This window comes from Mycolicibacterium komossense (assembly GCF_025822605.1).
GTDB lineage: Bacteria > Actinomycetota > Actinomycetes > Mycobacteriales > Mycobacteriaceae > Mycobacterium > Mycobacterium komossense.
Genome location: NZ_JACKTY010000014.1, coordinates 173,015 through 230,685, shown reverse-complemented (window position 1 = coordinate 230,685; position 57,671 = coordinate 173,015). Strand labels below are relative to the sequence as shown.

Sequence of the window (57,671 nt, the reverse complement as noted above, 5' to 3'; positions counted from 1 at the left end):
TTCTCGTAGATCATCGTCTGCCCGTCCCAGGCCAGATCGGTGCTCGATTCGCCCTCACCAGCGGCGGCGTACACATAGGCGGCCAGGCAGCGCGCGGACGCAGAACGGGCCAGCAGCTTGCGATCCTCGGCTCGCCCGACGGTGATCGGACTCCCGGACAGATTCGCCAGCACCGTCGCGCCAGCCAACGCCGCCTCGGCACTGGGGGGTACCGGGACCCACATGTCTTCGCATATTTCCACGTGCAGCACAAAACCGGGCAGGTCCGCCGCCGCGAACAGGAGGTCGGAGCCAAAGGGTGCGCGCGCGCCGCCGATGGTGATCTCGCCGTAGATGTCGTCGCCGGGTGCCACCTGGCGACGCTCGTAGAACTCGCGGTAGGTGGGCAGATAGGACTTGGGTGCGACGCCGAGCACCACGCCGCGGTGCACGATGACCGCACAGTTGTAGATCCGATGCCGATAGCGCAGAGGCGCCCCGACGACGAGCACCGGCAGCAGGTCGACCGATGCGGCGACGATGTCGCCCAGGGCTGTCTCGACGGCCTCGAGGAGGGTGTCCTGCAACAGGATGTCGTCGATCGAGTACCCCGACAGTGTCAGCTCGGGGAACACCGCCAGCGCGACGCCGTCGTCGTGGCATTCGCGGGCCGTCTGCAGCACCGCCTTCGCATTCGCCGCCGGATCCCCGATGGTGGTGTGCAGCGTGCAGGCGGCCACCCGAACGAACCCGTGGCGGTACGCGGAGTAGAAGCTCACCTCTGCAGTATCTCCTGAGCCCCCTGCTCACAGCCCCATTGGCCTGGTTTGGCCGGTGCGGCGCTACTCTCGATGGAGTGGAAGCACCCGAGCTCGTCGCCCTGTTGGACGGCCGTCGCATCGCCGTTCTCACCGGTGCCGGCATGTCCACCGACTCGGGGATTCCCGACTACCGAGGCCCGGACTCGCCTCCGAGCAACCCGATGACCATCCGCCAGTTCACGTCCGATCCGACCTTCCGGCAGCGGTACTGGGCGCGTAACCATGTCGGCTGGCGCCACATGGACGAGACGCTGCCCAATGCCGGGCATCGGGCGCTGGCCGCGCTCGAGCGCGTCGGGGTCGTCACCGGACTCATCACCCAGAATGTCGATCTGCTGCACACCAAGGCCGGAAGCGTCGCCGTGGTGAACCTGCATGGCACCTATGCGCAGGTGGTGTGCCTGTCGTGCGGGTACACCATGACGCGCGCCGAGCTGGCTGCGGAGCTGGAGTCGATGAACCCCGGTTTCATCGAGCGGGCCGAGCAGGTCGGCGGCATCGCCGTCGCACCGGATGCCGACGCGATGGTCGAGGAGACGTCGGAGTTCCGCTATCTGGACTGTCCACACTGCGGCGGGATGTTCAAGCCCGATATCGTCTACTTCGGCGAGAATGTTCCCAAAGATCGTGTCGAACAGGCTTATTCGATGGTCGACGGGGCCGATGCACTCCTGGTGGCCGGCTCGTCACTGACGGTGTTCTCCGGCTACCGGTTCGTCCGCCATGCCGCCGCGCGGGCCTTACCCGTCGCCATCATCAACCGCGGCCCCACCCGTGGCGACCACCTGGCCACCGTCAAGCTCGACAACGGCTGCTCGGAAATACTGGCCCTGCTCGCCGATGAGCTCTCCCCTGCGATTTCGGCGTGCTGATCGCCGCTCAGCGGTCGAGAGCACGCCCGGATCACCAGGTGCAGGGCATCGCCCGGATGCCGTGGACGAAGTTCCCCGCCAGATAGGTCGGCTCCCCGGCTGCGATGGCCGGTTCCTGGCGCAGCAGTTCCCCGAAGAGCGCCCGCAGCTGGGTCCTGGCCACGTGGGCGCCGAGGCAGAAATGCCGTCCGCCGCCGCCGAAGCCGAGGTGCGGGTTGGGTTTCCGGTTCAGGTCGAAACGCTCGGGATGCTCGAACACCTCGGCGTCCCAGTTGCCCGACGAGTAGAACATCACCACCTTCTCCCCGGCCGCCACCTGTTGCCCGCCGATCTCGACATCGGTCGCCGCGGTCCGGCGGAAGGTCATCACCGGAGTCGCCCAGCGGACGAACTCCTCGACGGCGCCGCCGATCCGGTTGTCGAAATCTGCACGCAGCCAGGCCCGTTGGTCAGGGAAATCGGTGAGCGCCTTCATCGCGTGGCTGGCGGTCTGACGAGTGGTGTCGTTACCCGCGACGGCCAGGAGGACGAAGAAGGCAGCCACCTCCGCGTCGGTCAACCGATCGCCGTCCACCTCGGCGTGCACCAGGGCGCTGATCAGATCGTCGCCGGGATTCGCGCGGCGTTCGGCCGCCAGGGCGAATGCCACCTGATGCAGGTACATCTGACTACCGAGGAGCACTTCCAACGGGTTACGACCGGCGAGGTAGACCGGATCGCCCCACGAGACCATCGCGTCGGCGGCGTGCGCCACCTGCTGACGCTCGGATTCGGGGATCCCGACCATGTCCGAGAGAGTGCGGATCGGCAGTTCTTTGGCGCAGTGCTCGACGAAATCGACTCCGCTGCCTAGTGATCGGAGTTCGGCGACAATCGCGGCGGCGTTGGCATAGATCGAATCCTCGATACGCCGGACCTGCCGTGGCGTGAAGGCGGAGTGGACGACCTTGCGGATCAACGTGTGCCGCGGCGCATCCATCGCCAGGAAGGACTGGGACGCCTCCAACAGCTCCTCCGGGATGTTCTCGAACAGCACACCTTTGCCGGACAGGAACACCTCGCTGTTGCGACTGATCGCGACGATGTCCGAGTGCCGGGTCACCGCCCAGTAGCCGCGATCTTCGGGATCGTGCATCAACGCGTCCTCGACGGGCGGATGCCAGCTCACCGGCCGCTCGGCGCGCAGCAGCGCGAAGGATCGCTCCCGTTCGGCCGCGCCGGTGGACCAGAACGCCCGGGACGACAGGTCGACGGGGTCGTACGGGCGGGGAGCCAGTGATGTGATGGACGGCACACTCATGCACTCGACACTAGGTCTAGACGGTGTGTCTAGTCAAGGCATGCGAAGGCCCGATACGCTGCGTGGCATGCCATCGGTCACCCGTAAACCGCAGGCCAACCGCCAGCAGCGGCGGGCCGAGATCGAGCGAAGCCTGCTGATCGCCACCGATCGGCTGATGGGCGAGGGCGCCAGCTTCACCGAGCTCAGCGTGGACCGGCTGGCCACCGAGGCCGGAATCTCCCGCGCGAGCTTTTACATCTACTTCGAAGACAAAGGCCACCTGCTGCGCAGGTTGGCAGTCGGTGTCTTCGACGATCTCGCGGACCCGGCTCAGCGCTGGTGGGACGTGGCAGCCCGTCGCGACGCCGCCGACGTCCTGGCAGCGATGACCGGCATCATCTCCGGCTACCGACAGCACCAGCCGCTACTGGTCGCGCTCAATGAGATGGCCGCTTACGACCCACAGGTGGCGACCGCCTACCGGGAGATCCTGACGGGTATCGCCGAACGGTTGACCCGCGTGATCGAAGACGGGCAGGCCGACGGTTCGATCCGCCAAGAACTGAGCGCAACCAGCACCGCCAGCGCGTTGACCTGGATGGTGGAGCGGACCTGCCACCAGACGCTGCCATTCAGCACTGCCGACGGCGGTGCCGCGCTGGCCGACACGCTCACCCGGATCGTCGTCGCCACCCTCTATCTCCAGGCGACGTCGGCGTGATTGCGACCCGTCAGCGGTCGGGAGCACGCCGAGATCCCTAGAGGGCGACCAGATCGTCGGCGTGTACCGCCGGCCGGCGCATCTCCGCGGGGAGGTCCGAAGTCGAGCGGCCCAACATCGTCGACAGCTCCGCGGTGTCATAAGCGACCACACCGCGCGCGACGACGGTCGCATCAGCCGACCGGAGCTCCACCACGTCGCCGCCGTAGAACCGACCGGAGACCCCGGTGATGCCGGCCGGCAACAGCGACCGGCGCTGCTTGACCACAGCGCGGACGGCGCCGTCATCCAGTGTCAGCGTGCCGGACGATTCCGCGGCATAGCGCACCCAGAAGCGTCGCGCCGACATCCGATCGGGCCGGGCCGCGAAAACCGTACCCACCGAAGCGTCCGACAGTGCAGCGGCCGCATCAGCTGCCGCGGCCAACAGCACCGGGACGCCGGCATCGGCGGCCAGCAACGCCGACGACAGTTTGGAGGCCATCCCGCCGGTGCCGAGACGACTTCCGCTTCCGGCCACGACGCCGTCCAGATCGGCGCTGTTGGCCACCTCGGAAATGAAGCGCGCGTTGCCTTTCCGTGGATCAGCGTCGTAGAGGCCGTCGATATCGGACAGCAGCACCAGCGCGTCGGCCCCAACCAGGTGGGCGACCAATGCCGAGAGCCGGTCGTTGTCGCCGAACCGGATCTCGTTGGTGGCGACGGTGTCGTTCTCGTTGACGATGGCAACCGCATGCAGCGAGCGCAGCCGGTCGAGAGTCCGCTGGGCGTTGGTGTGCTGAACGCGCATCGCGATGTCATGCGCGGTGAGCAGTACCTGTCCGACCGTGCGCTGGTAGCGGCTGAACGCAGCATTCCACGAATTCACCAGCGCCACCTGACCTACGCTGGCGGCAGCCTGTTTAGTGGCCAGATCTGTTGGGCGCCTGTTTAACCCGAGTGGCTCGATGCCTGCGGCAATCGCACCCGAGGACACGATCACGACATCGGAGCCGGCCCGCATCCTGGCCTCGATGGCATCGACGAGCTGTTCGAGCCGACTCGCATCGAACATCCCGGCCGGGGTGGTCAGCGCGGTGGTGCCAATCTTGACGACGATGCTTCGAGCGGTCCGAACGGCTTCCCGATGGACAGAGTTCACGATTGCTCGTCGTGCTCGCGCCGTCTCTTGCGCGCGATCTTGCGCTCGTCCGCACCGACCCGCTCACTGCGTTCGATGCGAATATCGGTGCCGCGTCCCGACATGGTGACATCTACGCCGGCGGGTGTTTGCGGCTCCCAGTCGAAGGTCATATCGCCGATGGTCACTGCGCAACCGGGCTTGGCGCCCAGCTTCAGCAGTTCGTCCTCGACACCGAGCCGGGCCAGGCGGTCGCCGAGATAGCCGACGGCTTCGTCGTTTTCGAAGTTGGTCTGGGCGATCCACCGTTCTGGCCTGGCACCGCGGACGACGAAGCCGCCATCACCGTCGGAGGCGACCGTGAACGACTTCTGGTCGATGGCGACCGGGCGGATCACCGCGCGCCGCTGCGGCAGCACCGGCTGGGATTCCCGATACGCGGCAACCATGTCCCATAGAGCAAACGTCAACGGCCGCAAGCCTTCCCGGCTCACCGTCGACACTTCGAAAACCGGCCAGCCGCGCTCGGCAATCTCGTCACGGACGAAATCCGCCAGCTCTCTCGCCTCGGGTACGTCGATCTTGTTGAGCACCACCGCCCGGGGACGGTCGGCCAGATCGACGAGTGCCGAATCACCTTGCAGCGTCGGTTGATAGGCAGCCAGTTCGGCTTCGAGAGCATCGATGTCGGAGATCGGGTCGCGACCGGGCTCCAGGGTGGCGCAGTCGACCACGTGCACCAACACCGCGCATCGCTCGATATGGCGCAAAAAGTCCAGGCCGAGGCCACGTCCCTGTGACGCCCCGGGAATCAGGCCGGGCACGTCGGCGACGGTGAAGGTGTGCTCCCCCGCCGACACCACGCCCAGATTCGGCGCCAGCGTGGTGAACGGGTAGTCGGCGATCTTCGGTTTGGCCGCGGAAATGGTGGAGACCAACGACGACTTCCCTGCCGAGGGGAACCCGACGAGGCCCACATCGGCGACTGTCTTGAGTTCGAGCGTCAGGTCGCGCTCATCGCCCTTTTCACCGAGAAGGGCGAAACCAGGGGCCTTGCGTGCCCGGGACGCCAGCGCGGCGTTGCCCAGTCCGCCACGGCCGCCCGCAGCCGCCTCGAACCGGGTGCCTGCGCCGACCATATCGGCCAGCAGTCGGCCGTTCTCGTCAAGTACTACGGTGCCGTCGGGGACCCGGACTTCGAGATCGGCGCCGGCTGCTCCGTCGCGGTCACCGCCCATGCCCTGCTTACCCGAGGGCGCATCGACGTGGGGGTGGAAGTGAAAATCGAGCAGGGTGTGCACCTGCGGGTCGACGACCAGCACGATGCTGCCGCCTCGACCGCCGTTACCGCCGTCGGGCCCGCCGAGTGGTTTGAACTTCTCGCGGTGCACCGAGGCGCATCCATGCCCGCCGGAACCCGCGCGGGCATGGATAACGACGCGATCGACAAACCGAGACATCGGACGTCCTTTCGTCGAAAGCGAAGCTATTGCGAGATGAAGACGAGAACTCGCAGCCGCTTCACGTTCGTGTGCGGAGGCCCAGCAGTCCTCGAGTTGTTAGACCTCGACCGGAACGATGTTGACGGTCTTGCGGCCACGTTTGACGCCGAACTCGACGGCACCGAATGCCGTCGCGAACAGGGTGTCGTCATCGCCACGGCCGACATTGACGCCGGGATGGAAGTGGGTGCCGCGCTGGCGAACGATGATCTCGCCCGCCTTGACGACCTGGCCGCCGAAGCGCTTCACGCCGAGGCGCTGCGCATTCGAGTCACGACCGTTGCGAGAGCTGGAAGCGCCCTTCTTGTGTGCCATGTGTTCGCTCCCTTGCTACTTGATGCCGGTGACCTTGAGCACCGTCAGCTGCTGACGGTGGCCCTGGCGCTTGTGATAGCCGGTCTTGTTCTTGAACTTGTGGATGCGGATCTTCGGGCCCTTGGTGTGCTCGAGGATCTCGCCGGTCACTGCAACCTTCGCCAAGTCCTTGGCGTCGGTGGTGACGGTCGCGCCGTCGACGACGAGCGCCACGGGCAGCGACACGGAAGCGCCCGGGTCCGACTCGAGCTTCTCGACCTTGACGATGTCACCGACAGCAACCTTGTACTGCTTGCCACCGGTCTTGACGATTGCGTACGTCGCCATCGTTGCCTGTCCTCTGTTCTGTCCATCTGCGGGCGCGCGCCACCCGGAGGCTGCGAACGCGGGGTCTTCTTACGGAAACACGGTGCGGGACGCTAGTTGTCCCGCTGTCGCCGACTCGGTTCTTCAGGAGAGCCTGGCGACAACTGCTCAAGGTTACGTGACCAGCAGCTAGAGGGTCAAACCGCCTGACTGGAGCCGTTAGACGGGCGGTCCGGCAGGACGCGCCGCTGCCCGACGCCTGCGGGGTCGGCCGGCCGGTACTGCCACCGGCTCCCGCACCTGCGGCTGGTAGTCGTCGTCATCGTCGGACTCGTCATCGTCATCATCCGGTTCGTCGTCATCATCGATGACCTCGATGTCTTCGTCGTCGTCTGACTCGTCCTCGTCGTCATCATCGTCGTCATCCGACTCGTCCTCGTCGTCATCATCGACCAGGTCGACATCGACCTCATCCTCATCGTCATCCGAATCGTCGTCATCGTCGTCGACGTCGTCGAGATCTTCCTCGGCGACCTCCTCCGCCACCTGCTCGGCGGTCGAGACGGCTGCATCCGCCTCATCGCCGGCGAAGTCCTCGGACGAGGTGTCGACAGTCTCGTCCTCGACGTGTTCCTCGTCGTAGTCCGGGTCGTGCTCGTCGTCGCCGGGCTTTCCGTTGGCTGCGGCCATTGCCTTGAACATCGGGTGCTCGCCGGCAGTATGCGAAGGCAGCCGCACCACTGGTGCCTCGTCCTCGGTCTTGGTGACCTTCTTCGAGCGCTTGCTACGGCGACTGTTGCCACCTGCCTCGGTTTTCCGGGCGGGCGCCGACTCGGAGTCGACAGGATCGGAGTGCAGCATGATGCCCCGGCCCGCACAGTGCGGGCAGGTCGTCGAGAACGCCTCGACCAGACCGGTCCCGAGTTTCTTGCGTGTGAGCTGAACCAGGCCCAGCGACGTCACCTCGGAAACCTGATGGCGAGTGCGGTCACGCCCCAGCGCCTCGGTGAGCCGGCGCAAGACCAGGTCACGGTTGGACTCCAACACCATGTCGATGAAGTCGATGACGATGATGCCGCCGATATCGCGCAACCGCAGCTGCCGGACGGTCTCCTCGGCGGCCTCGAGGTTGTTCTTGGTGACGGTCTGCTCGAGGTTTCCGCCGGCACCGGTGAACTTGCCGGTGTTGACGTCGACGACGGTCATCGCCTCGGTGCGGTCGATCACCAGGGTGCCGCCCGAAGGCAACCACACCTTGCGGTCCATCGCCTTGGTGAGCTGTTCGTCGATCCGGTGCACGGCGAAGACGTCGGGAGCACCGCTGGAGGCTGGCTCGTACTTCGTCAGCTTCGGAAGTAGTTCCGGGGCAACGGAATTCACGTATTCGTTGATGGTCGACCAGGCCGCGTCCCCGGACACGATCAGGCCGGAGAAATCCTCGTTGAACAGATCACGGACGACCTTGACCAACACGTCGGGTTCTTCGTACAGCGTCTGGGCGACACCGGAGGCGTTGCTCTTGGTCTGGACGGCCTTCGCCTCGATCTCGGTCCAGCGCTCCTGCAACCGTGTCACATCAGAGCGGATGTCGTCTTCCTTGACGCCCTCTGAGGCAGTGCGGATGATCACCCCGGCGTCCGACGGCACGACCTCGCGCAGGATCTCCTTGAGTCGCTGCCGCTCGGTGTCGGGCAGCTTGCGACTGATCCCGGTCGACGAGGCGCCGGGAACGTAGACGAGATACCGCCCGGCCAGCGAGATCTGAGTGGTCAGTCGAGCGCCCTTGTGCCCGACGGGGTCCTTGCTGACCTGGACGACGATGTAGTCGCCGGGCTTGAGAGCCTGCTCGATCTTGCGCTGGGCGCCACCGAGACCGGCTGCCTCCCAGTTCACCTCGCCCGCGTACAGGACACCATTGCGGCCGCGCCCGATATCGACGAACGCCGCCTCCATCGAGGGCAGCACGTTCTGCACGATGCCGAGATAGATGTTGCCGACCAGCGATGCCGACGCCGCCGAGGTCACGAAATGCTCGACCAGGACACCGTCTTCGAGCACGGCGATCTGCGTGTAGCGCGCACCTTCGTGCGGCGGTTCGCTGCGAATCTTGTCGCGCACCACCATGACGCGTTCGACTGCCTCGCGGCGGGCGAGGAACTCGGCCTCGCTCAGGATCGGCGGCCGACGCCGTCCGGCGTCACGCCCGTCGCGACGACGCTGCCGCTTGGCCTCCAGCCGAGTCGACCCACTGATGCCCTGGATCTCATCGGGATCACGGCCCTTGGCCGACTTCTCCCGGGGGGCCCGCTCGTGCACCACGGTGTTCGGCGGGTCGTCGGGCGAGACCGCTTCGCCGTCATCCCCACCGCCGGACTTGCGGCGGCGACGACGCCGACGGCGCCTGGTGGCACCGTCACCCGAGGCCGACTCGTCATCACCGTCACCGTCACCGTTGTCATCATCGGAAGCGGCGGCATCGGTGTCGTCGTCCGATTCGGATGACTCCGCCGATTCTGACTCGTCATCGCCGGTGTCGGCGTCACCCTCGCCACCACGACCCCGGCCGCGACCACGACGACCACGGCGTCGCCGCCGGTTCGCGGGCCGGCCCGGCTGATCGTCATCAGTGTCACCGTCGATGTCGCCGTCGTCGGCATCGCTGTCGTCTTCGTCGTCGTCGATGTCTGCCGGCTGAACGCGCTTCGGCGCCGCCGGGCGTTCCTGCACCGGCTGCGGAGCGACGAACAAGGGCAGGTAGTCCGCCTGGACCACCGGTTCGCGTTCGGGTTCCGGCGTCGGGTCCGCGAATACCTCGGGGAGGTCGTCGGCAGGGTCGTAAGTCGTCTCCAGGAGCAGTCGCGACTCCGGTTCGGCAGCCACGCCATCCTCGACCGGTTCGGCCGGGGCCTCGTCGAATCCGACGATCACTTCGGCGGCGGCCGGCTCAGCGGGGGCGGTTTCAGCCGCGACGATTTCAGCCACGGGAGTCGCCTCAGGAGCCTCGGCGGCAGCCAATACGTCGCGGACGCGGACGGCGTCCGTGCGGTCGACGCTGGAGTGAGCGCTGCGAGAGCGGCCGTCGAGCTCGGCCAATGCATCCAGGACCCGCCTGCTGGTGGTGCCGAGCACCCGCGCCAGCGAGTGCACCCTCAAGCGCTCGGGCAGATCGGGATCTGGGCCTGCACCTTGGGCTGCGGTGTCGTTCTGGTTTTGGATTCGGGCATCGTCGTCCACAAAGTCTCCTTCAAGCCCCCGGGCGCGTCGTGCATAGACGCGGCCGCGCGAGGACTTCCGCTATGTGCCCGGGCCGACTACTCCCGGACTTGTCATGGTCTCGCCCCGTGCGGCTCGTGTGGAACGCACCCGGTGCCTGGGTTGAATGACGACTAGGACGGCCGGCGCCGCATCGCGATCGCGGTGGTCGCCCTCGTCCAAGTCTTCATCCGGGCTTTTTTCGTCTGTGTGACGACGTACGCCCGTTGTCAGTATCCCATACCGACGCCAGTGAACGGACCAAGTGGCGGTTTAACCGGGTTGGGCCCGAATCAGAGTCCGGGGAACCAGAGCCCGATCTCGCGCTCGGCGGAGTCCTGGGAGTCCGAACCATGCACCAGGTTGAACTGGGTTTCCAGCCCGAGATCGCCACGGATCGTGCCGGGAGCAGCCTTCTCGACCGGGTCGGTTCCACCGGCCAGCTGACGGAACGCGGCGACGGCCCGCGGGCCTTCGAGCACGGCGGCCAGCACGGGTCCGGAGGTGATGAACTCCAGCAACGACGGGAAGAACGGCTTGCCCTCGTGTTCGGCGTAGTGAGCGCGGGCCAGCTCATCGCTGACGTTCTTCAGCTCCAGCGCAGCGAGGCTCAGGCCTTTGCGCTCGATGCGGGCGATGATTTCACCCACCAGCTGTCGTTCGACACCGTCAGGCTTGATCAACGCAAGAGTCCGCTCAGTCACGGCGCACAGCGTACCGAAGGGTGATCACAGGCCGCCCGCCGACCGGTTGCCAGTCGATCATCCCTCCAACGCGCGCACCCGCGGAGCGGCGGCCAGCGGCGTGACCGCATGGGCATGGGCACCCGAGGCGCGCCCGAGCGCAACGGTCGCGACCAGCATCGCCACGACGGCCAGGGGCAGAACCAGAACTCCGGTCCGGTCGACCGTGAGTTGTTCACCGAGCACCACGGCGCCGAGAGCCACCGCCACGACCGGCTCACCGACCAGCATGATCGGTACCGAAGCCTGCAGCGCGCCGGCCCGGAAGGCCCATTGCTGGGCGATTGTCACCCCTACAGCCAGCGCCACCAGCACGTATGGCGCGGGGATGGCGGCCAGACCATGCCACCCGGTGACGGCGAACCGGTGGGTGCAGATCTTGGTCAGGACGGCGATCATGCCCAACCCCACTGCGACGGCCACGGCCAGCGACATCGCCCGGACCCGACCGGTGCTGCGACGGGCGACCACCAGGCAGACCAGCACGGTGGGGACGGCACCGGCCAGCGCGATCGCCCATGCCGGCACCGGGGACTGGTAATGCCCTTCGTCGGGCCTGCCCACGAGCACGAACACCGTGAGCGCGGCAGTCAGCACGAAAGCCCACCCCCACTCAGCGGGGGTGACGCGGCCTCGGGCCCGGAACGCGTTCAACGGCAGGACGAAGAGCAGCGACGAGACGATGAGCGGCTGGACCAAGAGAATGGACCCGTGCGCCAAGGCGAGCGCCTGAAACGCGTAACCGGCCACGGCCGCCGCGGTTCCCGCCCACCACAACCGATTGCGGAATACGCCCGTGATCGCCGTCACCGACAACTCGTCGTCGACATCGGGGTGACTCAGCGCCGCCTGCCGCGCAACGATGCCGACGGCGGCGGCCACGGCCGCCAGTAACGCCGAGACGATTGCCAGTGCATTCGAGGCCACCCATTGCATGCTCGCCGTTGTACCCGCTTGGGCCGGGGACGACTCGTGGCGGCTACTGCGGCGGGCGCTGCTGACCCGGGAGGAGCCCCTTGCGCTGCCTGCGTAGCACCTCGCCGCGCAGGTAGACGATCAGCAGCCACACGATGGCGAACACCAGCCCGATCACGCCCACACCGGGGTAGACCACCCAGCCCGCGATCAGCACGAGTTGCACTCCCAGATTCGCCCAGATCGCCCACGGCCGGCCCTGAATTCCGGCCATCAGCAGCAGCACCACGGCGAAACCGATCAGATAACCCATCGAGAAGGCGTTGAGACCGCCGCCGACCGCACCGACCACCGGCAAAGCCAGCAGCACCACGATCGACTCGAGGATCAGGGTGCCCGCCATGACACCGCGGAAGCTCTTCCACGGATCCGGTGGGGCCGGTTCGGTTTCCGGCGACGTCTCGGGGCTGCCGGGATCCTGGGTCACGACGGGTCCTTACCGAACAGCGTGCGGGCCGCCCCCGCGGTGACCACGGACCCGGTGATGACGATGCCCGTGCCGGACAATCCGTCGTCTTCCCCGGCCTGCTCGACCAGAGCGGTTGCGGTTTCGATGGCGTCGGCGAGGGTGTCGGCGGCGATGACGCGCTCGGGGCCGAACCGCTCCTCGGCCATCATGGCCAGTTCCTGGACCTCCATGGCGCGCGGAGAGCCGTTGTGGGTGACGATCAGCTGGTCGAACGCCGGCTCGAGAGCAGTCAGGATGGCGCCGACGTCTTTATCGGCCATCACGCTGACCACCCCGATCAGGAACCGGAAGTCGAACTCCTCGGCCAGCGCCTCCGCCAACGCGGCCGCACCCGCGGGATTGTGCGCGGCGTCGATGAATACTGTTGGGGCGCTGCGCATTCGCTCCAAGCGCCCCGGGCTGGTGACCGCGGCGAAGCCGGCGCGGACCGCGTCGATGTCGAGTTGCCGGTCGGCGCCCGCCCCGAAGAACGCTTCCACTGCTGCCAGCGCCACCACCGCGTTGTGGGCCTGGTGCTCACCGTGCAAGGGCAAGAAGATGTCGGAGTAGACCCCGCTGAGTCCTTGCAACTCCAGCAGCTGGCCGCCGATCGCGATCTGCCGGCTCAACACGGCGAACTCAGAGCCTTCGCGCGCGACGGCCGCGTCAGCGGTAACTGCCTGGGCCAGAATGACTTCCATCGCTTCGGGCAGCTGCTGACCGATGATCGCAACGGTGTCAACCGGCACCAGGTCGTCTGCGGCCTTCGTGATGATGCCCGCCTTCTCGGCGGCGATATCGGGAATCTCGGTGCCGAGATACTCGGTGTGGTCGACGCTGATCGGTGTGATGACCGCGACCGGTGCGTCGACGACGTTGGTGGCATCCCACCGCCCGCCGAGGCCGACCTCGATCACTCCGATATCGATCGGCGCGTCGGCGAAAGCCGCGAAGGCCATGGCGGTCAGCACCTCGAACTTGCTCATCCGCGGCCCCGGCTCCCCGAGCGCTCCCGCCTCGGATTGCTGGTCGACCAGCTCGATGAACGGCTCGATCTCCCGGTAGGTCTCCACATATCTCGCCGGGCTGATCGGCTTGCCGTCGATGGAGATTCGCTCCACCGCCGATTGCAGATGTGGGCTGGTGGTCCGGCCGGTGCGCCGATGCAACGCCGTCAGCAGCGCATCGATGATCCGCGCCACCGAGGTCTTGCCGTTGGTGCCGGCGATATGAATGCACGGGTAGGCGCGCTGCGGGTAGCCGAGCAGCTCCATCAGAGCGCTGATGCGCGCCGTGCTCGGCTCGATCTTCGTCTCCGGCCACCGCTGGTCGAGCAGATGCTCGACCTGCAGCAGCGCCGCGATCTCGTCGGGCGTCGGTTCAGGATCGGGCAGACTCTCGTCGACGGTCATGCCAATCCGGCCAGGCGCGCCGTGATCCGCTCGACCTCTTCGCCGGCCAGGCGCTGGCGGTCACGGATCTTCTCGACGACCGCGTCGGGCGCTTTGGCGAGGAAGGCGTCATTGCCGAGCTTTCCTGTGGTGCCTGCCAATTCCTTCTGCGCGGCGGCCAGGTCCTTCTCCAGGCGGCGCCGCTCGGCGGCGATGTCCACCGTCCCGGAGGTGTCCAGTTCGACGGTCACTATGCCGCGGGTCAGCGACACTTCGATCGATGCCGACGGCGTGAAATCCGCGGCCGGCTCGGTGAGCCACGCCAGTGACGTCACCGACGCCACCTGGGTGCTCAGATCCGCTTCGGCGATACCCGAGAGCCGGGCCGGGACCTTCTGGCGATCGTTGAGTCCCTGGTCGCTGCGAAACCGGCGCACCTCGGTGACCAGCTTCTGCATATCCGTAATGCGCTGCACCGCAACCCGATCGGTGTCCCGGCCGGACGGCTGCGGCCAGTCGGCGATGACAATCGACTCGCGGTCGGTGAGCGTCTTCCACAGCACCTCGGTGACGAACGGCATCACCGGGTGCAACATCCGCAGCAAGGTGTCCAGCACCGCAGCGAGCACCGTGTTCGTCCGGTTGGCCCTGGCTCCGCCGTCGGCCAGTTGCGCCTTGGCCAGCTCGACGTACCAGTCACAGAACTCGTCCCAGGCAAAGTGGTAGAGCGACTCACATGCGCGGTTGAACTCGTAGTTGTCGAAGGCCGAATCCACCTCCGCCCGAACCTCTTCCGCGCGACCGAGGATCCACCGGTCGGCATCGGTGAGCTCATCGGGGGCCGGCAGTTCGGCGGGCGCCGCACCGTTCATCAGCGCGAAGCGCGTCGCGTTGAAGAGTTTGGTGGCGAAGTTGCGCGAGGCGCGGGCGTGATCCTCGCCGATGGACAGGTCACCGCCGGGACTGGCGCCGCGGGCCAGGGTGAACCGCAGCGCATCGGCACCGAAGGTCTCCACCCAGTCCAGCGGGTCGATACCGTTGCCCTTGGATTTGCTCATCTTGCGGCCGAACTCGTCGCGGATCAGCCCGTGCAGGAAGATGTCCGTGAACGGCACCTGCGGGTGGCCGTTGGGCTTCGCCGCGATCACCTCGTCGCCCGAGACGAACGTGCCGAACATCATCATCCGGGCGACCCAGAAGAACAGGATGTCGTAGCCGGTCACCAACACGCTAGTGGGATAGAACTTCTCGAGCTCGGGTGTGCGATCAGGCCAGCCCATCGTGGAGAACGGCCACAGCGCCGACGAGAACCAGGTGTCCAGTACGTCGGGATCCTGCTCCCACCCTTCGGGCGGTGTCTCGTCGGGCCCGACACAGATTTTTTGACCGTCGGGACCGTGCCAGATCGGGATCCGGTGTCCCCACCACAGCTGCCGGGAAATGCACCAGTCGTGCATGTTGTCGACCCAGCCGAACCAGCGCGGCTCCAGGCTGGCCGGGTGAATGACGGTGTCGCCGTTGCGAACCGCATCACCGGCAGCGTGCGCGAGCGATTCGACTTTCACCCACCACTGCAATGAGAGCCGGGGCTCGATGGGTTCACCACTGCGCTCGGAATGCCCGACGCTGTGCAGGTACGGTCGCTTCTCGGCGACGATGCGGCCCTGCGCGGCCAGCGCCTCTCGGACCGCAACACGTGCTTCGAAGCGGTCCATCCCGTCGAATTGTGTTCCGGTGTCGGCGATCCGGCCCTTGGTGTCCAGGATCGTCGGCATCGCCAGGTTGTGCCGCAACCCGATCTCGAAGTCGTTGGGATCGTGAGCGGGCGTGACTTTGACTGCACCGGTACCGAATTCAGGGTCCACGTGCGCATCGGCGACGACGATGATCTGCCGGTCGAGGAACGGATGCGGAAGCGACGTGCCGACAAGAGCGCGGTAACGGTCGTCGTCAGGGTGCACCGCGATCGCGGTATCGCCGAGCATCGTCTCGAGTCGGGTGGTGGCGACCACGATGTGGGGATCCCCGTCGTCCATCGAGCCGTACCGGAACGACACCAGTTCGCCCTCGACGTCGTCGTACTTGACCTCAAGATCGGAGATCGCGGTCTCCAGCACCGGTGACCAGTTCACCAGTCGCTCGGCCTGGTAGATCAGGCCGGCGTCGTAAAGCCGTTTGAAGATGGTGCGGACCGCGCGAGACAGACCGTCGTCCATGGTGAACCGGTCGCGGCTCCAATCCACACCGTCGCCGAGACGGCGCATCTGGCCGCCGATGGTGCCGCCGGATTCACGTTTCCAGTCCCACACCTTGTCGATGAACAGCTCGCGCCCGAAGTCCTCTTTGGTCTTGCCGTCGGCAGCCAGCTGCTTCTCGACCACCGACTGGGTGGCGATACCGGCGTGGTCCATCCCGGGAAGCCAGAGCACCTCGAAGCCCTGCATGCGCTTACGTCTGGTCAGCACATCCATCAGGGTGTGGTCCAGGGCGTGGCCCATGTGCAGGCTGCCGGTCACGTTCGGCGGCGGCAGCACGATCGAATACGGCGGTTTCGCGCTGGAAGGGTCGGCCGTGAAGTAACCCGCGTCAACCCAGCCCTGGTACAGCTCGCTTTCTACCGCGCCGGGATCCCAGGACTTGGGCAGAGGGGGCGGAACATCGCCTGTGTGGGATCTAACGCTGGCAGTCACCGGTCAATTCTAGGGGGCTACTTCTTGCCGCCCAGCAGACCACCCAATATGTCGCCGATGGCGCCGCCCTTTCCACCGCCGCCGAGCACGCTGCCCAGGATGCTGCCGAGCGGGTTGTTGTTCCCGCCACCGGCGCCGCCGGCGCTGCCGAGGATGCTGCCGAGGACATCGCCCAGCCCGCCGCCACCTGCTGACGCCGTTGGGGCCTGCCCGGCCGGCGCCCCGGTGGTCTGCGCGAGTTGCTTGCCGATATAGGCCAGCACGATCGGCGCCAGGATCGGCAGCAGCTTCTTGACCAGGTCCCCGCCGGCGGAGCCGCCGGCCCCGGTGCCCGCGAGCGCCGAGGCGACGGCGGAGCTGTTGTTGCCGCCGAAGATGTTGGCCACAATGTTGTCGCCCTCGTGTTCGTCGACCTGATCGACGCTCACACCGCCGTCGAGCAGGCCACTGGCGGCCTGGGTGTTGACGGCCTCCTCGAGCTTGCTCGAGTCGATGTCATCGGCCTGACAGTTGTGCTGCACTCCACCGACGAGCGCGGGGACCAAGGTGTGGATCGCGTTGTTCACTTCGTCCTCTGGGGCACCGAGCCTCCTGGCGATGTCCTGAACGGGAATCTGTGCGAAAAGATCGTCGAGTCCGGCCACTTTCTCCACCTTCGTTGCTGGGTTTGGGGCACCTCTGGCTCGACAGTAGACCGATTCACTCGAGCGAAACAGTCTCCAGCGTGACGCCCGCGGCGGGCAGCCGCTCGAGCAGTACATCGCCCATCGCCGACGCCGGCGTCAGCACACCCCGCAGATCCGAGAGCCCGTCGCGATCCAGCGCCAATGCGAGACCACTCTCGCCGAGCAGGACGGCGGTGGCCTTGTAGCCGGGGTCACCGCGCTGGGCCATCGTGGCGCGGTAGCGCGCACCGGTGTCGGTGGTCGTGTAGGTCTCGACGGTGTAGTGGCCGTTCTCGCGGGCGCGTTCGCTCGGGCCGGTGCCCGGCTTCGGGGTAATCCGGTCGACCAGGGCCGTCGGCAGTCGCCGCAGGTAGCGCGAACCCAGTCCCATCACCGCGGCGTTGACGCCGGTGGTGACCGCCGCCGCCACCGGTGCGAGCGCCGAGCGCCCCACACTCATCTGCTCGGCGTAGGCGAATCGACGTCCGTAGGGATAATCCAGTAATGCGTTGCTGCGACGGACAATTCGAGTGTTGACCACCGCCATGGCGAAGGCAGCGGTCCAGTAGCCGTCGAGTTCGGGCGCGATAGCTCCGCCGCGGCGCCACCGCAGGTCCGGTTGTGGCCCGAACTCGGGTTCGGCCCCGCGGTCCGGCGTCAACGTGTAGGGGTCTTCGATCTGGGCGCGCAGGTCTGGATCGTTGGACGCGGCCCGGAACAGTTCCACCATCGAGGCGGCGGTGCCGCCGGAGACGCCACCGGCGAATGACCGCACCACCATATTGGTGTCACCGAGCTCTCCGGCGCCGTCGGCAAGGATCCGCCGATACAACGCGTACACGGTGAGATCCGAAGGGATGGAATCGAATCCGCAGGAATGAACGATGCGGGCTCCGGTGTCGATGGCCTGCTTGTGATAGTGGTCGATGCTGTCGCGGATGAAGTTGGGCTCACCGGTGAGGTCGGCGTAATCGGTGCCCGCCGCCGCGCAGGCGGCGACCAGCGGCAGACCGTATTTTGCGTACGGCCCCACCGTGGTGACCACCACCTGCGTGCGTGCTGCCAGTGCGTTCAGCGTCGACGGTGACTCGGCATCGGCGGCGATGATCGGCCAGTCCTTCGCGGACTCCCCCAGCGTTTCCCGCACGGCCAGAATCCGGTCGGTGGACCGGCCGGCCAGCGCGATCCGCGCTCCCCCACCCGCCTTGCTCAGGTAGTCGGCGGTCAGCTTGCCGACGAAACCGGTGGCGCCATAGAGGACCAGGTCGAATTCGCGCTGCGATGCAGTCATGCCGCCAACCTACCGACCGGTCAGCCGAGCGTCTCCGGCAGTTCCGTCGGGACCCCGAGCACGTGCTGCGCCAGGAACGCCGTCACCACCTGATACCAGATCTTCGCGTGCTGCGGGCTCAGCACCCAGTGGTTCTCGGACGGGAAGTATAGGAAGCGGTGAGCGGAGCTGCCGTCCTCGGCGGCGGGCAGGCCTGACTCCGTGAGGAGCTCGAACCACAGCCGCAGCGCCTCGCCGATGGGTACGCGGTAGTCCTTGTCGCCGTGGATGACCAGCATCGGGGTGGTGATCTGCCCGACGAACCGGTGCGGTGAGTTCGCCTCGGCCATCTCCCTGGTCATCTCGCGCATCCAGTAGTAGGACGCATCGGTGGTGGCGCCGAACTGGTCCAGCGCCCACAGGCTGGCGTGGGTGACGATCGCGGCGAAGCGGTCGGTGTGCCCGGCGACCCAGTTGGCCATGTACCCGCCGAAGGAACCGCCCATCGCCGCTGTCCTGGTGGCGTCGATCCGCGGATCCGCACACGCGGCGTCGGTGGCGGCCATCAGGTCGTCGAACGGTGGACCGCCCCAGGCACCCCACCCGCGCTGGATGAAGTCCTGGCCGTATCCGGTGGACAGCGCCGGGTCCGGCAGCAGCACCGCATAGCCGTGGGCCGCCAGAAGCCACGGGTTCCACCGCCACGACCACGCGTTCCAGCTGCCCAGTGGACCGCCGTGGATCCACAGCAAAAGCGGGGCGGGCTGGTCGTCGGCCGGTAACACCAACCAGGACCGGACGGTCCGTCCGTCGGCGGTGACCGCGGACAGTTCGGCCAGCGAGCCGGGCAGCTCCGGCAGGTCGACGCACGGCAGGACGGTGACGGCGCCGTCACCGCCGATACGCACCGGGTGCGGCGGCGCCGCGTAGGAGCTGCGCAGCGCGTACACGGTTCCATCGGGTGCGGCGCTGACGTCGGTGTAGGCGAAGTCGTCGGCGGTCAGCGCGGTGACCGATCCGGCCAGCTCGACCCGGAACACCGGGCAGCGACCGCCGTCGTCGGCGGTGACCAGCAGCGCCGACCCGTCACGGAACCAGTCGACCGACGAGGGCCAGCGGTCCCAGCCAGCCGCCACCACCTTCGGTGCTGACCCGAACTTCAGGCAGCACAGCGTGATTCGAGGCGCCTGATGCGGTGTTGAGACCGACTCGCGGGTGTAGGCCACCGCCGATCCGTCCGGGGAGATGGCGGGGTTCTCCAGGTCCGCGTCAGGATCGTCGGCGATGATCTCGCGCGCTCCGGTCGCGAGATCGATGCGGATCAGCACCGAGCGCCGCGACGCGCCTGCGCCGCGAATTCGCCATGCGGCGACGACGAAGCTGCCGTCCGCGCTGACGTCGTATTCCGCTTCCCTCAGGGCGCCTCCGGGCGCAGGGGTGAGGTCTCGGGGACCACCGTCGGGGCCGGCTTCAGTTCCCGCGACGTCCAACAGGTGGGGTTCGTCTGGACCGAGGTCGTGGTCCCAGTAGCGCACCGGATACCCGGTGTGCAGGATTGCACTCACCGAGTTGTCCTTGCGCAGCTTCCGCAGCCGGCGATCGTCTTCGACATCGGTGGCCGACGGCAACATCGCGCCTGCGACGACCGTCCGATCGGCCACCAGGGCGGCGCGCACCGCGTCCACGCCGCCGGGCAGCGCCAGCAGTTCCTCGGCCTCGCCACCGGCGACGGGTAGGCGCCACAACGCCGGCGGGGGTTTGTCGTCGTCCTCGCCCGGCCTGGCGGCGATGAACAACAGGTCGCCGTCTGCGGTGAACACCGGCGACGATTCACCCTTGGCTCCCCTGGTCAGGCGCCGCGCTGGTCGCCGCCCGCTGGGGTCCAGCTCCCATAGCGCGCGGATGTACTCGGTGCGCTTGCTGTTGAGTTCGGCAATGGTCGTCACGACCCGCGTGCCGTCAGCACTGACCGCAAGGCCTGCCACGCGCGGCAACGCGATATAGGCATCGAGATCATGAAAAGGAGTTGGGTTGGACACGTCAGCCATGGCTACCTATTTGACCACGACGTGGTTACACCATCGCTGACCTGAGGTCGCTATAGGCGTCCACCAGGGCAGTCAGGGAGAAGCGTCGATTCAGCCCGCTCGGGTTGGGCAGGACCCAGGCTGTCGCCGCGGCGAACGGCTCCGGGTACCTACCCCAGCCGATATCGGGGCTGCCGATCATGGTCGCGAAGGCTCGTTTTCCGAGGAACGCGATCACATTGGGCGCGTAGCGGCGCATCTTGACCTCGAATTCGGGGCGGGCCTGCCGGAATTCTTCAGGCCGAACCTCATCGGCGCGGGTCGTCGGCCGGGAGACGACAGCCGATATGCCGCAGCCATATTCGAGCAACCGCCGCTCGTCTTGGGGTGCCAGACGGACATCGGTGAAGCCCGCAAGATGCAGTACCGGCCAGAACCGGTTGCTGCGATGGGAGAAGTTATGGCCTTGAAGATCGGGGCCCGCAGCGCTCAATGCCGGGTTGAGCCCACAGAAGACGATATCGAGGCCGGGAGCGAGGATATCGGCCGAGTAGCTGCTCACCGCGTCGACGAGTACGCGTTCAGCCACGACACGGCGCGATCGCGGTAGGGCAGAAAACCCTTGTAGTCAGCCAGATCGTCCGGCAGTTCGGCCAAGACCGACGCCATCCTCGCGCGCCACGGTTCAACAGCGGCGACGTCGACCAGCGCCAGCATGTAGGTCCGGATCAGGAAGCAGATGGCCCCTGACTCCGGCAACCGGATCAGGTGTTGTACTTCCACCCGCAGTTGGATCAGCTGACCGAAGGCCTCGTCGTCGACGGTTGGTGCCCGCGCGACGTCGGGCCCCCATTCCGGGTAGGACTCCGTGGAGGCGTCCAGTCGCCGACCCGCACCCAGGGTCCAGTTCGTCCGGCGATACACCCCGCCCGCCTGCAATCGCATCAGGAATTCCCTGGCCCGGGTGATGACGCCGGACTCCCGCAGCCCGGGCACCGGGCCGTGAATGTCCAGGAAGGTCATGCCGACATCGAACCCGAACGACCAGCCCGAGGCGAAGGTCACCACCCCCGCGTCCGCGAATAGGTCGCCGTCGCGCTGATCGAGCAGCACGATGTCTTCCTGCACCTGGCTGCCGATATAGGCCAACGGCTCCGCGGGCAGTGTCGACTCGTCACCGAAGATGAAATCCTGTGCAATTCCCAGCTTTTGGTTACACCACTGCCAGATGTCGCCGGTTCCGGTCAGGGACATGGTATCCGGGTAGCCGGCGGCCAGCTCCGTCATCAGGGCCAGCATCGCGTCCCAGCACGCGGGTCGCATATGCGGCAACACTGCGTGCCGGGAGGGGTCGGCAGCCAGGATCCGGGCACGCTCGGCAAGCTCGTGTTCGTACTCCCCGTCGATATCGATGACCCGCTGCCCCCAGCTCCCGGTGGCAGTGGGCACAGGATTGGCTGCCGACTCGATATTGGTGCTGTAACGATAGGTGTCACCGGCGAACGGAAATGGGAACGCGGCCAACAGCTCTGGTGTGGACACCGGCTCGGATGAAAGCGTCACAGCCTCAACTCCAATCGCTCACCCTCAGCACGTGAGACACAGCTCATCATGGCGTCGCCGGCCGCTTTCTCGTCATCGCTGAGATAGAGGTCGTGGTGCACGACGTTGCCCTGCACCACGGGGATTCGGCATTCGCCGCACACCCCTTGTCGACAGAGATTGGGAATCTCGTAGCCACGCGCCTGCAACGCCTCAAGCAACGACACACTGGATTCGACGACGAAGGACTCACCGCTGTCGGCGAGCGTCACCTCGAAGGGCTCGCCGGGGGCGACGGTGTCGATTCCGAACCGTTCCACATGGATTCGGCTTGGCGGCCAGCCCAACTCGGTGGCCATGGCCGTCACGTCGGTCATGAACGTCGACGGTCCGCAGACGTACAGGTGGGTGCCGAGGGGTTGGTCACCGAGTTCGGGACCCACTGCGGCAGTGAATGCGCTGCGGTCGGTGAAGATCTGCGCGTCGTCGGTGAGCGCCTTGATCTGGTCAAGGTAGGCGCCACGACCGTCGCGGTGCAGATACAGCAGTCGCACGTCACGTCTCCAGCGCCGCGCGCTGCGCAGGTGGGAGATCATCGGCGTGACGCCGATCCCCGCCGCGACCAGCAGATGCCTTCTGGCGGACAGCACCGGCGCGAAGGCGCTGCGTGGTCGCCGGATCACCACGCTGTCGCCGACCGCCAATTCCCGGTGGATCCAGCTCGATCCGCCCGATCCCGAAGGGCAGTGCAACACCGAGAAGACATATTCGGTCGGAGCCACGCTCTCACCGGTGAGGGAATAGGCGTTCACCGGGGACGGGGCGGGGCCGCACTCGACGACGATGTGACTGCCCGGAGTGAACGACGGCAGCGGCGTACCGTCTGCCCGCGCCAGCGTCACGGTGCGAATGCCCGGCACCGCGTCGTCGATATCGCGGACCAGCAGCGACAGGGCGGTCACCTCACATCCGGTGGCGGCGGATGAGCGAGATCGGCCAGATATCCCAGATGCGCTCCCAGATAGCGCGAAACATGATGGTGCACAATGATATTGCAGCCGCATCCCGCGCAGGGCAGCGCGTCTCCCAGCTCGACCTCGGCACGAGTCACCGTCGAACAGCGGGCGCAGCGAACATCGCGGGTGGCCACCGCGGTGCTGGCGATGATGATCTCGTCATCGTCAACACCGTGTCGCAGCGCCCGGGCCAGCAGGTGTAGACAGGCGTGCGCCGGGCCGGCGATCATCAACCGCCAGCCGACCACCGCGTCAGCCAGGTCGGCCGCCAGTGCGGCCAGCGCGGCATCGTCATCGGTGACCCGGTGGACCCGAACGTCAGCACCGGGAGCATGGGCGGCAATCTGCGCGGTCCAGACGACAGCGATGTCCTCGGCCTCGGCACCGACTGCGACCACACTCCAGTACCGCCCGGACAGATCGGCATCCGGGCGCACGGCGCCGGTGGCCCACGTGGGCACGCTCGTCAGCTCCAGAGCGGGTCTCATACTGCGGCCAGTCTCCCAGTTTCGCGCAGCCGTGTCTCGACTAGTCAGTTTGAAATTCAAACCATAGCCTGACAGGCTATTGCCATGACCATCGCAGCGCTCGCCGAGCTGCCCGGGCGGCCATGCCCCATCGCGGCCGCCCTCGAGGTCGTCGGCGACCGGTGGGCATTGTTGGTGATCCGCGAACTCGCACTGGGCAACACCAGGTTCGGCGGGATCGTCACGGGTACCGGCGCGCCTCGCGACCGCGTCGCCGCCCGGCTGAAATCTCTGGGGGACGCAGACGTCATCACCCGCGTCGCCTACCAGTCCACCCCACCGCGGTTCGACTACCAGCTGACGGAATCGGGCCGCGCATTGCTGCCGGTGCTGGCGGCTCTGCTGGTGTGGGGCAAGGACCATGTGGTGGCCGCCGACGATCCGGACCGCGACCGCCACCTCACTCGAAGCCGACCGCAACTATCCGACACCAGCAGGGAGACCCAAGCGCGATGACCGCAGAGCTCACCGAAACCACCCGCGACGGCTGGGGCCCGAAGCGCTCGAAAACCATCAGTTGGTACGAGCCGGGACCCTCGACCGCCAAGGGCCTCGCCATGCCAGGTGTGGACTACCTACGGGCGATGGTCGCGGGCGAACTCCCTCCCCCACCGATCGCCGGCCTGATGGAATTCGACCTGGTCGAGGCCGAAGTGGGTCGCGTGGTGTTCACGTGCCGGCCAGACGAATCGGCCTACAACCCGATCGGTGCCATCCACGGCGGCCTAGTGTGCACCCTGCTGGATTCGGTGGCCGGCTGCGCCCTCCACAGCGCGCTGCCTCAGGGCAAGGGCTACACGTCGGTCGAGATCAAGGTGAACTACCTCAAAGCGGTGCGGCTCACCAGCGGACTGCTGACCGCCACCGGCACGGTCGTGAAATCCGGTGCGCGCGTTGGCTTCACCGAAGGTACCGTCACCGACGAGTCGGGCACGTTGGTGGCCACCGCATCGAGCACCCTGCTCATCTTCGACCTGTAGTCCGCGCCGGCGCCCGTCGGCTACGGTCGGTGAATGAGCGACGACGCCACGAGTGGGATCGTCATCGTGGGGGCAGGTATTGCCGGCCTGGCTACAGCCGTCGCGCTGCGCAGGCGCGGGCGCACCCCCACCGTGATCGAGGCGCGGGACAACACAGCCGACAGCGCCCAAGGTGCCGGAATCAGCATCTGGCCCAATGCGCTTGCCGCACTGGACGAATTGGGCCTGGGCGATGCGGTCCGCACAGCGGGCGGCCGGGTGACCGCCGGGGCGGTGCGGTGGTATGACGGCACCTGGCTGCGGCACCCGTCAGCCGAGCGTCTGGTCACCGCACTGGGCGAGCCGTTGGTGGTGATCGACCGCGCCCGGCTCCGGGACATCCTCGCCGAAGCGGTGGCGCCGGGAACCATCCGTTACGGCACAGCGGTGCGCGGCCTGGTCGCCACCGCCGACGGCGTGCGACTCCTGCTCACGGATTCCACCCGGCTCGACGCGGCGGCAGTGATCGGCGCCGACGGCACGCACTCGGTGGTGGCCCGCCACCTCAACGGACACCTCGCGGACCGCTATGCCGGCTACACCGCCTGGCGCGGTATTGCGCAGTACGCACTGGACCCGGCACTGTCGGGCGAGACCATGGCGCCCGGCGTCGAGGTCGGCCACGTGCCACTCGGGTCCGACCTGACCTACTGGTTCGCGACCCAACGGGCTCCCGAAGGCCAGCAGATGCCCGACGGCGAGCTCGCCTATCTGCGTCGCACCCTGGCGCACTGGGCTGACCCGGTCCCCGCGATCCTCGCCGCGACCCAACCGGCGAACATTCTGCGCAATGACCTCTACGACCGGGCGCCGGCGCGCCAATGGTCCCGCGGGCCGATCGTGGTGGTCGGCGATGCCGCCCATCCGATGCGTCCTCACCTCGGCCAAGGTGGCTGCCAGGCGCTGGAGGATGCGGCGATCCTGGCCGAGTACGTCACGCAGGGCGAAGACCTGTCCGGTGCCTTCACCGCCTTCGCACAGTTCCGGCGGGGGCGGACCACTTCCCTGGTCCGCGAATCACGGCTGATCGGGCGGATCGTCAATCTGCGGCCGTCATTGCTCAGTGCTGCGGCAACCCGGGCGACCACGGTGGTTCCCGAAGCACTGCTGACACGGCATCTGGCCGGCATCGCGGCGCGGACAGCATTCGTGATGCCGACCGCGCCGGAGTGATGAGCGGGTCACACCGAACCATTCGGTCCGCAGGGAGTCGAATACGAGCCCTGCTGAGACACAAAAACTGCGTTGCGCCGCGCATCCACACTGTGGATGCGCGGCGCAACGCAGTCACGTGGGTGATTAACCGCGCCGGCCGCAGACGGGCCACGCACCGATGCCCTGGGAGGCCTTGACGTTCTCGGCAACCCTGATCTGCTCTTCTCGGCTCGCATGCTCCGGCATGCCCGAGCCACCGTTGGCACGCCAAGTGCCGAGCGTGAACTGGAGGCCGCCGTGGTAGCCGTTCCCGGTGTTGATCGACCAGTTTCCGCCGGACTCACATGACGCGACCGCATCCCAGTTCACCGAATCCGCGTTTGCGGTAGCAGTGGACAGGGCCATCGGCGTCGCGACGAGCGCTCCACCGATCGCCGCCATCGTGAGCTTTGTGCGGAGGTTCTTCAACATCGTTCCTTTCGCCACGCGCGCGCCGAAGCAACTCCCACCGGGGTGGGCGCTCATGACTCTCAGATGCCGCTGAGAGACGGAGTGATTTGTCGGGGCGTGCCATCTCGGTCAGGCACGACAGGGCAGGCAGCGAAGCCTCGCCGGAAGATCGATCCGCAAGATCGATCCGGCGGCTGACGAGCCCGCTCGGGCCTTCGTCAGCCCCACTCACACGCAGGGTTTGTTTCTTGAGTTATTTGCTCCCGCTGGGAACAGATTGGACCGTACGGACCAGATTCGGTTTAGTCACATCGGTCGAGCGGGTATCTCGTTTCGATAACAGACAGATCACGGTTGAATCCGACAGTCGTCTGCGCAGGTCAACGTTCCCTTTCCCGCTGCACCCAAACGCCATGTCAATGACGGTGCCCGTGATCCAAATCACCATCATTTTGTGAGCTGCGACACGAAAAGCGGCGCACACATGGACTGCGGGACAGAGAAATACGCGGCCAAGTGGCAGATGTTGCTGATGTGGCCCACGGGGTACAAGCCGAGAACCCGTGTCCACCATAGGTATTAGCTGCAAACTACATCGATTCACATATCGGCAATCTATCGAACTCTGTTGCCTTAGAACATAATTAGTGATGCCCGAGACAACGTAGTAGAGAAGGCCGAAACACGCTGCGCACCGTCGACTATCGGTTCGCCCAGCGTCGCCACCGGCTGAATATGTTGTACAGCAACTGATTTCACATGTGCGTCCGGGACCTCTCGGCACAATCCTCAACCTCGACCGTCGGCCGCCGAACGAGGTCAAGAACCCGCCGCGGACTAATCGCGCCTTCGAGGCGTAGGTGGCTAATCGGTTGCGCCCGTTAGTGAGACAGCCTACTCTTTTTCAAAGATGTTGAACTGGAACAGAATTAGTGCAGCGAACAGACGGTGGTCAGTCGATGCCGGGCCGGCGTACGACCGGGACCGGCAGCATCAATCCGGACTGACGAGCCCAGAAAACATCAGGCCGGGTATTTGCTGAGTTTCAGCCGATATCCGCGGCCACGTTGACGTTTGTCAACGCTTCGGACTCCGGCATCACGATCCGCTGGGTGTTCACCGAATCCACCAGGGCGCGCATGCTGCGCTCGCCGGCAGCTACCAGTTCGTCGATCCGGCCCGCCAACGACGTGCGGTACACCCCGGCGAGGTAATGGTCGCGACCATCCCACGGCAGGACCACGTCGACACCGTGATGCGCGGCGAGCCCGTCGATCAGCGCAGCTGTCATCAACGGCATATCGACCGCGCAGACGAAGGCGCGCTCCGCTCCCACCTCCGCAGCGGCCCGCAAACCACGCCCCGTGGCCAACAACGGCCCGACGCCACGCACTTCATCACGTAGCACGGTGGCGGACAGCGGTGGCAGCGGTTGACCTGGCGCGGCGATGACGAATACCGGCTCGCATACTGCGGCGACGGCCGAAACCACCAGTTCCACCATGGTTTTCGCTTCCCCTGAGCCGGACGCCGGATGGCCCGTCGCACGAAATATCACAGTCGCCTTATCGCGACCCATCCGCCTCGATGCCCCACCTGCCAGCACGACACCGGCCAGCGAGGAGGACATGGCGGTCAGATTACGCCACGCGTCAGTCGACGGTCCAGGTATCGCGACCACGAAGCAGCGATTGCAGTGCAGCGCGGTCGCTCGGGATGGTTTCGATCGCGGAACTGACCTGACCACGCGCCGATTCGTCGTAAGTCGGTCGGCTGACCTGCCGGAAGATCCCCATGACAGTGTGCTCGAGGTTCTGGTCCGACAACCGCGACAACGCAAACGCGTAGGCCGGGTCGTCGACGTTGGCGTCGTGCACCACGATCTCGTCCACGGAGACGTCGGCGGTCTTGGCCACGTCGAGGCTGAAGCCGGAGCGCACCACGCAATACTCACCGTTGGCGCCGAAGGTGATCGGCTCGCCGTGGTGGACGTTGATGACCCGCTCTTCGGCACCCTCTTTGCGCAGCGCGTCGAAAGAGCCGTCGTTGAAGATCGGGCAGTCCTGCATGATCTCGACCAGAGCTGAACCGCGATGGGCGGCCGCGGCGCGCAGCACCTCGGTCAGCCCCTTCTTGTCCGAGTCCAGTGCACGGCCGACGAACGACGCCTCAGCCCCCAGCGCGAGCGAGACCGGGTTGAACGGATGGTCCAGCGACCCCATCGGTGTCGACTTGGTGACCTTGCCGACTTCAGATGTCGGCGAGTACTGGCCCTTGGTCAACCCGTAGATCCGGTTGTTGAACAGCAGGATCGTCACGTTCACATTGCGCCGCAGCGCGTGGATCAGATGGTTGCCACCGATCGACAGGGCGTCCCCATCACCGGTGACCACCCAGACCGACAGATCGTCGCGGGCCAGCGCCAGGCCGGTCGCGAACGTCGGAGCCCGGCCGTGGATCGAGTGCAGGCCGTAGGTCTCCAGGTAATAGGGGAAACGACTCGAGCAGCCGATACCACTGACGAAGACCATGTTCTCGCGCTTGAGGCCGAGCTCAGGCAGGAACTGCTTGATGGTGTTGAGGATGACGTAGTCGCCACAACCGGGGCACCAGCGGACCTCTTGGTCGCTGGCGAAGTCTTTCGCCTTCAGTTGCTCGTCAGTGGTGGGCACACCGCTGATCTTCGTCAGCGGCGTCAGGCCCAGATCCCGGTGCTCGACACCCGACAGGCTTCCCATCACGTCAGTCATGCATCCGCTCCTACGGCTGTGTCGACGGTGGCCGCTGCCAACCGCGCGAACTTGGCCTTGTCGCTTTCCTTTTCGCTCAACGTTCCGTCGAGGGCGGCGGCGATGATGCCTTCGACCTCTTCAGCCAGGAACGCCATGCCTTCCACCTTCGTCACCGACTGGATGTCCACGAGGAACTTGCCGCGCAACAGCAGCGCGAGCTGTCCGAGGTTCATTTCCGGAAGAACGACCTTCGGGTACTTCCGCAGGACCTCGCCCATATTGGCCGGCAACGGGTTGAGATTGCGCAGCTGCGCGTGCGCCACCTTGATGCCCTTGCGGCGGGCCCGCCTGCACGCCTCACCGATCGGACCGTACGAACTACCCCAACCGAGCAACAGCAGCTCCGCGTCGCCGGTCGGGTCGTCGACCTCCAGGTCAGGAACGGTGATGCCGTCGATCTTGGCCTGCCGCAGACGCACCATCAGATCGTGGTTGGCCGGCTCATAGGAGATGTTGCCCGAACCGTTGGCCGACTCTAGGCCGCCGATGCGGTGCTCGAGCCCAGGGGTTCCCGGAATGGCGAACTGCCGTGCCAGGGTCTCGGGGTCGCGGGCGTACGGCTGGAACGGCTCGCCTGCCTTGGCATAAATATGCGGAATCGACTCGAAGCTTTCGACATCCGGGATGCGCCACGGTTCGGAGCCGTTGGCGATGGCACCGTCCGACAGGATGATCACCGGGGTGCGGTACTTCAGCGCGATCCGGACGGCGTCGACGGCAACCTCGAAGCAGTCCGACGGTGAGCGCGGCGCCAAAACGGCAACCGGGGACTCGCCGTTGCGGCCGTACAGCGCTTGCAGCAGGTCGGCCTGCTCGGTCTTGGTCGGCAGACCGGTGGACGGGCCACCACGCTGCACGTCGACGACCAACAGCGGAAGCTCAGCCATCACAGCGAGTCCGATCGCCTCGGACTTCAGCGAGATGCCCGGGCCGGAGGTGGTGGTCACGCCGAGCGAACCGCCATAGGACGCTCCGATGGCGGCACCGATGCCCGCGATCTCGTCCTCGGCCTGGAACGTCAGCACGTTGAAGTTCTTGTGCTTGGACAGCTCGTGCAGGATGTCCGACGCCGGGGTGATCGGGTAGCTGCCCAGCATCACCTGGACATCGGCCAGCTGGCCGGCCACGACGATGCCGTAGGCGAGTGCGGTGTTTCCGGAGATCTGCCGGTACTCGCCGGAGGCCAGCTTGGCCGGGGAGATCAGGTAGGTGGTGCCGAACGCCTCGGTGGTCTCGCCGTAGTAGTAGCCGGCCTTGAGGGCGAGGACGTTGGCCTCCGCGATATCGGGCTTGCGGCCGAACTTCTCGCGGATGAAGGTCTCGCTGGTCTCGATCGGGCGGCCGTACATCCATGAGAGCAGGCCGAGCGCGAACATGTTCTTGGCGCGGGACCCGTCCTTCTTGGACGCGCCGATCTGCTCGACAGCGCCAAGAGTCAGCGTGGTCATCGCGACGGCCTGCACGACGAAGTCGGACAAGCTGTCGTCTTCGAGCGGGTTGGAGTCGTAGCCGACCTTGGCCAGGTTGCGCTTGGTGAACTCGTCAGAGTTGGCGATGACGAGACCGCCGCGCGGCAGGTCGGCGATGTTGGCCTTGAGTGCTGCGGGATTCATCGCCACCAGCACGTCGGGACGGTCACCCGCGGTCAGGATGTCGTAGTCGGCGATCTGGATCTGGAACGATGAGACGCCGGGGAGGGTGCCCTGAGGCGCCCGGATCTCCGCGGGGTAGTTGGGCTGCGTGGCCAAGTCGTTGCCGAAAAGTGCTGCCTCAGAAGTGAATCGATCCCCCGTGAGCTGCATACCGTCGCCGGAGTCACCAGCGAACCGGATGACGACCTTTTCGAGTTTTTCCCGAGGGTGCGAACTGGTTCCGTTGTCCGTCGGACCCACGACTCCGCCTTTCTCACTGTCTTGTCAGCCGACTGCATCGTCTGATCTGCCACAGCATTTCCGTCGCAGTCTGCTTGGACGCGCCGTCAAGTGAATGCCTGCAGAAGTTGGTGTCACTCGCAGTACCGATTATTGCACTTTCCTTAGGCATGACTTCACGCTGGACTGCGAAGACACGCCGGTAACGCCCAGATTAACTCGCAGCTCAGGGAGGTGAACGAGCAGTGATTGAGACAATATTGTGGTTTTCGTCACTTTTGCTGGCCGAAAAAGTCTAAGAACAGGTACGTACGCGCGAGTAACTTACGAATTTGAGTCCCTGAACTCATCCTGGGCAACCGCTCAGCGCACAAAGTCAGCCGGGAATGTTGTATGGGGTGACGATCTGCACGGGCACCGGCCGCACCGGTTCAGCAGGAAGCGCACCGCGGGCTTGCAAAATCATCCGCAGCGCCAGCCGCGCGTCGGCGCGCAGGTCGTTGTGCAGTACCGCGGAGATCCGGCCGTCGCGCAAAAGCCGACGATTGTCGGCATCGAGGTCATGGGCGATAAAGACTCTGCACGCCCGCCCCAACTTCTCGAATGCAGCCACCGTGGCCGCGTTGCCGCCACCGACCGAATACACCGCCTCGATCTCCGGGTGGCGGCGCAGCGCGTCGAGCACCAACCGTTCATTGGTGGCGTCGATACCGTCGCTGTCGGTGACATCGATGACGTCGAGACCCGCGCCGCGCAGCGCCGACCGGAAGCCGACCTCGCGTTCGCCCTCGCCGCGGAAGACATTCCTCGACAGGGTGATCAACACGGCGATGTTCGCTGAGGCGGCACCCGCCGAAAGCCACTGGTGCATCAGATACGCCGCAGTCACGCCTGCGCCGTGGTTGTCGATACCGACATAGCCGTACCGCAAGCTGTTCGGCACGTCAGTTGTGTAGGTCACGACGGGAGTGCCGGCCTCGACCAGACCGTCGATCGCCTCGGCCACCGCGAGATCGTCGGCCGCCTTGAGGATGACACCGTGACTGCCCCGCAGCCGGGCCAGCTGCTCGACCGTCGCCGCCGTCGCGCCCGACTCCCACAGATGGAAACGGGCCCGCAGCATCGCCGGAGCAAAAGTGGGCAGCTCGGCCTCCACGGCGCCACGGAACGCATCGGAGAACCGCTGAGGCGTCTGCATGACGACGTCGATGAGATAGCGCCTGCCGTTGAGGCGGAGCTGAGCGCGCTGTTTGTCTAGATCGGCGATGGCCTGCTGCACTTCGGCGCGTGTGTTCTCCCGGACGCCGGGCCGGTTGTTGAGGACACGATCGACCGTGGCCTCGCTCAGGCCGGACTGCTGAGCGATTTCTCGGACTTTGTACCGGTGCCCCACGGTGACGGCTCCTTACTGGTGCGACCGCTGACCTGATGGTTTTTTGATGGGTTTGTGGTGTTGATTGTGGCTCATTCCACAGCAAGACTTGGCGCCATGTCCACCCCATTCGTCACCTCCTCGACTGCGGCCGGGCACGCCTGGATCGAGGAGGCCGACTGCAGCCTCGACGATTTCCGCGGCCAGGTACTCCGACCTACGGCCCTGGCCGACTACCCCCACGCCAACGATGTCCGGTCCGGCGTGCTGGTGTACACCGCGGCGGGCATCGCCAACGCTGAGCGCCGAGCCGTGCAGGCCGAGCTGATCCACGCCTTCGCGGACGGTCCTGGCGTCATCGTCATCGAGGGAGCTTTCGAAGACGACGTCGTGGACGCGGCCAGTGAGGCGTTTCGCGATCTGATCCGCGCGCAGCGCGCGGCCGGCGGGGCCGCCGGTGACCACTTCGGCAAGCCGGGCGCCAACGACCGTCTCTGGAACGCCGCCCAGAAACTCGCCCTGCACTCCCCGGCGGTATTCGCCCACTACTACGCCAACGACGCGCTGGCGATGGTGTCGCAGGCTTGGCTGGGACCGGTCTACCAGGTCACCTCGCAGGTCAACGTCGTCAATCCTGGTGGTGCAGCGCAGGTTCCCCACCGCGACTACCACCTGGGCTTCGTCAACGAGGACCAGCTTGGGGCATATCCGACACACATGCACCGCATGTCGGCGGTCCTGACACTGCAGGGTGCTGTCGCGCACTGCGACATGCCCATCGAGAGCGGCCCGACCATGCTGGTGCCGCACTCCCAGAAGTTCGCCGCGGGCTATATCGCGTTCTACCGGCCCGAGTTCATCGAGTTCTTCGCCGAGCATCAGGTGCAGATTCCACTGCGAAAGGGCGACGCGGTCTTCTTCAACCCGGCGCTCTATCACGCTGCAGGCACCAACAAGTCGACCGATATCAAGCGGATGGCCAACCTGCTGCAGGTGTCGTCGCCGTTCGGCCGTGCAATGGAGTCGCTGGACCGCGGCGCGATGATCCGGGCGGTGTATCCATCGCTGCAGGCCATGCAGGCCGCCGGCCGTCCCACGCAGGACATCCGTAACGCCGTCGTCGCCACCGCCGAGGGCTACCCGTTCCCCACCAACCTCGACCGGGACCAGCCCATCGGCAGCCTGGCACCCGCCAGCCAGGTCGACACCGTCCTGGCCGCGCTGGCCGCCAAGCAGACCGCAGAACAACTCGACGCCGCCCTTCGCGGCCAGGATGAACGGAGAATTCCATGACCACGTTAGGACTGATCGGGCTCGGCCGCATCGGCGCTTTCCACACCGATACGCTGATGAACCTCCCCGGTCTCGACGGCCTGCTGATCACCGACGAGCGGCCCGATATCGTCAAGCAGATTGCGACGAAATACGGTGCCACACCAGTTGATTCGGTCGATGCACTGTTCGCTTCCGGCGTCGACGGCATCGTCGTCGCCGCGGCCACCCCGGCCCACGCCTCGCTGACGCTGGCCGCGGTCGAACGCGGTCTACCCACCTTCTGCGAGAAGCCCGTCGCCTCGACGGCGACCGAGAGCGCCAAGGTCGCCGAGGCGATCGCCCGCAACGGTGTGCCGGTCCAGATCGGTTACCAGCGCCGGTTCGACGCGGCCTTCGCGGCCGCCAAGGTGGCGGTGGACAGCGGCGCCCTAGGCCACCTGACCACCGTGCGCAGCACCACGATGGATCCCGCTCCCCCGCCGTTGGACTACATCAAAGGTTCCGGCGGCATCTTCCGGGACTGCGCCGTCCACGATTTCGACACCGTCCGCTGGATCACCGGACAGGAAGCCGTCGAGGTATACGCCACCGGCACAGTGCAGGGCGACCCACTGTTCACCGAATACGGTGATGTCGACACCGCGGCCGTCGTAGTGCGGTTCGACGGCGGCGCCCTTGGCGTGATCTCGAACGCCCGATACAACGGCCGCGGCTATGACTGCCGGCTCGAGGTGCACGGCTTCGACGACACCGTCGTCGCCGGCTGGGACCAGGGTGTCCCGGTGCGAAACATGGACCCGGAGAACTCCGGCCCATCCGGGTTCCCCGTGGGGCAGCCCCACAATTTCTTCATGGACCGCTTCACCGAGGCGTTCCGCACCGAGTTGGCCGGTTTCGTCGAAGTCGTCAAGGGTGGCCCCGTCCTGGGTGCCACCGTGGCCGATGCCGTTGAGGTGGCGTGGATCGCCGAAGCAGCCGCCGAGTCGTTGCGCCGTGGCGCACCGGTCACCATCAAGGAGGTTCGTGAGTCATGAGTGCCCTTCGTATTGCCGGAGCCCCGATCTCGTGGGGGGTCTGCGAGGTTCCGGGTTGGGGTTACCAGCTCTCTCCCGAGCGGGTGCTGACCGAGATGCGCGAAGCAGGTCTGACCGCAACCGAACTCGGCCCGGACGGGTTCTTGCCTGCAGACCCCGCGGAGTTGACGGCGACGCTGGCACGCTTCGGGCTGACCTGCGTCGGGGGGTTCGTGCCGGTGCTGCTGCATGACACCGGCCACGATCCGTTGGATGAGCTGGCCGGTCCGCTGGAATCCCTGGTCGCTGCCGGCGCCGATGTGGTGGTACTCGCCGCGTCGACGGGCGCCGAAGGTTACGACTCCCGACCAGAACTCGACGATGCCCAGTGGACAACGCTTTTCGCCAACTTGGACCGGATCTCTGAGGTGGTGACCGCGCAGGGCCTGGTCGCGACGCTGCACCCGCACGTCGGCACCATGGTCGAGACCCGCGACGACGTCGACCGAGTGCTGGCAGGTTCGGCGATCCCCCTGTGTCTGGACACCGGGCACCTGCTGATCGGCGGAACCGATCCACTGGCCCTGACACTGCAGGTGCCCGGGCGCATCAAGCACACCCACCTCAAGGACGTCGATCTCGAACTCGCCGCAAAGGTGCAGTCGGGTGAGATGACCTACACCGAGGCAGTGGCCGCGGGGATGTATGTGCCGCTCGGTGCCGGTGACGTCGACATCGCGGGCATCGTGAAGACGTTGCAAGACAACGGCTATGACGGCTGGTACGTCATGGAGCAGGACAATATTCTGGACGCCGAGCCGACCGATGCGGGCCCGTTGGGTGACGTGCTGGCCAGTGTCGAGTTCCTGCGAGGGGTCAAGAGCCCGGCATGACAGGTATGCGGATCGGCGTGCTCGGGGCATCCCGGATCGCGGAGTCAGCCATCGTCGGGCCGGCCAACGAGCTGGGCCACCGACTGGTCGCTGTCGCCGCCCGGGATCGCGGGCGGGCTCAGGGATTTGCCGAAAAATATGGCGTGGAAAAGGTTTTGAGATCGTACGACGAGGTGATCAATGATCCTGAGGTCGACGTTATCTACAATCCGTTGGCAAACTCACTGCACGCGCCGTGGAACCTCGCCGCTATCGCCGCCGGTAAGCCCGTGCTCTCGGAGAAGCCATTCGCCCGCAATCGCGTTGAGGCTGCGGAGGTCGCCGCGGCTGCGGAGGTCGCGGGTGTCACGGTGCTGGAAGGGTTCCACTACCTGTTCCATCCGGTGATGCGACGACTACTGGCGCTGGCCGCCGGCGGCACACTCGGCGAGCTCCGACGGGTCGAAGTGTTGATGACGATGCCCGAACCGGGGCCTGACGACCCTCGCTGGTCGCTTGAGATGGCCGGTGGTGCCCTCATGGACCTCGGCTGCTACGGCCTGCATGTGATGCGGATGTTCGGTGGGCTGACCGGCGGTGCACCCGAGATCACGGGCGCCACTGCGGTACAGCGCGGCACCGGTGTCGACGAGAGTTGCGATGTCGAGCTGGTCTTCCCCAGCGGCGCAACAGGTCACACCAGCCACACCATGGTCGCCGACGAGTACCGGTTCACCGTCCGGGCTTTCGGCAGCGCCGGGGATGCGATGGTGCACGACTTCATCAAACCCAATGACGACGACCGGCTCACGATTCGGACCTCCGAGGGCACCCGCGTCGAAAAACTCGGCACCCGTGCGTCATACACCTATCAGTTGGAGGCGTTCGCCGCGCACGTGCTCGATGGAGCTGCTCTGCCGATCGGTACGGCCGATGCCGTCGACAACATGGCGTTCGTGGATGCGGCCTACCGCGCAGCGGGCATGGAACCTCGCTAGCCGGCCTACCTCTTTCACCGAAGGCGAGTTCGGGTGGATCCGACGGATGCGAAGTCGCCTGTGTCACTGCGGTTTCTGTTGCGACAGAGTCGACGTTGTTGAGTTCCTATGATCGGAACCTGAGCTTGGTGATTTCGCCGGTAGGGGAAAACCTGGGCTTCGGTGGCCTTTGATGATCGGGCACGGATAGCGTCAGCGCATGTCGTCTCCTGACCTGCTGCAGTTGGCCCCGTCGCTGTACCGACTCCGGATAGCCGGGGGTGCGGCTCATCTGCTCAACTGCTACCTGTGGGTAGATGACCATGGCGTGACACTGATCGATACGGGCTGGCCGGACAGCGCTGGGTTGATCCTGGAGGCACTATCCGCACTTGGAAAGAGTCAGCAAGACGTTACGAGGATTGTGCTCACCCATTTCCACGAGGATCACGCCGGTTCGGCAGCGGAGATCGCCGGGTGGTCGCGGGCAGAGGTGATCGCCGGGGATGCGGACGCTGCCTATGTGCGGGGCATTGAGCGTGGTCCGCTGCCGATCCTGACACCTCGGGAGCAGTCGATTCATCCCGCTACCAGCGAGCCGCCTCATAGCCCGCCGTGTCGGGTGGACCGGGTTGTGAGCGACGGTGACAGTCTCGATTTCGCCGGGGGCGCAATTGTGTTGGGCGTCCCTGGACACACACCCGGCAGCATTGCGCTCTATTTGCCCGATGCCGACACTATCCTGACGGGCGATGCGGTCGCCGAATTCCATGGCGAGGTGATCCTCGGTGTCTTCAACGTCGATCGACAAGCCGCAACCCGTTCGCTGAACAAACTCGCGGCGACAGGAGCGCAGATCGCCGGGTTCGGACATGGCGAAGCCGTGCTTCACAATGCCAGTGCGCGCATTGCGTCGGCAATCGATGCCTTCGCTGATGACGCCGACGGAACACCGCAGTGAGGCCAAGTGGCCCGTGCGGGTGGACAGGGCGGGCAAAGGCAAGTTGACTCACGTAAACGTGCGCGCTGTTGGTGTTCATGGATGAATTCCGATCCGTTGTCGGAGTCCACGCCCAGCGTCGGGAACGGCATCTTGCGGCCGATGTCGTTGAGTGCCGCCAACACGCATTTGGCGGTCTTGCCCGGCCGGCGACCGCGGGCGGTGACGATCGTGGGCTGTAGCGCCGCTGCGAGCGACTTGCCTTTGTCGCGTTTACTCTCCTGCTGATAGCAGGTGGGCGCCGCCTCGGTGATTGCTCTGCGTTGTGTCAACGTCAACCCCATCCACTGGGCGGACGCGCGCATTTTCAGTGAGGCACACGGCACGTTCCTGTCGGTGGTTCGAACTAATGTTCGATGCATGAGTTCGGCCCTGGCCTTCGATCGCGACGCGGCGTTTACCGCGGTGTCGCGGCTGGAGGGTGCACGTTCCTGTCGGTGGTTCGAACTAATGTTCGATGCATGAGTTCGGCCCTGGCCTTCGATCGCGACGCGGCGTTTACCGCGGTGTCGCGGCTGGAGGGTGCGGTCGAGGCGCTGGCCGGGGTGTCGTGGGACGAGTTGACCGGTCCTGACGTGGTGCAGGTGTTGGTGCGGTTGGACACGCTGACGCGGTGTCAGCCGGTGATCGAACACCGCTTGAGACGGGTCGGCGAAAGAGTTGGGCGCGAAGAATTTCAGCGATGTGTTGACCACCGCACTACGCATCAGCCCCAAAGACGCCAAGCGGCGGCTCAGGGACGCCGAGGAGTTGGGTGAGCGTAGGGCGTTGACTGGACAGCCGTTGGCGCCGCGGATGCCGCACGTCGCGGCCGGCCAAGCTGCCGGGGTCATCGGTGGCGAGCATAGTGCGATCATTCGGGGATTCTTCACGGATCTGCCGGTGTGGGTGGATACGCCGACCCGGGAGAAAGCCGACGCCGAGTTGGCTGGGGTGGATCTGCCGGTGTGGGTGGATACGCCGACCCGGGAGAAAGCCGACGCCGAGTTGGCTGGGGTGGCCGCCGAGTTCGGGCCCGAAGAGTTGCGTAAAGCAGCAGCCCTGATTGCTGCGCTGGTCAATCCCGATGGGGAGTTCTCCGATGCCGACCGGGCCCGTAAACGCGGGGTCACCATCGGCCGGCAGGGCCCGGATGCGATGTCCACCATCTCCGGGCAGATCACCCCGGGAGTTGCGGGCCACGGCCCGTAAACGCGGGGTCACCATCGGCCGGCAGGGCCCGGATGCGATGTCCACCATCTCCGGGCAGATCACCCCGGGAGTTGCGGGCCACGGTGGAGGCGGTGTTCTCGAAATGGGCCGCACCGGGCATGTGCAACCCCGACGACGAGACCCCCTGTGTCAAAGGCCGACCCAGCCAGGAACAGGTTCAGACTGATCGCCGCACCCCCGCCCAGCGCCAGCATGACGCACTGACGGCGATGGGCCGCAACACCCTGTCCAAAGGCCGACCCAGCCAGGAACAGGTTCAGACTGATCGCCGCACCCCCGCCCAGCGCCAGCATGACGCACTGACGGCGATGGGCCGCAACACCCTGTCCTCNGGAGAACTGGGTAGCCACCACGGGCTGCCCGTCACCGTCGTGGTGTCCACCACCCTCACAGAACTCGAATCCGGGGCTGGGCTGGCAGTCACCTCGAGTGGCACCCGCATGCCGATGACCGACGTCGTCCGNCTGGCCTCCCACGCGTTTCATTACCTGGTGATCTTCGACCACATGGGGCGGGTACTGGACTTGGGTCGCAGCAAGCGGATCGCCTCGGCCGATCAGCGGATCGTCCTGCACGCCAAAGACCGCGGCTGCACATTCCCCGGCTGCACCGTCCCCGGATTCCTCACCGAAGTCCACCACGCCGAATGCGACTGGGCCGATGACGGCCACACCAACATCAACGACCTCACCCTGGCCTGCGGCCCCCACAACCGGCTCGTCACACCCGGCGGGTGGCGCACCCGGAAACGCAAAGACGGCCGCACCGAATGGATCCCACCACCACAGCTGGACACCGGCCACGGCCGCATCAACAAACACCACCACCCCGAGGAACTCCTCCACCCCGAAGCAGACGACGACGCACCAACGGAGCCGCGGTAGCGCGCCCTAACGAGGCGGCGCCGTCGAACCGCGCACCACAAGCCGCGGTTCGGATACCGCATCGACCACGGTGTCTGCCGGGGTGTCGATCCGTTCCACCGCGCGGGCGACGGCAAGCTCAGCGAGCCGGGCACTGTCCTGACCGATCGTCGTCAGGTCGACATGAGCCAGACCTGCCAGCGGGCTGTTGTCGAAGCCGACGACCGAAATATCGTGCGGGATCGGAACTCCGGCTCTGATCGCCACATCGATGAAGCCCAGCGCACAGCGGTCGTTGAACGCGATGACAGCGGTGGGCAGACTCGACCGCGCCGCGATCATTCCGGCGGCAGCCGTCGCGCCCTCACGTTCGGTGCTTCCGCCGTCGACGGTCTGTGCCGTCACCTCCAGGGCGGCTGCCGCCTTGCGAAAACCCTTGCGCCGCTCGGCCGCACCGGGCGCGCGGCCGCCGTCCAGAAAAGTGATCGCCGAGTGGCCGAGAGCAGCGAGGTGAGAGACGGCGAGTTCGGCGGCGGCCACATCATCGGTGCGAACCGCATCGACACCGCGCACCTTGCGGGCCATCACCACGACCGGAAGGTTGGCGTCGAGACCGGACAGCTCCCGGACCGGCAACTCCGAGCCGATCAGCACCAGGGCCTCACATCGGTCGTCGAGCAGCGTGCGGACGGCCTCACGCTCGTCGTGGTGCGGTGTCACACAGCTGAGCAGCACGTCATAACCACGTGATTTTGCCGCCAGGTAGACGCCGTCGACCAGACCGGCATGAAACTCCTGACCTGCGGTGAAGACCACCCCGAGGAGATTGGCCCGTTGCGAACGGAGTATCCGCGCGCGCTGATCGGGCCGGTACCCGATCTCGTCGGCGGCCCGGCGTACCCGCAGTCGCGTCGCATCGCTGGCGCCGGGCGCTTCGCGCATCACGATCGACACCAACGCCCGTGATACGCCGGCGCGCTCGGCAACGTCGGCAAGTGTCGGCCTGTCCCGCATATCCCGCAGTGTAGAACGTTCTAGTAACTTCTTGACGAACGCCACGGCGGCCGCTTTACTTTGTCTAGTTTCTAGAACGTTCTAGGCAAATCGGGAGTACGTGATGTCGTTCCACGACGCTTATACCGCGCAGTTCGCCGACTTCGTCAAACACGTGCAGGCCGGCAATCCCCCATCCGTCACGGGCCAGGACGCCCGCGTCGCGCCGGAGATCGCACTTGCCGCAGCCGAATTCGTCCGCAGTGGACATCCGATCATGCTTGCCGTGGCGGTACGGGCATGAGCTTCGACCTGGCTGTCAGCGCGGAAATGGTGTTCACCGATCTCGATATCGTCGAACGGGTGAAGCGGATAGCCGACCTTGGGTTCGGCGTGGAGATCTGGAGCTGGGATGACAAGGACTTGACCGCGTTGGCTGCCACCGGTGCGCGGTTCGGCTCGATGACCGGCTATCTGCACGGTGACCTCCACGACCCGGACGGCGCCCGGGAAGTGCTACGGACCGCGGCAATGAGCATCAAAGCCGCTGAGGTACTTGGGGTTCCGCGACTGAATCTGCACACCGGGGAGCTCATCGATGGCCAGGCAGCCCGACCGCAATATCGGTCCACCGGGCCGATGTGGCTCTCTGCACTACGCGGACTCGAGGCACTCGGCGCGCTCGGCGAGCAAGCAGGAGTGACGTTCTGCGTCGAGAACCTCAACACAATCCTCGACCACCCGGGAGTCCCGCTGGCCCGGGCGAAGGACACCCTCGCACTGGTCGAAGCCGTCGGGCACCCACACGTCAAGATGAACCTCGATCTGTATCACGCCCAGATCGGCGAAGGGAATCTCGTCGAACTGGTCCGCCGCTGCGGCGATGCCATCGGCGAGATTCAGGTCGCGGATGTGCCGGGCCGGTGTGAGCCGGGAACCGGCGAGATCCACTACCCCGCTGTCGCCAGGGCATTAGCCGAGATGGGTTACACCGGAACCGTCGCGATGGAGGGCTGGGCGGCCGGCGACAGCGAGGCAGCGCTGACGGCGTTTCGGGCGGCGTTCACCGTCTGACGCACTTACCCCGAACCGGCACCGCCGGAATCTTGGTCAGTGCACTATGTTGCCGTGCCAGATGAACAACCCTTTCCACAGACGCACTGGGGCAGTGCCGAGCCGTCGCCGCTGTTCCAGCCGGTGATGAAGTTCGCCTCGACGCCGGCGGGCTCCCGGTTCATCCGAGCGCTGGTTCCGTGGGATCGCCGTGTCATGGCTGCGACGAATGGGAAGTACACGCTGTTCGGGCCTACCTCGCTGCCCGGAATGCTGCTGACGACGACGGGCAGAAGGTCGGGCCAGCCTCGGCGTAGCGCGCTCAGCTTTCTGCGCGACGGGGACCGCCTGCTGGTTCTCGGCAGCAATTTCGGCCAAGAACGCCACCCGGCGTGGTCGTCGAACCTGCTCGCCAATCCGGACGCCTTGGCGGCCATTGGCGGCGAAGAGGTTCCGGTGACGGCGACTCTGCTGACCGGCGACGACCGAGAGCGAGGCCTGCAGCGGTTCTGCGAATACCCGATGTATCGGGCCTACGTGACGCGAACGAGCCGTGAGCTACGCATCTTCGCCCTGTCTCGGCGCTGAAAACCACAGCCCCGCCGACCTGTTCGGTCGAGGGGGTTCGGCGTCGGAGATTACTTGCGGCCCAGCTCGTGTGCGAGTGCTTCGAGATCGTTGCCGCCGGCCATCTCCTGTGTCAGGTGCTCCAGGGTGATTTCGTCGTAGGTGCAGTCGAGCTTCTGCTTGCCGCGGTTGAGCAGGACGAAGTGGTCGCCGACCATATGCGCGTGGTGCGGGTTGTGGGTGATGAAGATGACCCCGAAACCCTGTTCCTTTGCGGCAGTGATGTAGCGCAGCACGACACCGGACTGTTTCACGCCGAGTGCGGCAGTGGGCTCGTCGAGGATCAACACGCGGGCTCCGAAGAACACCGCACGGGCGATCGCCACGCACTGGCGCTGACCGCCGGACAACGAACCGATCGGCGCGTCGACATCGGGCAGGTCGATGCCCATCTTGTGCAGCTCGGAGATGGTGATGGCTCGCATGGCGTTGATGTCCAGCGACCTCAGGAAGCCCTTCTTGCGCAGCTCCTGGCCGAGGAAGAAGTTGCGCCACACCGGCATCAGGGCTACGACGGCCAGATCCTGGTACACCGTCGCGATCCCGTTGGACAGTGCGTCCTTGGGTGACTCGAAGGTCATCGGTTCGCCGTCGACCAGCAGCTCGCCTTCGGTGGGCTTGTGCAGGCCGGCGATGATCTTGATCAGCGTCGACTTGCCCGCGCCGTTGTCACCGAGGACACCGGTCACCTGTCCGGCACCTACCCGCAGGTTGATGTCCTTGAGCGCGATGATGTTTCCGTAGCTCTTCCCCACGCCCTTGAGCTCGATCAGCGGCACACCACCACCGGCCGGGGTTTGGGCGATGGGGGCTTCGGCAGTGGTACTCATGGTGATCTCTCTCCCTATCGCTTGGCCGCGTACGCACGGAACGCGTTGTTGGCGATCACCGCGAAGAGCAGCATCGCGCCGAGGAAGAACTTGAACCAGTCCGGATTCCATCCGGCGTAGACGATGCCCTGGTTGGTCATTCCGAAGATGAAGGCACCGATCAGGGTGCCGATGGCGGTGCCGTAACCGCCGGTGAGCAGACAGCCACCGATGACCGCGGCGATGATGTAGAGGAACTCGTTGCCGATGCCCTGCCCGGACTGAATCGTGTTGAACGAGAAGAGCAGATGCATACCGACGAACCACGCCGTGAAGCCGACGAACATGAACAAGCCGACCTTGACCTTGGTCACCGGCACACCGACTGCGCGGGCGCTGTCCTGGTTGCCCCCGACGGCGAAGATCCAGTTGCCGATCCGGGTCTTGAACAGCACCCATGTGGCGACCACCGTGAACAGGATCCACCACAGCACCGTGATCCGGATGGACACACTGCCGATGGTGAACGACGACGCGAAGACCGCCTTGGCTGAGTCGAAGCCCTGCATGTCCGAGACGCTCGGGGTGGCGACCTGGCCGCTGATCAGCTTGGTGACCGCGAGGTTGATACCGGTGAGCATCAGGAAGCTGCTCAGGGTGATCAGGAAGGATGGGATCTTGGTCCGCATCACCATGTAGCCGTTGAAGAAGCCGACCGCCAGCGAGACCACCAGCGCCAGTGCCGAACCCACCCATAGGTTGAGATGCAGGTTGTAGGCCAGCATCGACGCGGCCAGTGAGCTGGTGGTGACGGCGACGCCCGACGAGAGATCGAATTCGCCGCCGATCATCAGCAGGCCGACGGCCACCGCCATGATGCCGATCGTCGAGCTGGCGTAGAGCACGGTCGCCAGCGCTTCCGGGCTCCGGAAGGGCGCGGCCACGATGGCGAAGAAGATGAAGATTCCCACCGCGCCGATCAGCGCGCCCATTTCCGGCCGAATCAGCAACCGCTGCAGGCGATTCTGCTCCCTAACTCGTTCATCGGTGACAACCTTGTGAGTCCCGAGGTCGAGGTCGGCTTGAGTAGTCATGGTGTACCTCTTCGTCGCTTAGCGAGTGCCGGCCTTGGCCAGCGCGGCCACGGCATCGATGTTGGACTGGTCGATGAACGACGGACCAGTCAGAGTCGCCTGCCCGCCGCCGATCAGGTTCTTGTTGTTGATGAACAGCCACAGCGAGTCGATCGCCAGGTAACCCTGCAGGAACGGCTGCTGATCGACGGCCCACTGGACCTGGCCGTTCTTGATCGCATCGACGAGGGCGGCGTTGGTGTCGAAGGTGACGATCTTGGCCTGGCTGCCTGCGTTGCCGACTGACTGCACCGCGGCGAGCGCGATGGGCGCACCCAGGGTGACGACGTGGTCGATCGACGGGTCCTGCTGCAGTTTGGCGGTGATGGTCGACTCCACCGACGGCATGTCCTTGGAGTTGACGTTGAGCAACTCGGTCGAGCCCTTGAAGCCCTGGGTTACTCCGGCGCAACGGGTTTCGAGCGCGACCTGGCCCTGTTCCTGGATGACGCAGAGGATCTTCTTGGCGCCGTCGGTGTTGAGTTTCTCGCCTGCGGCAACGCCGGCGATCTTCTCGTCCTGGCCGAAGTACTCCTGGACGCCCATGGCTTTCCAGTTGTCGTAGCCCGAGTTGAAGGCGACCACCGGAATGTTCGCGTCCAGTGCGGCCTTGACGGCCGGGGCCATCGCATCCGGCTTCGCCAAGGTCACCGCGATGCCGGCGACCTTGCTGTCGATGGCGCTCTGCACCAGGTTGGCCTGGTTCGGCGCCTCCGGGTCAGCGGAATAACGCAGTTCGATGTTGTCCTTGTCGGCTGCGGCCTGCGCACCCTTACGGATCAGATCCCAGAAGGAGTCACCAGGCACCTCATGGGTGATCATCGCGATCGTCACCCGCGGCGTGTTCGCCTGGCCGGCATTCGACCCGCCGCCGGTCGCCGCGGGCTTACCACCGGTGCTGGAGCAAGCCGCCAGCGTGGTCGCCGCGATCGCGATGCCGACGATTTTGACCCAACGGCGCTGCGGGCCTCGTTGCAACTTCATGGACTCTTCCTCTCGGATAAAGCTAGGCGCAGCCGACTCGGTCGACCCTCGGCGATTCTGCTTCGATGTAATACGCATCACACGCAGATGTCAATAGTTTGTTCGGACATTAGGACTGCAGGTCAAAATCCGACCCTGCTACTCGGCCTGTCGACCTACTCGGACCGTAGGTCCAAATCCCTTGCACCACAGCACTAACAGACGCTCAAGCGGCGCTCACGCGAACCAGGAAGCGGAGCCGACCTCACCCTTCACGGAATTGGCGCAGCAGTTTCGAGGGCACAGGTGCGAAATGGTCAGCGGTCCGCGGGTACGACTGGAAACGTAATCCGGCTCACATCAGGTTGTCAAGAGTTTGTCCTGACATTCGGACTTTTGGACCGATCTTGGGCGACGAAGGGACACCCGCCCAGCCCCGAGAACAGCCTCACGAGGGCGTGACGCCGGGAACCGCAGAATCTAGCGGTCGACGAGGGTTGTCTCGAAGAAGTACCGCGACGCGCGGTAGGCGTGGTTTCCATACTCGACGATCCGACCCGAATCGTCAAAGGCGGTGCGGCTCATCACCAGGAGAGGCGCCTTCGGCTTCTCGTCGAGCAATCGCGCTTCCTCGCGGTCGGCGGCCTTCGCCCCGATCCGCTGACGCGCCAGCCGGATGTGCACACCGCGCGAACGCAACGCCTGATAGAGGCCGGCCGCCTCGAGTTCATCCTGGTCGGGGGCGAGGGCCGCAGGCAGATGGTTGGTCATCAGCGCCAAGGGCTGACCACCTGAGCTGCGCAATCGGCGAACCATGAGAACATCGCTGCCGGCAGGCAGATTCAGATGTGTGGCAATCTCATCCGAAGCCGGGCCGATGGCGTAGTCGAGCACCTTGGTCGCAGGTTCCTGCCCAGCCCTGGCCAGATCATCGAACAAACTGGTGAGCTCGACCGGCCGGTGCACCGGCGCTTGGACGACCTGAGTCCCCACGCCGCGCTTGCGAACCAGCATCCCCTTGTCGACAAGCTCTTGGATGGCGCGGCGCGTGGTAGGACGGGAGAGGTTGAGCCGCTTTGCCAGTGCGAGTTCGTTCTCGAAGCGATCACCCGGTTTGAGGTGACCGTCGAGGATCGCCTTTTCGAACGCCTGGGCAACCTGAAAATAGAGCGGCACCGGGCTGGACCGTTCGAGCTCGATGGGCAGTGTCGTGGTCACCCTCACTCCGATCCTCGGCCACCTACGGCGGGTTCGCTGACAGTGCGCCTCAGCGTACCTTGCGGCCTTTGAAAGTAAGAATGTCAGGACAAACTCTTGACATGACGTGGTGACCGAGCGCACAGTGAAAACGGCGCCAGATGATCCTCAGCTGCTCCGAGCCCGCCCCAGTTTTCATGCAAGCCAGAACCCGGGAGTCAGTCTTGACCGACCAAGCAAACCAGCGATTGGACGTTCTCGCCATCGGGCGAAGCGGCGTCGATATCTATCCGCTCCAAGTCGGCGTCGGCCTCGAACACGTGCAATCCTTCGGCAAATTCCTCGGCGGCAGCGCAGCCAATGTTGCGGTCGCGGCCGCGCGCCTGGGCAACCGCACCGCGCTGATCTCCGGTGCCGGCGACGACCCGTTCGGGCGATTCGTCCGCAGCGAACTGGCACGACTGGGCGTCGACAACCGCTACGTGGCGATCCACGACGAGTACCCGACACCGGTCACGTTTTGTGAGATCTTCCCGCCCGACGACTTCCCGCTGTACTTCTACCGCAAGCCGTCGGCCCCGGACCTGCAGATCACCCCGACCGAGCTCGACCTCGATGCCGTGCGCAGCGCCCGCCTGTATTGGTCGACGGTCACCGGACTGTCGGAAGAGCCAAGCCGCAGTGCGCATTTCGCGGCCTGGTCGGCTAGAGGCAGGGCGCCGCTGACAGTGCTCGACCTCGACTACCGGCCGATGTTCTGGGCCAGCGCGGCCGACGCGACCGAGCAGGTGCAGCAGGCGTTGTCCCACGTCACCGTCGCCGTCGGTAACCGCGAGGAGTGCCAGATCGCCGTCGGCGAGACCAACCCCCAGAAGGCCGCCGACGCGCTGCTCGACCTCGGCGTCCAGCTGGCCATCGTCAAACAGGGACCGCGCGGCGTGCTGGGCAAGACAAAGCACTCCTCGGTCACCGTCCCGCCCAACGAGGTCGACGTCGTCAACGGGCTCGGCGCCGGAGACAGCTTCGGCGGCAGCCTGATTCACGGCCTGCTGCACGACTGGCCGCTGGAGAAGACGTTGCGCTACGCGAATGCCGCCGGTGCCATCGTCGCATCCCGACTCGAATGCTCAACCGCGATGCCCACCGCTGCCGAGGTAGCTGCGCTCGCCGAACAAACCGCCGTGGAGGCCGTCAATGTCTAACACTGAGTTGTCCAGCGCTGTCCCGATCCGCAAGGCCGCCGTTTGCACGGATTACGCGGCGATCACCGAGGTGCGGGCCTCTGATCCGGGCGCGGTCGCCCGCGCGTGGCAGACGCGCGTCACCCGACCCACGGTGCGGGGCAACGGCCGCCTGATGATCGTGGCCGCCGACCACCCTGCCCGGGGCGCCCTGACCGTCGGATCCCGGCCGACCGCGATGAACAGCCGGATCGACCTGCTCGACCGCCTGCGCGCCGCGCTCGCCGACCCGGGTGTCGACGGTGTGCTCGCCACATCGGACATTCTCGACGACCTCGTGCTGCTGGGCGCGCTCGAAGACAAAGTGGTGTTCTCGTCCTTCAATCGGGGCGGCCTGGCGGGCTCGGCGTTCGAGTTCGACGACCGGATGACGGGTGCCACTGCGGCCTCGACCGCGGCAGCGAACATGAACGGCGGAAAGATGCTGTGCCGCATCGCCCTCGACGATCCGGGCACCGTCGCGACGATGACGGCATGCGCTCAGGCCATCGACGAGCTGGCCGCGCACGGTCTGATCGCCATGGTGGAGCCGTTCATGTCGTCCCGGGTCGACGGCAAGGTCCGCAACGACCTCAGCCCGGACGCCGTCATCAAGTCTGTACACATCGCCCAGGGCCTTGGTTCCACATCGGCATACACCTGGATGAAGCTCCCCGCCGTCGACGAGATGGACCGGGTGATGGAGTCGACCACGATGCCGACCTTGCTGCTCGGCGGTGATCCTGCCGATCCCGACGAGGCGATGGCCAGTTGGGAGAAAGCGCTGTCACTGCCCAACGTGCGAGGACTCATCGTGGGGCGCACGCTGCTCTATCCCACCGACGATGACGTGAGCTCCGCGGTCGCAACCGCAGTGGCAATGGTGCGCTGACATGCACAGCAAGCTCTATATTCCGGCGCGCAGTGCGGCGGCGCCGTGGACCGTCGATGTGACCCCGGAGTCGGCGGGCTGGACGGAATCCTCGCTGCAGGTGGTGGAACTGGACGGCGCACACGCGCAGAGCCTGTCGCTGTCGACCGGTGACACCGAGGTGATGATCCTGCCGCTGGCCGGCGGCGGCTCAGTGCACTGCGGTGCCACAACATTCGAATTATCGCCGCGGGCATCAGTTTTCGACGGCCCTGCCGACATGGTGTACATCGGTATCGACCAGACCTACACGCTGTCCGGTGCAGGCCGGTTCGCGATCTGTGGGGCGAGCGCCACAAACTCCTTTCCGAACCGTCGGGTGGCCGCGGCCGACGTCTCCGTCGAGCTGCGCGGCGCAGGTAACTGCAGCCGTCAGGTGCACAATTTCGGCACCGCAGGCGTGTTCGAGGCCGACTCGCTGATCGCCTGTGAGGTCATCACGCCCGGCGGAAACTGGTCGAGCTACCCCGCTCACAAACACGATGAGAACACCCCGACCCAGTCCGAACTCGAAGAGATCTACTACTTCGAGTTCGAGGAGGGACCAGGCCCGCACACTTCTTCCAGCTCCCGCGGCTTCGGCTACCACCGGGTCTACGGCACGCCCGATCGCCCGATCGAGGTCCTCGAGGAGGTCCGTACCGGTGACGTCGTCCTGGTGCCGCACGGCTATCACGGTCCCTCGGTTGCCGCTCCCGGATACCACATGTACTACCTCAACGTGATGGCCGGACCCGGCGCCGAGCGAGCCTGGAAAATCGTCGACGACCCCGAACATGCGTGGCTCCGCGGCACCTGGGACGACCAGCCCGTGGACCCCCGTCTACCGCTACACGAGACAGGAGCCTGACCGTGGTTTCCACCGCACCCAAGCGGGCCGAGAAGATCGCCGACGGAGAAGCCACCGTGCGACTCACCGTTGCACAGGCCACCATTCGGTTCCTCGGTAAGCAGTACGTCGAACACGACGGTGTGCGCACCAAGTTCTTCGCCGGCGCGTTCGGGATTTTCGGCCACGGCAACGTGGCGGGCCTCGGCCAGGCGCTGCTACAGGACGAGCTCACGGCCCTCGAGTCCGGCACCGAGCCGTCGCTGCGATATGTGTTGGGCCGCAACGAGCAGGCCATGGTGCACAGCGCCGTCGCCTACGCCCGGCAGAAGGACCGTCTGCAGACCTGGGCCGTCACCGCCAGCGTCGGACCGGGCTCGACGAATATGCTGACCGGCGCCGCGCTCGCCACCATCAACCGGTTGCCCGTGCTGCTACTGCCAGCGGACACCTTCGCTACCCGGGTGAGCTCGCCGGTGCTGCAGGAACTGGAACTGCCGTCGTCGGGTGACGTCACCGTCAACGACGCGTTCAAACCACTGTCGCGATACTTCGACCGGGTCTGGCGCCCGGAGCAGCTGCCGGCGGCGCTACTCGGCGCCATGCGCGTCCTCACCGACCCCGTTGAAACAGGCGCAGCGACAGTGGCCATCCCGCAGGACGTGCAGGCCGAGGCCCACGACTGGCCGGAATCCCTCTTCGCAGAACGCACCTGGCATGTCGCCAGGCCGCTACCGGAACGTTCGGTGATCGCCCGAGCTGCCGAGCTCATTCGATCCGCGACGAAGCCACTCATCGTGGCGGGCGGCGGCGTGATCTACTCCGACGCCACCGACGCGCTGGCCGCGTTCTGCGAGAAGACCGGCATCCCGGTTGGCCAGAGCCAGGCCGGCAAGGGGTCACTGCGCTACGACCACCCGCAATCGGTCGGCGCCATCGGCTCGACGGGAACCACGGCGGCCAACGCGCTCGCGACGGAGGCCGATGTCGTCATCGGCATCGGCACCCGCTACAGCGACTTCACCAGCGCGTCGCGAACCGCGTTCAACAATCCCGACGTCCGATTCGTCAACGTCAACGTGGCATCGATCGACTCGGTGAAACAGGGTGGGGTCAGCATCGTCTCGGACGCGCGTGAAGCCGTCGAGGCACTGGGCGTCGCGCTGGGCGACTACTCGGTGAGCGACGAATACCGCACCCGGACCGCTGATCTCGCGAAGGAGTGGGACGCCACGGTATCGGAGGTGTACCGAGTCGAGGAGGGCGCCGATTCTGTTGGTTTGAACCAGAACCAGGTGATCGGGCTGGCCAACACGCTCTCGGACCCGCGTGATGTGGTGGTCTGCGCGGCCGGCTCCATGCCGGGCGATCTACACAAGCTGTGGCGCACCCGCGACCGCAAGGGCTATCACGTCGAATACGGCTTCTCGTGCATGGGTTACGAGGTGGCCGGCGGTATCGGCGCGAAGATGGCCGAACCGGACCGCGACGTCTTCATCCTGGTCGGGGACGGCTCCTACCTGATGATGGCCACCGAGTTGGTGACCGCGGTGCAGGAGAACATCAAGGTCATCGTCGTGCTGGTCCAGAATCATGGCTTCGCCTCCATCGGCGGGCTGTCCGAGGCGTTGGGCTCCCAGCGCTTCGGCACCTCCTACCGGTACCGCAGCGATGACGGTCGCCTCGACGGGGACAAGCTTCCGGTCGATCTGGCCGCCAACGCCGCCAGTCTCGGCGCCGACGTCATCCGGGTGGTCACCGCGGCGGAATTCACCGACGCGGTCAAAGTCGCCAAGGCCAACGATCGCACGACCGTGATCCACGTCGAGACCGACCCGACGATCTCCGCGCCGGATAGCGAATCCTGGTGGGATGTACCAGTTTCCGAGGTATCCACCCTGGATTCGACGCGGACCGCATATCGCACATACGCCGACTGGAAGAAGATCCAGCGGCCTCTCATCAAACCTTCTGACAGCTGAAAGGCCCGATAGTGAGCACCATTCTGGTGGGTTCAGCGCCCGACTCCTGGGGCGTGTGGTTTCCCGACGATCCGAATCAGACCCCCTACACCCGGTTCCTCGACGAGGTCGCGGCTGCCGGCTACGAGTGGATCGAGCTGGGCCCGTACGGTTATCTGCCGACCGATCCCGCCCAGCTCTCCGACGAGTTGGCCGCGCGGGGATTGAAGCTCTCGGCCGGCACGGTGTTCGAGCATCTGCACCAGTCCGAAGTCCGAGGCGACGACTCGTGGAACGCGGTGTGGAAGCAGATCGAGGACGTGGCAAAGCTGACCGCGGCCGTCGGCGGCAAGCATGTCGTGGTCATCCCCGAAATGTGGCGCGACCCATCCACCGGTGCTGTGCTCGAAGACCGCAACCTGACTGCCGCACAGTGGAAGCAGAAGACCGCCGGGATGACCGAGCTCGGTAAGGCGATGTTCGAAAAGTACGGCGTGCGTGCGCAATACCATCCACACGCCGACTCCCACGTCGACACCGAGGAGAACGTCTACCGCTTTCTCGACGGCACCGACAGCCAGTTCGTCAACCTGTGTCTGGACACCGGCCACATCAGCTACTGCGGCGGGGATAACATCGCGATCATCGAAAAAGCGCCGGAGCGTATCGGCTATCTGCACCTCAAACAGGTCGATGAAGCGGTACGGGCCAAGGTTGCCGCCGAGGATCTGCCGTTCGGCGAGGCCGTCAAACTCGGTGCGATGACCGAGCCGCCGCGCGGAATTCCCGATATGCCACCGCTGCTGGCCGCAGTCGAGAAGCTCGGTATCGACGTTTTCGCGATCGTCGAGCAGGACATGTACCCCTGCGACGTCGACGCTCCCCTGCCGATCGCCCAGCGCACCCGCCAATACCTCGGGTCCTGCGGCGTCTCGTCCGTCCGATTCAATCAGTAAGGATCCCAACATGTCTGACCTGCGCATCGCAGTCCTCGGCGTCGGCGTGATGGGCGCCGATCATGTGGCCCGTATCCAGAACACGATCTCCGGCGCCCGGGTGGCCGTCGTCAACGACTACCTCACCGACAAAGCCGAAGCGCTCGCCGCCACCATTCCCGGCTGCCGCGCCATCGCCGATCCGCTCGACGCGATCGCCGACCCGGACGTCGACGCCGTGGTCCTCGCCACCCCCGGGCCTACGCACGAGAAGCAACTGCTGGCCTGCCTCGAACACACCAAACCGGTGATGTGCGAAAAGCCGCTCACCACTGATGTCGAAACGTCCCTCGAGGTGGTGAGGCGGGAGGCCGAGTTGTCCACCCGCCTGATCCAGGTCGGTTTCATGCGCCGATTCGACCACGAGTACGCCGCACTGAAGGCCTTGCTCGACAATGACGAACTGGGCACTCCGTTGGTGCTGCACTGCGCGCACCGCAACCCCGCCGTGCCGCCGCACTTCGACTCGGCGATGATCGTCAAGGACTCCCTGGTCCACGAGGTCGACGTGGCCCGGTTCCTGTTCGGCGAGGAGATCACCTCCATCCAGATCATCAAACCCGCCGCGAATCCCGCTGCGCCGCAGGGTCTCGCCGACCCACAGATCGCCATCATGCGCACCGCCACCGGCAAACACGTGGATGTCGAGTTGTTCGTCACCACCGGCGTCGCCTACGAGGTCCGCACCGAGGTCGTCGCCGAAAAGGGCAGCGCGATGATCGGCCTCGACGTCGGCCTGATCCGCAAGGGTGCGACCGGTTCCTGGGGCGGCCAGATCACCCCGGGCTTCCGCGAGCGCTTCGGCCAGGCGTACGACACCGAGTTCCAGCGCTGGGTCAACGCCGTGCACCGCGGTCGATCGGCTGGGCGTTCGACAGGTGACTTCACCGACGGCCCCACGGCATGGGATGGCTACGCGGCTGCGGCCGTGTGCGCTGCCGGAGTCGAGTCGTTGGACAGCGGCAACCCGGTCGAGGTCACGATGGTCGACCGCCGAACAATTCCGAGGGCTTGACCATGAAGATCGCCCTCGATCCGACGCCGTTTCACCACGACCACGAGCTGCTCGAATTCCCCGGCCTGGTGGCCGATCTCGGTTACGAGTACCTGCAGCTGACGCCGCACCGCGATTTCATTCCGTTCTTCAACCACCCGCGGGCCGATGACGATCTGGTGGCGAAGTTCCGCACAGCATGTGCGGCTGCCGGCGTCGGGATTGCGTCGGTGCTGCCGGTGCTGCGCTGGTCGGGTCCCGACGAGGACGCCCGCGAAGCTGCCGTACGAAATTGGAGGCGCGTCATCCAGATCACCGTCGACCTCGGCGTGAACGTCATCAACACCGAGTTCTCCGGCCGGCCGGAGAAGGCCGAGGAGTCCGAACGCGCCTTCTTCCGTTCGATGGAGGAACTGGTTCCGATCTTCGAGCGCGAGGGAATCGACGTGCGGATCGATCCGCACCCAGACGATTTCGTCGAGGACGGGATGGAGGCGGTACGCGTCATCCGCGGTGTCAACTCCCCCAATGTCGGCATGGTCTACGTCGCCTGCCACACCTTCCACATGGGGGGTGACATGACCTCGATCATGCGTGCTGCAGGCGACAAACTGCGACTGGTGCACGTCGCCGACACCATGGACCACCACCGCAGCCACGGATTGCGCTACATCACCAACCCGCCGGGCAATCCGGTCCGGGTGCACCAGCACCTCAAGATCGGCGACGGCGACGTCGACTGGGATGAATTCTTCGGCGGTCTCGCCGAGATCGGCTTCTATGACCGCCCCGACACGGTGATGGTCTCGTCGGTGTTCGCCGAGGATGAGAATGCCGACGAAGTGTCGCGCTATCAACTCGCCACAATGAGCGACTACGTCAACAAGTACAAGAAAGGCTGAGGCAACGCCCTAACGGCGATCGAAAATGCTCTCGGCTGAGAGGTACAGCGTCAGGACATCGATGAGGGTCTGCCGCTGCCGGCTCGAGTCATAAGGCACGGCCGACATCATCTGCGGGAGCATCAGACCGCGCAGGCACGCCCAGATCAAATCGGCGATATCGGTGCCGTCGCGCTCGGGGACCAGCCGGGCTCCGAGCGCATTGAGTCCATCGTTCATCTCCACCAGGTGGCAATTGAGTTCGTTGTTGCGCGATACCCGCGTCGCCACCAGGATCTCGACCGCAGCCATCGACGTGGACTCACTGAATGCCGGCCACGCGGCTTCTACGACAGCCGAGACACGCTCTCGCAGTGGGCCATTCGGAATATCGATATCGGCGAGTCGGTGCTGGAGCCCGGCAAAGCCCTGGTCCACCACTGCCATCAGAAGCTGGTCCCGGTCCCCGAAGTGATACTGGATGGCGCCCCACGACACGTTGGCGCGTTCGGTGATGTGCTTGGCACTCGCCGCGCCGAAACCTTCTTCGAGGATGCACGCCACGGTCTCGGCGATGATCACGGCCCGCGTTTCGTCGCCACGCTGTTGACGGGTCTCCCCTCGCCGGGTCGGCGCCGTCATCGCATCAGACCATGCACCTGGTCGATCGGCAGGTCCCTCAAGGCCACCAACCCGGGCCGGGCGGCACATACCGCGGCGACGGCGTTGACCACCTTTGCCGCAGTGGCGATCACGCCGCCGTCATTCTGATCGAGATCCCCTGAACCCACATGCGCGTTGATCTCGACTCCTGGCCGGCCAGTCACGACGACCCGGTGCACGCCACCGCGACCGTCGGGTGGGTAGGGCCAGTCGGGTGCCGCAGCTTGGGTGAGTCGGTTGACGTGTTCCATGACGATGACGGGTTCGCCGTCTTTGATCCCCTCGACAGCGAACCGGACGGCAGCCACCTGTCCCGGTTCGACCCGCATCATCGTGCACTCGATCACCGTCGGCGTGACCCAGGTTTCGTGACGTTCCCGCAGCTCGTCGAGTTCGACTCCCAGGCATTCCGCGAGATGTGCGACGGGCCCTCCCCAGATCGAGCGGAGGACACCCGGAAGGAACATCACGGGCGGGTCCTGTTCGGGGGTGAGGCCGAAACCGAAGCTGACGCCGGTGAACTCGGCGTCGTCATAGCTGCCGTAGTCGAAGACCTCCTGAACCAGCACCGACGTTGCGGACTGACACAGGCTCAACGCCGCAAACGGCAGCATGTCGCCGGAGAAGCCGGGGTCGATACCATTGACATACATCGTCGATCCGCCTTCGAGGCAGGCCGCCTCGAGTGGATCGCGCAGCCACTTGTCGGCCGCATCGGGGTTCACCAGCCAGACCATCGATGACGCAACGACATTGGTGCCCGCGCGCAGGAACGCGGTGATCTCGTCGAGCGCACCCGGACCTCGGGTCTCCCCCTGCGACGTGTAGACCACACAGTCGGCGCCGAGGTCCAGCAGTGCCTTCAGATCGTCGGTGGCGGTGATCCCGGTGGGCTCGCTCATGCCGCACAGTTCGGCGGCGTCGCGGCCCACCTTCGCCGGGCTGCTGGCATGAACCCCGACCAGTTCCAGGTCAGGGTGTTCGATGATGTGGCGCAGCGAATGCTGGCCGACGTTTCCGGTGGAGAACTGAATCACTCTGTACGTCAAGGGAACTCCGTTGTCATGTTTCACATCAGGTCGGTGATGGTCTTCAGTCCGGCTTCGTAGAGGACGCCGGGCAGCATGCCGCCATCGATCTCGATGGTGGTGCCGTTGATGTAGTCGGCCTGGCCGCTACACAGATACACGCACGTCCGTCCCACCTCGTCGGCGCCGCCCGCCCGCTTGAGCGGCACCTTCCGGAAGTACGTGCTGCCGTCCTTGTCGTCTGCGGGCAACACGAAACTCTGGAAGTTATCCGTCATCGTCGGACCGAGCGCAAGGCAGTTCACCCGTATCGCCGGGCCCCACTCCTGGGCCAGCGATCGGGTCAGGTGATTCAATCCGGACTTCGCGGCGCCATAGGAGACCAACGTGGGAGACCCGGCCGGATGGCCCGCTCCGCTGGAAATGTTGATGATCGACCCACCACCGCCGCGACGCATCTCCGGGCAGACCCGGATGGCAAACCAGAGCGGACTGATCAGGTTCATCTGGATGGCGAACGAGTGGAACAGCACGCTGCGCTCGAAATCGTCGGTGCTGCGCCGCGTGCCCTGAATCCGTTGCACGAGTTCGGGTACGGCTTCGACGCTGGGGCTAGGAACTGTTCCGCCGGCATTGTTGACCAGGATGTCGATCCGGCCGTACGTCTCGACGACCTGGCTGACGAATCTGTCGATGGCGTGGTAATCGCCCTGATCGCAGACCAACTGGGCGGAGCGTTCCCGTCCGCCGGCCACCCTGGCGGCCGCCGGCAGTTCATCCATCGGGGACCGGGCACAGCCGATCACAGTGGCGCCCGCGCGTAACAATTCCTCGGCGATACCGTCGCCGACACCGCGACTGGTGCCGGTGACGATAGCGATCTTGCCGTCCAACGAGCCCATGCTCAGTGTCCTATCGTTCGTCCGCACGAATAATAGAACGCACAATTATTATCCATACCGAGTATGGAGAGATTGGTGGCGGAGCGAGCCGTTCGAGCGAGAGAGCCCTATGAAAAAATCGTCCGATCTATGATTTGAGGATCAGCCGGGCAAAACATCTCTCGGCGGACCGGAACATAATTTGTGACGAGATGGCACTCATTCGCAGAGTCGACCAATATCGCGCTGACCTGCGCGGGAGCGGGAAGACACGGGGTGATAACGAATCGCCCAGAAGATCAAGTAGCCAATTTCCCGTGACGTGGCCTTAAGATCCCCTCAGTGAATTCTTACGGCGCGATTTCTCGACCGTCGAAGACGTCCACTCCAGACAACGGGGGGCGTCTGCTCACCCGTCCTGTCACTATCAGCGCCGACGCCCCTGGACCCAGGCTCATGCGCTTCGCTATCGCGAGAGGCAGTCATGAGCAGGTTTACCGAAGTCATGTACCAAAACGCGCGTACCAGCAAAAACGGATTCGTCACGGGCGAGCCGTCAGCTCCTCTGCGCCAAACCTGGAGTGATGTACACCAGCGCGCCCGGCGCGTCGCGGGCGCACTGGCAGCGGCCGGGGTAGGGCCCGGTGACGCTGTCGGCGTCCTGGCCGGCGCGCCTGTGGAGATTGCACCGGTAGCCCAGGGTCTGTGGATGCGCGGCGCCAGCCTCACCATGCTGCACCAGCCAACACCCCGCACCGACTTGGTGCAGTGGGCCGAAGATACGGCCAATGTGATCGACATGATCCAGGCTCGGGCGGTCATCGTCTCCGAACCCTTCATGGTGGCCGCGCCGGTGCTCGCCGAGCGCGGAGTCGCCGTGCTGACCGCGCCCGAACTGCTGACCGGCGACCCAATCGACCCGGTGGAGACCGGCGAGGACGATCTGGCACTGATGCAGTTGACCTCGGGGTCCACCGGCTCCCCCAAAGCCGTCCAAATCACGCACAGCAACCTGGTCTCCAACGCCGAGGCGATGTTCGTCGGCGCCGGGTTCGATATGGACACCGACGTCATCGTGAGCTGGCTTCCCCTGTTCCACGATATGGGGATGACCGGTTATCTGACGGTACCGATGTACTTCGGGGCCGAGCTGGTGAAGATTACCCCGATGGACTTTC

At 65.7% G+C, this 57,671-nt stretch carries 53 protein-coding genes and 1 pseudogene (2 of these 54 running past the window's edge); 22 read left to right on the top strand and 32 right to left on the bottom strand.

The window, feature by feature from the left end:
* Positions 1–758, bottom strand: the 5' end (the start) of a protein-coding gene (locus H7J73_RS05545) for an NAD(+) synthase (protein WP_264066248.1). Its footprint begins 1,285 nt before the window's first position; only the first 758 of its 2,043 coding nucleotides appear in the window; its start codon is at positions 756–758; its stop codon lies off the left edge, out of view.
* Between the two features lie 77 nt (positions 759–835).
* Between H7J73_RS05545 and H7J73_RS05540 the strand changes: the two genes are divergently transcribed.
* A complete protein-coding gene (locus tag H7J73_RS05540; protein WP_264066247.1) occupies positions 836–1,672 on the top strand; it encodes an NAD-dependent protein deacetylase in 837 nt (278 codons plus the stop codon).
* A gap of 31 nt (positions 1,673–1,703) precedes the next feature.
* On the opposite strand, the gene H7J73_RS05535 is transcribed toward H7J73_RS05540, so the two are convergent.
* Positions 1,704–2,972, bottom strand: coding sequence for a cytochrome P450 (locus H7J73_RS05535; RefSeq protein WP_264066246.1), 1,269 nt, complete (start codon positions 2,970–2,972; stop codon positions 1,704–1,706).
* Between the two features lie 67 nt (positions 2,973–3,039).
* On the opposite strand from H7J73_RS05535, the gene H7J73_RS05530 reads away from it, so the two are divergent.
* Positions 3,040–3,675 (top strand): TetR/AcrR family transcriptional regulator, encoded by a 636-nt coding sequence (locus H7J73_RS05530; protein ID WP_264066245.1) that lies wholly within the window; start codon positions 3,040–3,042, stop codon positions 3,673–3,675.
* A gap of 37 nt (positions 3,676–3,712) precedes the next feature.
* Here the strand turns inward: H7J73_RS05530 and proB are convergent, their stop codons facing one another.
* From proB to H7J73_RS05445, 17 genes are all read right to left on the bottom strand, one after another.
* A complete protein-coding gene (proB, locus tag H7J73_RS05525) occupies positions 3,713–4,816 on the bottom strand; it encodes a glutamate 5-kinase (RefSeq protein ID WP_264066244.1) in 1,104 nt (367 codons plus the stop codon).
* Positions 4,813–6,255, bottom strand: a complete 1,443-nt coding sequence (gene obgE, locus H7J73_RS05520) for a GTPase ObgE (protein ID WP_264066243.1) — start codon at positions 6,253–6,255, stop codon at positions 4,813–4,815. Before obgE ends, proB begins: the two co-directional genes overlap by 4 nt.
* Before the next feature lie 99 nt (positions 6,256–6,354).
* Positions 6,355–6,612, bottom strand: coding sequence for a 50S ribosomal protein L27 (gene rpmA / locus H7J73_RS05515; protein ID WP_264066242.1), 258 nt, complete (start codon positions 6,610–6,612; stop codon positions 6,355–6,357).
* A 15-nt stretch (positions 6,613–6,627) separates the two neighbouring features.
* A complete protein-coding gene (gene rplU / locus H7J73_RS05510) occupies positions 6,628–6,939 on the bottom strand; it encodes a 50S ribosomal protein L21 (protein ID WP_264066241.1) in 312 nt (103 codons plus the stop codon).
* Between the two features lie 198 nt (positions 6,940–7,137).
* Positions 7,138–10,152 (bottom strand): ribonuclease E, encoded by a 3,015-nt coding sequence (rne, locus tag H7J73_RS05505; protein ID WP_435405422.1) that lies wholly within the window; start codon positions 10,150–10,152, stop codon positions 7,138–7,140.
* Between the two features lie 311 nt (positions 10,153–10,463).
* Positions 10,464–10,874: a nucleoside-diphosphate kinase gene (gene ndk, locus H7J73_RS05500; protein ID WP_264066240.1), complete on the bottom strand. Its 411-nt coding sequence runs from the start codon at positions 10,872–10,874 to the stop codon at positions 10,464–10,466.
* 57 nt (positions 10,875–10,931) lie between these two features.
* Positions 10,932–11,849: a DMT family transporter gene (locus tag H7J73_RS05495; RefSeq protein ID WP_264066238.1), complete on the bottom strand. Its 918-nt coding sequence runs from the start codon at positions 11,847–11,849 to the stop codon at positions 10,932–10,934.
* A 43-nt stretch (positions 11,850–11,892) separates the two neighbouring features.
* Entirely contained in the window at positions 11,893–12,231 is a 339-nt protein-coding gene (locus tag H7J73_RS05490; RefSeq protein ID WP_264066348.1) for a DUF4233 domain-containing protein, read from the bottom strand.
* A gap of 80 nt (positions 12,232–12,311) precedes the next feature.
* On the bottom strand, positions 12,312–13,748 hold the full coding sequence (gene folC / locus H7J73_RS05485; protein WP_264066237.1) for a bifunctional tetrahydrofolate synthase/dihydrofolate synthase: 1,437 nt from the start codon (positions 13,746–13,748) through the stop codon (positions 12,312–12,314).
* A complete protein-coding gene (locus H7J73_RS05480; protein ID WP_264066236.1) occupies positions 13,745–16,417 on the bottom strand; it encodes a valine--tRNA ligase in 2,673 nt (890 codons plus the stop codon). The genes folC and H7J73_RS05480 overlap by 4 nt, the downstream gene beginning before the upstream one ends.
* A gap of 17 nt (positions 16,418–16,434) precedes the next feature.
* Positions 16,435–17,061 (bottom strand): DUF937 domain-containing protein, encoded by a 627-nt coding sequence (locus tag H7J73_RS05475; protein WP_264066235.1) that lies wholly within the window; start codon positions 17,059–17,061, stop codon positions 16,435–16,437.
* Between the two features lie 55 nt (positions 17,062–17,116).
* A complete protein-coding gene (locus tag H7J73_RS05470; protein ID WP_264066234.1) occupies positions 17,117–18,373 on the bottom strand; it encodes a saccharopine dehydrogenase family protein in 1,257 nt (418 codons plus the stop codon).
* Positions 18,374–18,393: 20 nt separating this feature from the next.
* A complete protein-coding gene (locus H7J73_RS05465) occupies positions 18,394–20,400 on the bottom strand; it encodes a S9 family peptidase (protein WP_264066233.1) in 2,007 nt (668 codons plus the stop codon).
* 25 nt (positions 20,401–20,425) lie between these two features.
* Positions 20,426–20,968 (bottom strand): G/U mismatch-specific DNA glycosylase, encoded by a 543-nt coding sequence (gene mug / locus H7J73_RS05460; RefSeq protein ID WP_264066232.1) that lies wholly within the window; start codon positions 20,966–20,968, stop codon positions 20,426–20,428.
* Complete coding sequence (locus H7J73_RS05455; RefSeq protein WP_264066231.1) at positions 20,938–21,942, bottom strand: heme-dependent oxidative N-demethylase family protein; 1,005 nt, start codon at positions 21,940–21,942, stop codon at positions 20,938–20,940. The genes mug and H7J73_RS05455 overlap by 31 nt, the downstream gene beginning before the upstream one ends.
* Positions 21,939–22,883 (bottom strand): PDR/VanB family oxidoreductase, encoded by a 945-nt coding sequence (locus H7J73_RS05450; RefSeq protein WP_264066230.1) that lies wholly within the window; start codon positions 22,881–22,883, stop codon positions 21,939–21,941. Before H7J73_RS05450 ends, H7J73_RS05455 begins: the two co-directional genes overlap by 4 nt.
* The gene (locus H7J73_RS05445) at positions 22,880–23,425 is read right to left on the bottom strand and encodes a dimethylamine monooxygenase subunit DmmA family protein (RefSeq protein WP_264066229.1); all 546 of its coding nucleotides are present in this window, start codon (positions 23,423–23,425) and stop codon (positions 22,880–22,882) included. Before H7J73_RS05445 ends, H7J73_RS05450 begins: the two co-directional genes overlap by 4 nt.
* Before the next feature lie 84 nt (positions 23,426–23,509).
* Between H7J73_RS05445 and H7J73_RS05440 the strand changes: the two genes are divergently transcribed.
* Genes H7J73_RS05440 through H7J73_RS05430 form a run of 3 tightly spaced genes read left to right on the top strand, consistent with a single transcriptional unit; the run spans position 23,510 to position 25,656 of the window.
* Positions 23,510–23,920, top strand: coding sequence for a winged helix-turn-helix transcriptional regulator (locus H7J73_RS05440; RefSeq protein WP_264066228.1), 411 nt, complete (start codon positions 23,510–23,512; stop codon positions 23,918–23,920).
* The gene (locus H7J73_RS05435; protein WP_264066227.1) at positions 23,917–24,444 is read left to right on the top strand and encodes a PaaI family thioesterase; all 528 of its coding nucleotides are present in this window, start codon (positions 23,917–23,919) and stop codon (positions 24,442–24,444) included. The genes H7J73_RS05440 and H7J73_RS05435 overlap by 4 nt, the downstream gene beginning before the upstream one ends.
* Before the next feature lie 33 nt (positions 24,445–24,477).
* Complete coding sequence (locus tag H7J73_RS05430) at positions 24,478–25,656, top strand: FAD-dependent oxidoreductase (protein WP_264066226.1); 1,179 nt, start codon at positions 24,478–24,480, stop codon at positions 25,654–25,656.
* Between the two features lie 126 nt (positions 25,657–25,782).
* On the opposite strand, the gene H7J73_RS05425 is transcribed toward H7J73_RS05430, so the two are convergent.
* From H7J73_RS05425 to H7J73_RS05405, 5 genes are all read right to left on the bottom strand, one after another.
* Entirely contained in the window at positions 25,783–26,109 is a 327-nt protein-coding gene (locus tag H7J73_RS05425; RefSeq protein ID WP_264066225.1) for a transglycosylase family protein, read from the bottom strand.
* Positions 26,110–27,133: 1,024 nt separating this feature from the next.
* Positions 27,134–27,718, bottom strand: a complete 585-nt coding sequence (gene mobA, locus H7J73_RS05420) for a molybdenum cofactor guanylyltransferase (RefSeq protein ID WP_264066224.1) — start codon at positions 27,716–27,718, stop codon at positions 27,134–27,136.
* Between the two features lie 22 nt (positions 27,719–27,740).
* The gene (locus tag H7J73_RS05415) at positions 27,741–28,838 is read right to left on the bottom strand and encodes a 2-oxoacid:ferredoxin oxidoreductase subunit beta (RefSeq protein WP_264066222.1); all 1,098 of its coding nucleotides are present in this window, start codon (positions 28,836–28,838) and stop codon (positions 27,741–27,743) included.
* Positions 28,835–30,772, bottom strand: coding sequence for a 2-oxoacid:acceptor oxidoreductase subunit alpha (locus tag H7J73_RS05410; protein ID WP_264066220.1), 1,938 nt, complete (start codon positions 30,770–30,772; stop codon positions 28,835–28,837). Before H7J73_RS05410 ends, H7J73_RS05415 begins: the two co-directional genes overlap by 4 nt.
* 355 nt (positions 30,773–31,127) lie before the next feature.
* On the bottom strand, positions 31,128–32,144 hold the full coding sequence (locus tag H7J73_RS05405; RefSeq protein WP_264066219.1) for a LacI family DNA-binding transcriptional regulator: 1,017 nt from the start codon (positions 32,142–32,144) through the stop codon (positions 31,128–31,130).
* Positions 32,145–32,240: 96 nt separating this feature from the next.
* On the opposite strand from H7J73_RS05405, the gene H7J73_RS05400 reads away from it, so the two are divergent.
* The 6 genes and pseudogenes from H7J73_RS05400 (at position 32,241) to H7J73_RS33945 (ending at position 39,356) form a co-directional block, all read left to right on the top strand.
* The gene (locus H7J73_RS05400) at positions 32,241–33,416 is read left to right on the top strand and encodes a phytanoyl-CoA dioxygenase family protein (RefSeq protein ID WP_264066218.1); all 1,176 of its coding nucleotides are present in this window, start codon (positions 32,241–32,243) and stop codon (positions 33,414–33,416) included.
* Complete coding sequence (locus H7J73_RS05395) at positions 33,413–34,432, top strand: Gfo/Idh/MocA family protein (RefSeq protein WP_264066217.1); 1,020 nt, start codon at positions 33,413–33,415, stop codon at positions 34,430–34,432. The genes H7J73_RS05400 and H7J73_RS05395 overlap by 4 nt, the downstream gene beginning before the upstream one ends.
* Positions 34,429–35,304 carry a sugar phosphate isomerase/epimerase family protein gene (locus tag H7J73_RS05390; RefSeq protein ID WP_264066216.1) on the top strand — a complete coding sequence of 292 codons (876 nt, stop codon included), beginning with the start codon at positions 34,429–34,431 and terminating at the stop codon, positions 35,302–35,304. Before H7J73_RS05395 ends, H7J73_RS05390 begins: the two co-directional genes overlap by 4 nt.
* Positions 35,301–36,281 carry a Gfo/Idh/MocA family protein gene (locus H7J73_RS05385; RefSeq protein WP_264066215.1) on the top strand — a complete coding sequence of 327 codons (981 nt, stop codon included), beginning with the start codon at positions 35,301–35,303 and terminating at the stop codon, positions 36,279–36,281. The genes H7J73_RS05390 and H7J73_RS05385 overlap by 4 nt, the downstream gene beginning before the upstream one ends.
* 199 nt (positions 36,282–36,480) lie before the next feature.
* Complete coding sequence (locus tag H7J73_RS05380; protein WP_264066214.1) at positions 36,481–37,221, top strand: MBL fold metallo-hydrolase; 741 nt, start codon at positions 36,481–36,483, stop codon at positions 37,219–37,221.
* A 723-nt stretch (positions 37,222–37,944) separates the two neighbouring features.
* Positions 37,945–39,356: pseudogene (locus H7J73_RS33945) on the top strand (HNH endonuclease signature motif containing protein).
* Between the two features lie 6 nt (positions 39,357–39,362).
* Here H7J73_RS33945 and H7J73_RS05365 read toward each other — a convergent pair.
* Complete coding sequence (locus tag H7J73_RS05365; protein ID WP_264066211.1) at positions 39,363–40,349, bottom strand: LacI family DNA-binding transcriptional regulator; 987 nt, start codon at positions 40,347–40,349, stop codon at positions 39,363–39,365.
* Positions 40,350–40,452: 103 nt separating this feature from the next.
* On the opposite strand from H7J73_RS05365, the gene H7J73_RS05360 reads away from it, so the two are divergent.
* From H7J73_RS05360 to H7J73_RS05350, 3 genes are read left to right on the top strand one after another with little or no spacing between them, the layout of a single operon-like run.
* Positions 40,453–40,632 carry a hypothetical protein gene (locus H7J73_RS05360; RefSeq protein ID WP_264066210.1) on the top strand — a complete coding sequence of 60 codons (180 nt, stop codon included), beginning with the start codon at positions 40,453–40,455 and terminating at the stop codon, positions 40,630–40,632.
* The gene (locus H7J73_RS05355) at positions 40,629–41,402 is read left to right on the top strand and encodes a TIM barrel protein (RefSeq protein ID WP_264066209.1); all 774 of its coding nucleotides are present in this window, start codon (positions 40,629–40,631) and stop codon (positions 41,400–41,402) included. Before H7J73_RS05360 ends, H7J73_RS05355 begins: the two co-directional genes overlap by 4 nt.
* A 54-nt stretch (positions 41,403–41,456) precedes the next feature.
* Positions 41,457–41,969 carry a nitroreductase family deazaflavin-dependent oxidoreductase gene (locus H7J73_RS05350; protein WP_264066208.1) on the top strand — a complete coding sequence of 171 codons (513 nt, stop codon included), beginning with the start codon at positions 41,457–41,459 and terminating at the stop codon, positions 41,967–41,969.
* Between the two features lie 50 nt (positions 41,970–42,019).
* Here H7J73_RS05350 and H7J73_RS05345 read toward each other — a convergent pair whose 3' ends face one another.
* The 4 genes from H7J73_RS05345 to H7J73_RS05330 all read right to left on the bottom strand — a co-directional run bounded on the left by H7J73_RS05345 (position 42,020) and on the right by H7J73_RS05330 (position 46,131).
* Positions 42,020–42,838 carry an ATP-binding cassette domain-containing protein gene (locus H7J73_RS05345; RefSeq protein ID WP_264066207.1) on the bottom strand — a complete coding sequence of 273 codons (819 nt, stop codon included), beginning with the start codon at positions 42,836–42,838 and terminating at the stop codon, positions 42,020–42,022.
* Between the two features lie 14 nt (positions 42,839–42,852).
* The gene (locus H7J73_RS05340; protein ID WP_264066206.1) at positions 42,853–43,911 is read right to left on the bottom strand and encodes an ABC transporter permease; all 1,059 of its coding nucleotides are present in this window, start codon (positions 43,909–43,911) and stop codon (positions 42,853–42,855) included.
* Between the two features lie 18 nt (positions 43,912–43,929).
* Positions 43,930–44,934: a substrate-binding domain-containing protein gene (locus tag H7J73_RS05335; RefSeq protein WP_264066205.1), complete on the bottom strand. Its 1,005-nt coding sequence runs from the start codon at positions 44,932–44,934 to the stop codon at positions 43,930–43,932.
* Between the two features lie 459 nt (positions 44,935–45,393).
* Positions 45,394–46,131, bottom strand: a complete 738-nt coding sequence (locus H7J73_RS05330) for a GntR family transcriptional regulator (RefSeq protein ID WP_264066204.1) — start codon at positions 46,129–46,131, stop codon at positions 45,394–45,396.
* Positions 46,132–46,334: 203 nt separating this feature from the next.
* On the opposite strand from H7J73_RS05330, the gene iolC reads away from it, so the two are divergent.
* Genes iolC through H7J73_RS05295 form a run of 7 tightly spaced genes read left to right on the top strand, consistent with a single transcriptional unit; the run spans position 46,335 to position 53,942 of the window.
* The gene (iolC, locus tag H7J73_RS05325) at positions 46,335–47,312 is read left to right on the top strand and encodes a 5-dehydro-2-deoxygluconokinase (RefSeq protein WP_494337793.1); all 978 of its coding nucleotides are present in this window, start codon (positions 46,335–46,337) and stop codon (positions 47,310–47,312) included.
* Complete coding sequence (locus H7J73_RS05320) at positions 47,305–48,222, top strand: Cgl0159 family (beta/alpha)8-fold protein (RefSeq protein ID WP_264066202.1); 918 nt, start codon at positions 47,305–47,307, stop codon at positions 48,220–48,222. The genes iolC and H7J73_RS05320 overlap by 8 nt, the downstream gene beginning before the upstream one ends.
* Before the next feature lies 1 nt (position 48,223).
* Entirely contained in the window at positions 48,224–49,111 is an 888-nt protein-coding gene (iolB, locus tag H7J73_RS05315) for a 5-deoxy-glucuronate isomerase (protein WP_264066201.1), read from the top strand.
* 2 nt (positions 49,112–49,113) lie between these two features.
* Positions 49,114–51,072, top strand: coding sequence for a 3D-(3,5/4)-trihydroxycyclohexane-1,2-dione acylhydrolase (decyclizing) (gene iolD / locus H7J73_RS05310; protein WP_264066200.1), 1,959 nt, complete (start codon positions 49,114–49,116; stop codon positions 51,070–51,072).
* 11 nt (positions 51,073–51,083) lie between these two features.
* Entirely contained in the window at positions 51,084–52,007 is a 924-nt protein-coding gene (locus H7J73_RS05305; protein ID WP_264066199.1) for a sugar phosphate isomerase/epimerase family protein, read from the top strand.
* A gap of 10 nt (positions 52,008–52,017) precedes the next feature.
* Positions 52,018–53,061 (top strand): Gfo/Idh/MocA family protein, encoded by a 1,044-nt coding sequence (locus H7J73_RS05300; RefSeq protein WP_264066198.1) that lies wholly within the window; start codon positions 52,018–52,020, stop codon positions 53,059–53,061.
* A 2-nt stretch (positions 53,062–53,063) separates the two neighbouring features.
* On the top strand, positions 53,064–53,942 hold the full coding sequence (locus H7J73_RS05295; RefSeq protein WP_264066197.1) for a sugar phosphate isomerase/epimerase family protein: 879 nt from the start codon (positions 53,064–53,066) through the stop codon (positions 53,940–53,942).
* 9 nt (positions 53,943–53,951) lie between these two features.
* Here the strand turns inward: H7J73_RS05295 and H7J73_RS05290 are convergent, their stop codons facing one another.
* Genes H7J73_RS05290 through H7J73_RS05280 form a run of 3 tightly spaced genes read right to left on the bottom strand, consistent with a single transcriptional unit; the run spans position 53,952 to position 56,514 of the window.
* Complete coding sequence (locus tag H7J73_RS05290; protein WP_264066196.1) at positions 53,952–54,563, bottom strand: TetR/AcrR family transcriptional regulator; 612 nt, start codon at positions 54,561–54,563, stop codon at positions 53,952–53,954.
* Positions 54,560–55,633 (bottom strand): NAD(P)H-dependent amine dehydrogenase family protein, encoded by a 1,074-nt coding sequence (locus H7J73_RS05285; protein ID WP_264066195.1) that lies wholly within the window; start codon positions 55,631–55,633, stop codon positions 54,560–54,562. Before H7J73_RS05285 ends, H7J73_RS05290 begins: the two co-directional genes overlap by 4 nt.
* 20 nt (positions 55,634–55,653) lie before the next feature.
* Positions 55,654–56,514 (bottom strand): SDR family NAD(P)-dependent oxidoreductase, encoded by an 861-nt coding sequence (locus H7J73_RS05280; protein WP_264066194.1) that lies wholly within the window; start codon positions 56,512–56,514, stop codon positions 55,654–55,656.
* Positions 56,515–56,977: 463 nt separating this feature from the next.
* Between H7J73_RS05280 and H7J73_RS05275 the strand changes: the two genes are divergently transcribed.
* Positions 56,978–57,671: the start of a fatty acyl-AMP ligase gene (locus H7J73_RS05275; RefSeq protein WP_264066193.1), read on the top strand. Its footprint extends 941 nt past the window's final position; only the first 694 of its 1,635 coding nucleotides appear in the window; it begins with the start codon at positions 56,978–56,980; its stop codon lies beyond the right edge, outside the window.

Coding starts and splice junctions, on each gene's coding strand:
- H7J73_RS05535 (WP_264066246.1), bottom strand. CDS start 2,972: ATGAGTGTGCCGTCCATCACATCACTGGCTCCCCGCCCGTACGACCCC.
- H7J73_RS05530 (WP_264066245.1), top strand. CDS start 3,040: ATGCCATCGGTCACCCGTAAACCGCAGGCCAACCGCCAGCAGCGGCGG.
- obgE (WP_264066243.1), bottom strand. CDS start 6,255: ATGTCTCGGTTTGTCGATCGCGTCGTTATCCATGCCCGCGCGGGTTCC.
- rpmA (WP_264066242.1), bottom strand. CDS start 6,612: ATGGCACACAAGAAGGGCGCTTCCAGCTCTCGCAACGGTCGTGACTCG.
- rplU (WP_264066241.1), bottom strand. CDS start 6,939: ATGGCGACGTACGCAATCGTCAAGACCGGTGGCAAGCAGTACAAGGTT.
- H7J73_RS05495 (WP_264066238.1), bottom strand. CDS start 11,849: ATGCAATGGGTGGCCTCGAATGCACTGGCAATCGTCTCGGCGTTACTG.
- H7J73_RS05490 (WP_264066348.1), bottom strand. CDS start 12,231: ATGGCGGGCACCCTGATCCTCGAGTCGATCGTGGTGCTGCTGGCTTTG.
- folC (WP_264066237.1), bottom strand. CDS start 13,748: ATGACCGTCGACGAGAGTCTGCCCGATCCTGAACCGACGCCCGACGAG.
- H7J73_RS05470 (WP_264066234.1), bottom strand. CDS start 18,373: ATGACTGCATCGCAGCGCGAATTCGACCTGGTCCTCTATGGCGCCACC.
- H7J73_RS05465 (WP_264066233.1), bottom strand. CDS start 20,400: ATGGCTGACGTGTCCAACCCAACTCCTTTTCATGATCTCGATGCCTAT.
- H7J73_RS05445 (WP_264066229.1), bottom strand. CDS start 23,425: ATGAGACCCGCTCTGGAGCTGACGAGCGTGCCCACGTGGGCCACCGGC.
- H7J73_RS05440 (WP_264066228.1), top strand. CDS start 23,510: ATGACCATCGCAGCGCTCGCCGAGCTGCCCGGGCGGCCATGCCCCATC.
- H7J73_RS05435 (WP_264066227.1), top strand. CDS start 23,917: ATGACCGCAGAGCTCACCGAAACCACCCGCGACGGCTGGGGCCCGAAG.
- H7J73_RS05430 (WP_264066226.1), top strand. CDS start 24,478: ATGAGCGACGACGCCACGAGTGGGATCGTCATCGTGGGGGCAGGTATT.
- H7J73_RS05425 (WP_264066225.1), bottom strand. CDS start 26,109: ATGTTGAAGAACCTCCGCACAAAGCTCACGATGGCGGCGATCGGTGGA.
- mobA (WP_264066224.1), bottom strand. CDS start 27,718: ATGTCCTCCTCGCTGGCCGGTGTCGTGCTGGCAGGTGGGGCATCGAGG.
- H7J73_RS05415 (WP_264066222.1), bottom strand. CDS start 28,838: ATGACTGACGTGATGGGAAGCCTGTCGGGTGTCGAGCACCGGGATCTG.
- H7J73_RS05400 (WP_264066218.1), top strand. CDS start 32,241: ATGTCCACCCCATTCGTCACCTCCTCGACTGCGGCCGGGCACGCCTGG.
- H7J73_RS05395 (WP_264066217.1), top strand. CDS start 33,413: ATGACCACGTTAGGACTGATCGGGCTCGGCCGCATCGGCGCTTTCCAC.
- H7J73_RS05390 (WP_264066216.1), top strand. CDS start 34,429: ATGAGTGCCCTTCGTATTGCCGGAGCCCCGATCTCGTGGGGGGTCTGC.
- H7J73_RS05385 (WP_264066215.1), top strand. CDS start 35,301: ATGACAGGTATGCGGATCGGCGTGCTCGGGGCATCCCGGATCGCGGAG.
- H7J73_RS05380 (WP_264066214.1), top strand. CDS start 36,481: ATGTCGTCTCCTGACCTGCTGCAGTTGGCCCCGTCGCTGTACCGACTC.
- H7J73_RS05365 (WP_264066211.1), bottom strand. CDS start 40,349: ATGCGGGACAGGCCGACACTTGCCGACGTTGCCGAGCGCGCCGGCGTA.
- H7J73_RS05360 (WP_264066210.1), top strand. CDS start 40,453: ATGTCGTTCCACGACGCTTATACCGCGCAGTTCGCCGACTTCGTCAAA.
- H7J73_RS05355 (WP_264066209.1), top strand. CDS start 40,629: ATGAGCTTCGACCTGGCTGTCAGCGCGGAAATGGTGTTCACCGATCTC.
- H7J73_RS05345 (WP_264066207.1), bottom strand. CDS start 42,838: ATGAGTACCACTGCCGAAGCCCCCATCGCCCAAACCCCGGCCGGTGGT.
- H7J73_RS05340 (WP_264066206.1), bottom strand. CDS start 43,911: ATGACTACTCAAGCCGACCTCGACCTCGGGACTCACAAGGTTGTCACC.
- H7J73_RS05335 (WP_264066205.1), bottom strand. CDS start 44,934: ATGAAGTTGCAACGAGGCCCGCAGCGCCGTTGGGTCAAAATCGTCGGC.
- H7J73_RS05320 (WP_264066202.1), top strand. CDS start 47,305: ATGTCTAACACTGAGTTGTCCAGCGCTGTCCCGATCCGCAAGGCCGCC.
- iolB (WP_264066201.1), top strand. CDS start 48,224: ATGCACAGCAAGCTCTATATTCCGGCGCGCAGTGCGGCGGCGCCGTGG.
- H7J73_RS05300 (WP_264066198.1), top strand. CDS start 52,018: ATGTCTGACCTGCGCATCGCAGTCCTCGGCGTCGGCGTGATGGGCGCC.
- H7J73_RS05295 (WP_264066197.1), top strand. CDS start 53,064: ATGAAGATCGCCCTCGATCCGACGCCGTTTCACCACGACCACGAGCTG.
- H7J73_RS05290 (WP_264066196.1), bottom strand. CDS start 54,563: ATGACGGCGCCGACCCGGCGAGGGGAGACCCGTCAACAGCGTGGCGAC.
- H7J73_RS05280 (WP_264066194.1), bottom strand. CDS start 56,514: ATGGGCTCGTTGGACGGCAAGATCGCTATCGTCACCGGCACCAGTCGC.